General features: G+C 37.9%; 49 protein-coding genes. 26 read left to right on the forward strand and 23 right to left on the reverse strand.

Annotation, left to right across the window (positions count from 1 at the left end; all coding sequences use genetic code 11):
- Positions 1-159 precede the first annotated feature (159 nt).
- Entirely contained in the window at positions 160-456 is a 297-nt protein-coding gene (locus FJR04_RS11505; protein ID WP_168494764.1) for a 2Fe-2S iron-sulfur cluster-binding protein, read from the reverse strand.
- 405 nt (positions 457-861) lie between these two features.
- Between FJR04_RS11505 and FJR04_RS11510 the strand changes: the two genes are divergently transcribed.
- Together FJR04_RS11510 and map are read left to right on the forward strand one after the other, a co-directional pair.
- A complete protein-coding gene (locus FJR04_RS11510) occupies positions 862-1,860 on the forward strand; it encodes a Gfo/Idh/MocA family protein (RefSeq protein WP_168494766.1) in 999 nt (332 codons plus the stop codon).
- Between the two features lie 129 nt (positions 1,861-1,989).
- Positions 1,990-2,751 carry a type I methionyl aminopeptidase gene (gene map, locus FJR04_RS11515; RefSeq protein ID WP_168494768.1) on the forward strand — a complete coding sequence of 254 codons (762 nt, stop codon included), beginning with the start codon at positions 1,990-1,992 and terminating at the stop codon, positions 2,749-2,751.
- Between the two features lie 617 nt (positions 2,752-3,368).
- Here the strand turns inward: map and FJR04_RS11520 are convergent.
- Complete coding sequence (locus FJR04_RS11520; RefSeq protein WP_168494770.1) at positions 3,369-3,857, reverse strand: hypothetical protein; 489 nt, start codon at positions 3,855-3,857, stop codon at positions 3,369-3,371.
- Positions 3,858-4,041: 184 nt separating this feature from the next.
- Here FJR04_RS11520 and FJR04_RS11525 point away from each other — a divergent pair, with 184 nt between their 5' ends.
- From FJR04_RS11525 to FJR04_RS11535, 3 genes are all read left to right on the forward strand, one after another.
- A complete protein-coding gene (locus FJR04_RS11525; RefSeq protein WP_168494772.1) occupies positions 4,042-4,962 on the forward strand; it encodes a class I SAM-dependent methyltransferase in 921 nt (306 codons plus the stop codon).
- Entirely contained in the window at positions 4,955-5,938 is a 984-nt protein-coding gene (locus tag FJR04_RS11530) for a PrsW family glutamic-type intramembrane protease (protein ID WP_168494774.1), read from the forward strand. Before FJR04_RS11525 ends, FJR04_RS11530 begins: the two co-directional genes overlap by 8 nt.
- An 82-nt stretch (positions 5,939-6,020) precedes the next feature.
- Positions 6,021-6,503, forward strand: coding sequence for a hypothetical protein (locus tag FJR04_RS11535; protein WP_174763530.1), 483 nt, complete (start codon positions 6,021-6,023; stop codon positions 6,501-6,503).
- Between the two features lie 20 nt (positions 6,504-6,523).
- On the opposite strand, the gene FJR04_RS11540 is transcribed toward FJR04_RS11535, so the two are convergent.
- A complete protein-coding gene (locus FJR04_RS11540; protein WP_168494775.1) occupies positions 6,524-7,066 on the reverse strand; it encodes a DUF2231 domain-containing protein in 543 nt (180 codons plus the stop codon).
- A gap of 282 nt (positions 7,067-7,348) precedes the next feature.
- On the opposite strand from FJR04_RS11540, the gene FJR04_RS11545 reads away from it, so the two are divergent.
- Positions 7,349-8,407, forward strand: a complete 1,059-nt coding sequence (locus FJR04_RS11545) for a hemerythrin domain-containing protein (RefSeq protein ID WP_168494777.1) — start codon at positions 7,349-7,351, stop codon at positions 8,405-8,407.
- Between the two features lie 167 nt (positions 8,408-8,574).
- Here the strand turns inward: FJR04_RS11545 and cruG are convergent, their stop codons facing one another.
- The 7 genes from cruG to cruF form a co-directional block, all read right to left on the reverse strand.
- Positions 8,575-9,738: a 2'-O-glycosyltransferase CruG gene (gene cruG, locus FJR04_RS11550; RefSeq protein ID WP_168494779.1), complete on the reverse strand. Its 1,164-nt coding sequence runs from the start codon at positions 9,736-9,738 to the stop codon at positions 8,575-8,577.
- 151 nt (positions 9,739-9,889) lie between these two features.
- Positions 9,890-12,502 carry an SAV_2336 N-terminal domain-related protein gene (locus FJR04_RS26160; RefSeq protein ID WP_254445265.1) on the reverse strand — a complete coding sequence of 871 codons (2,613 nt, stop codon included), beginning with the start codon at positions 12,500-12,502 and terminating at the stop codon, positions 9,890-9,892.
- A gap of 161 nt (positions 12,503-12,663) precedes the next feature.
- On the reverse strand, positions 12,664-13,905 hold the full coding sequence (locus FJR04_RS11560; RefSeq protein WP_168494781.1) for a MoxR family ATPase: 1,242 nt from the start codon (positions 13,903-13,905) through the stop codon (positions 12,664-12,666).
- A 49-nt stretch (positions 13,906-13,954) separates the two neighbouring features.
- Positions 13,955-15,100, reverse strand: coding sequence for an EAD6 domain-containing conflict system protein (locus FJR04_RS11565; protein ID WP_168494783.1), 1,146 nt, complete (start codon positions 15,098-15,100; stop codon positions 13,955-13,957).
- 50 nt (positions 15,101-15,150) lie between these two features.
- Positions 15,151-16,011 (reverse strand): EAD6 domain-containing conflict system protein, encoded by an 861-nt coding sequence (locus FJR04_RS11570; protein ID WP_168494785.1) that lies wholly within the window; start codon positions 16,009-16,011, stop codon positions 15,151-15,153.
- A 51-nt stretch (positions 16,012-16,062) separates the two neighbouring features.
- Positions 16,063-16,623 carry a Pycsar system effector family protein gene (locus tag FJR04_RS11575; RefSeq protein WP_168494787.1) on the reverse strand — a complete coding sequence of 187 codons (561 nt, stop codon included), beginning with the start codon at positions 16,621-16,623 and terminating at the stop codon, positions 16,063-16,065.
- 372 nt (positions 16,624-16,995) lie between these two features.
- A complete protein-coding gene (gene cruF / locus FJR04_RS11580; RefSeq protein WP_168494789.1) occupies positions 16,996-17,904 on the reverse strand; it encodes a gamma-carotene 1'-hydroxylase CruF in 909 nt (302 codons plus the stop codon).
- A 271-nt stretch (positions 17,905-18,175) separates the two neighbouring features.
- Between cruF and FJR04_RS11585 the strand changes: the two genes are divergently transcribed.
- Positions 18,176-18,601, forward strand: a complete 426-nt coding sequence (locus FJR04_RS11585; protein WP_168494791.1) for a hypothetical protein — start codon at positions 18,176-18,178, stop codon at positions 18,599-18,601.
- A 193-nt stretch (positions 18,602-18,794) separates the two neighbouring features.
- On the opposite strand, the gene rpmA is transcribed toward FJR04_RS11585, so the two are convergent.
- Both rpmA and rplU read right to left on the reverse strand, forming a co-directional pair.
- Positions 18,795-19,079 carry a 50S ribosomal protein L27 gene (rpmA, locus tag FJR04_RS11590; protein WP_168494793.1) on the reverse strand — a complete coding sequence of 95 codons (285 nt, stop codon included), beginning with the start codon at positions 19,077-19,079 and terminating at the stop codon, positions 18,795-18,797.
- 147 nt (positions 19,080-19,226) lie between these two features.
- Positions 19,227-19,646 carry a 50S ribosomal protein L21 gene (gene rplU / locus FJR04_RS11595; RefSeq protein ID WP_168494795.1) on the reverse strand — a complete coding sequence of 140 codons (420 nt, stop codon included), beginning with the start codon at positions 19,644-19,646 and terminating at the stop codon, positions 19,227-19,229.
- Between the two features lie 401 nt (positions 19,647-20,047).
- Here rplU and FJR04_RS11600 point away from each other — a divergent pair, with 401 nt between their 5' ends.
- Entirely contained in the window at positions 20,048-21,139 is a 1,092-nt protein-coding gene (locus tag FJR04_RS11600; RefSeq protein ID WP_168494798.1) for a DNA polymerase beta superfamily protein, read from the forward strand.
- 188 nt (positions 21,140-21,327) lie between these two features.
- Here FJR04_RS11600 and ychF read toward each other — a convergent pair whose 3' ends face one another.
- The 3 genes from ychF to FJR04_RS11615 all read right to left on the reverse strand — a co-directional run bounded on the left by ychF (position 21,328) and on the right by FJR04_RS11615 (position 25,929).
- Positions 21,328-22,419, reverse strand: a complete 1,092-nt coding sequence (gene ychF / locus FJR04_RS11605; protein ID WP_168494799.1) for a redox-regulated ATPase YchF — start codon at positions 22,417-22,419, stop codon at positions 21,328-21,330.
- A gap of 37 nt (positions 22,420-22,456) precedes the next feature.
- Positions 22,457-22,684, reverse strand: coding sequence for a hypothetical protein (locus FJR04_RS11610; RefSeq protein WP_168494801.1), 228 nt, complete (start codon positions 22,682-22,684; stop codon positions 22,457-22,459).
- An 86-nt stretch (positions 22,685-22,770) separates the two neighbouring features.
- On the reverse strand, positions 22,771-25,929 hold the full coding sequence (locus tag FJR04_RS11615) for an MFS transporter (protein ID WP_168494803.1): 3,159 nt from the start codon (positions 25,927-25,929) through the stop codon (positions 22,771-22,773).
- Between the two features lie 585 nt (positions 25,930-26,514).
- On the opposite strand from FJR04_RS11615, the gene FJR04_RS11620 reads away from it, so the two are divergent.
- From FJR04_RS11620 to FJR04_RS11630, 3 genes are all read left to right on the forward strand, one after another.
- Positions 26,515-26,703 carry a hypothetical protein gene (locus FJR04_RS11620; protein ID WP_168494805.1) on the forward strand — a complete coding sequence of 63 codons (189 nt, stop codon included), beginning with the start codon at positions 26,515-26,517 and terminating at the stop codon, positions 26,701-26,703.
- A 66-nt stretch (positions 26,704-26,769) separates the two neighbouring features.
- The gene (locus FJR04_RS11625; protein ID WP_168494807.1) at positions 26,770-27,135 is read left to right on the forward strand and encodes a VOC family protein; all 366 of its coding nucleotides are present in this window, start codon (positions 26,770-26,772) and stop codon (positions 27,133-27,135) included.
- Positions 27,128-27,649, forward strand: coding sequence for a DUF1622 domain-containing protein (locus FJR04_RS11630; RefSeq protein WP_371717766.1), 522 nt, complete (start codon positions 27,128-27,130; stop codon positions 27,647-27,649). Before FJR04_RS11625 ends, FJR04_RS11630 begins: the two co-directional genes overlap by 8 nt.
- 101 nt (positions 27,650-27,750) lie before the next feature.
- Here the strand turns inward: FJR04_RS11630 and FJR04_RS11635 are convergent, their stop codons facing one another.
- The 3 genes from FJR04_RS11635 to FJR04_RS11645 form a co-directional block, all read right to left on the reverse strand.
- On the reverse strand, positions 27,751-28,080 hold the full coding sequence (locus FJR04_RS11635; RefSeq protein ID WP_168494809.1) for a hypothetical protein: 330 nt from the start codon (positions 28,078-28,080) through the stop codon (positions 27,751-27,753).
- A 101-nt stretch (positions 28,081-28,181) separates the two neighbouring features.
- Positions 28,182-28,622 (reverse strand): hypothetical protein, encoded by a 441-nt coding sequence (locus tag FJR04_RS11640; protein ID WP_174763531.1) that lies wholly within the window; start codon positions 28,620-28,622, stop codon positions 28,182-28,184.
- Positions 28,623-28,634: 12 nt separating this feature from the next.
- Entirely contained in the window at positions 28,635-29,102 is a 468-nt protein-coding gene (locus FJR04_RS11645) for a hypothetical protein (protein ID WP_168494811.1), read from the reverse strand.
- 238 nt (positions 29,103-29,340) lie between these two features.
- Here FJR04_RS11645 and FJR04_RS11650 point away from each other — a divergent pair, with 238 nt between their 5' ends.
- Positions 29,341-30,804 (forward strand): aminotransferase class I/II-fold pyridoxal phosphate-dependent enzyme, encoded by a 1,464-nt coding sequence (locus FJR04_RS11650; protein ID WP_168494813.1) that lies wholly within the window; start codon positions 29,341-29,343, stop codon positions 30,802-30,804.
- A gap of 277 nt (positions 30,805-31,081) precedes the next feature.
- Complete coding sequence (locus FJR04_RS11655) at positions 31,082-31,564, forward strand: DUF2059 domain-containing protein (RefSeq protein ID WP_168494815.1); 483 nt, start codon at positions 31,082-31,084, stop codon at positions 31,562-31,564.
- 41 nt (positions 31,565-31,605) lie between these two features.
- Here FJR04_RS11655 and dusB read toward each other — a convergent pair whose 3' ends face one another.
- From dusB to FJR04_RS11675, 4 genes are all read right to left on the reverse strand, one after another.
- The gene (dusB, locus tag FJR04_RS11660; protein ID WP_168494817.1) at positions 31,606-32,658 is read right to left on the reverse strand and encodes a tRNA dihydrouridine synthase DusB; all 1,053 of its coding nucleotides are present in this window, start codon (positions 32,656-32,658) and stop codon (positions 31,606-31,608) included.
- A 420-nt stretch (positions 32,659-33,078) separates the two neighbouring features.
- Entirely contained in the window at positions 33,079-33,969 is an 891-nt protein-coding gene (locus FJR04_RS11665; protein WP_168494819.1) for a bestrophin family protein, read from the reverse strand.
- A 495-nt stretch (positions 33,970-34,464) separates the two neighbouring features.
- Complete coding sequence (locus tag FJR04_RS11670) at positions 34,465-34,848, reverse strand: STAS/SEC14 domain-containing protein (protein WP_174763532.1); 384 nt, start codon at positions 34,846-34,848, stop codon at positions 34,465-34,467.
- Between the two features lie 297 nt (positions 34,849-35,145).
- A complete protein-coding gene (locus tag FJR04_RS11675; RefSeq protein WP_168494821.1) occupies positions 35,146-35,520 on the reverse strand; it encodes a hypothetical protein in 375 nt (124 codons plus the stop codon).
- Positions 35,521-36,021: 501 nt separating this feature from the next.
- Between FJR04_RS11675 and FJR04_RS11680 the strand changes: the two genes are divergently transcribed.
- The 10 genes from FJR04_RS11680 to FJR04_RS11725 all read left to right on the forward strand — a co-directional run bounded on the left by FJR04_RS11680 (position 36,022) and on the right by FJR04_RS11725 (position 51,285).
- Complete coding sequence (locus FJR04_RS11680) at positions 36,022-36,864, forward strand: YaaW family protein (RefSeq protein WP_168494823.1); 843 nt, start codon at positions 36,022-36,024, stop codon at positions 36,862-36,864.
- Entirely contained in the window at positions 36,846-38,135 is a 1,290-nt protein-coding gene (locus tag FJR04_RS11685) for an O-antigen ligase (protein ID WP_168494825.1), read from the forward strand. The genes FJR04_RS11680 and FJR04_RS11685 overlap by 19 nt, the downstream gene beginning before the upstream one ends.
- A 112-nt stretch (positions 38,136-38,247) precedes the next feature.
- Positions 38,248-39,162: a sterol desaturase family protein gene (locus FJR04_RS11690; RefSeq protein WP_254445266.1), complete on the forward strand. Its 915-nt coding sequence runs from the start codon at positions 38,248-38,250 to the stop codon at positions 39,160-39,162.
- A gap of 10 nt (positions 39,163-39,172) precedes the next feature.
- Positions 39,173-45,535 carry a non-ribosomal peptide synthetase gene (locus FJR04_RS11695; protein WP_168494829.1) on the forward strand — a complete coding sequence of 2,121 codons (6,363 nt, stop codon included), beginning with the start codon at positions 39,173-39,175 and terminating at the stop codon, positions 45,533-45,535.
- A gap of 291 nt (positions 45,536-45,826) precedes the next feature.
- A complete protein-coding gene (locus tag FJR04_RS11700; RefSeq protein ID WP_254445267.1) occupies positions 45,827-47,140 on the forward strand; it encodes an MFS transporter in 1,314 nt (437 codons plus the stop codon).
- Positions 47,141-47,220: 80 nt separating this feature from the next.
- Complete coding sequence (locus tag FJR04_RS11705) at positions 47,221-47,745, forward strand: Ycf51 family protein (protein WP_168494833.1); 525 nt, start codon at positions 47,221-47,223, stop codon at positions 47,743-47,745.
- Between the two features lie 258 nt (positions 47,746-48,003).
- On the forward strand, positions 48,004-49,152 hold the full coding sequence (locus tag FJR04_RS11710) for an iron-containing alcohol dehydrogenase family protein (protein WP_168494835.1): 1,149 nt from the start codon (positions 48,004-48,006) through the stop codon (positions 49,150-49,152).
- Between the two features lie 199 nt (positions 49,153-49,351).
- Positions 49,352-50,557 (forward strand): aspartate aminotransferase, encoded by a 1,206-nt coding sequence (locus tag FJR04_RS11715; protein ID WP_168494837.1) that lies wholly within the window; start codon positions 49,352-49,354, stop codon positions 50,555-50,557.
- A gap of 39 nt (positions 50,558-50,596) precedes the next feature.
- Complete coding sequence (locus FJR04_RS11720; RefSeq protein WP_168494839.1) at positions 50,597-50,875, forward strand: hypothetical protein; 279 nt, start codon at positions 50,597-50,599, stop codon at positions 50,873-50,875.
- Positions 50,872-51,285, forward strand: coding sequence for a type II toxin-antitoxin system VapC family toxin (locus tag FJR04_RS11725; protein ID WP_168494841.1), 414 nt, complete (start codon positions 50,872-50,874; stop codon positions 51,283-51,285). The genes FJR04_RS11720 and FJR04_RS11725 overlap by 4 nt, the downstream gene beginning before the upstream one ends.
- 121 nt (positions 51,286-51,406) lie before the next feature.
- Here FJR04_RS11725 and FJR04_RS11730 read toward each other — a convergent pair whose 3' ends face one another.
- Complete coding sequence (locus FJR04_RS11730) at positions 51,407-51,955, reverse strand: PadR family transcriptional regulator (protein WP_168494843.1); 549 nt, start codon at positions 51,953-51,955, stop codon at positions 51,407-51,409.
- A gap of 128 nt (positions 51,956-52,083) precedes the next feature.
- Here FJR04_RS11730 and FJR04_RS11735 point away from each other — a divergent pair, with 128 nt between their 5' ends.
- From FJR04_RS11735 to FJR04_RS11745, 3 genes are all read left to right on the forward strand, one after another.
- A complete protein-coding gene (locus FJR04_RS11735; RefSeq protein ID WP_168494845.1) occupies positions 52,084-53,415 on the forward strand; it encodes an efflux RND transporter periplasmic adaptor subunit in 1,332 nt (443 codons plus the stop codon).
- Positions 53,416-53,560: 145 nt separating this feature from the next.
- Positions 53,561-56,674 carry an efflux RND transporter permease subunit gene (locus FJR04_RS11740; protein ID WP_168494847.1) on the forward strand — a complete coding sequence of 1,038 codons (3,114 nt, stop codon included), beginning with the start codon at positions 53,561-53,563 and terminating at the stop codon, positions 56,672-56,674.
- A 429-nt stretch (positions 56,675-57,103) separates the two neighbouring features.
- Positions 57,104-57,418 carry a metalloregulator ArsR/SmtB family transcription factor gene (locus tag FJR04_RS11745; RefSeq protein WP_168494849.1) on the forward strand — a complete coding sequence of 105 codons (315 nt, stop codon included), beginning with the start codon at positions 57,104-57,106 and terminating at the stop codon, positions 57,416-57,418.
- Positions 57,419-57,671: the final 253 nt, after the last annotated feature.

Here is a 57,671-nt window from a genome sequence, read left to right on the forward strand (position 1 = left end):
AAGGAAGAAGGAAGAAGGAAGAAGGAAGAAGAATTAAAAGGAGTTAATTGTCAATTATCTACAAGGCACAATTAGGGATTGGTAGAACTTTTACTTATTCTCCAATCCCTTATTTGTAATGGATTCTTGTTGCTAATAGCGGATTTTAATGGCTAAAGCTTAGTAGAGGTCTTCTTCTTTGTGAGTCTCAATGGTTACATCAGAAGTAGGATAGGCAACACAAGTCAATACATATTGAGCTTCGATTTGATCATCATCTAAGAAAGACTGATCAGATTGGTCAACACTACCAGAGACGATTTTACCAGCACAGGTTGAACAAGCACCAGCACGACAGGAGTAAGGTAAGTCAAGTTCAGCTTCTTCAGCTGCATCTAGAATATAAGTGTCTTCGGCGCAGTCAATAGTTTTAGTACCGTCTGGGGTGATTAGAGTGACTTTGAAAGTAGCAGCCATTTAATTATCCTCTCTTGTCAAATCGGCAGTTTAATTTATTTTCAAGCAATTATTACAGCTATTCTTAGGGGATTAGCTGCTGATTTAAATTTGCTTCAATTCTGATACTAAGGGAAAAGTTAAAACTTATGACAGAAAATTGACCCTTATTAGTAATGAAATTTAGTTACTTATGACTAATAAGTTTTCGTTATATAAAATACTCGCCTGGATAGATGTTAAAGTACATCGTGATGAGTACCGCTAATGAAAAAGGATTTCATGTTTTTCTTGCCGCTGCTCTTAACCGACAAGTATTGGAATGTATGGTACTTATGGGATCAATGTGTTTAAGATTTCCTGATGCTGGCTTTTTGATAAAATAGGAACGGCATTAAACCCAACAAAAAAAACTGGTGATAATTCATGTCCAATTACAAGCCACCTTTATCCACAACAATTCTCAGAGTGGGTTTAGTAGGTACTGGGTATGCGGCTAAACTCCGGGCTGAGGCCTTACGACAAGATCCACGCACTGATTTAATAGCAATAGCTGGCAATCCAGAAAGGATAGCAGCTTTAGCTCAAGAATATACAATTGAAGCCATGAATTCTTGGCAACAGCTAGTAGCCAGAGACGATTTAGATATCGTGGTCATCTCCACAATTAATCAGGATCATGGTAAAATCGCCCGTGCTGCTTTAGAAGGGGGCAAGCACGTAATTGTTGAATATCCCTTATCGGTGGATGTCCAAGAAGCTGAAGAACTAATTGCTTTAGCAAAAACAGTCAACAAACTACTGCACGTTGAACACATTGAACTTTTGGGTGGTTGGCATCAAACTTTAAAACAACACTTAGACCAAATTGGTGATTTGTTTTATGTTCGCTATAGCACCCTTAACCCTCAACATCCCTCACCACGCAGGTGGACTTATCATCATGAGAAGTTTGGCTTTCCATTAATTGGTGCATTATCTCGATTGCATCGTCTGATTGATTTGTTTGGTGAAGTCTTCACTGTCAACTGTCACCAGCGATATTGGGAAACAGAGTCTGATTATTACCAAACCTGTTTTTGTTCAGCCCAACTATGCTTTGACAGTGGATTACTAGCACAAGTAATTTATGGTAAAGGGGAAACTTTGTGGCAGTCAGAACGGAAATTAGAAGTTCACGGTGAACAAGGGGGGATAATTCTCGATGGTGATACAGGAATGTTGGTGTTAGCTGAGGAAACAAAGTTGATTGAAATAGGTACGCGGCGGGGTTTATTTGCCAAAGATACAACTATGGTCTTAGATTATCTTTTTGATGATATTCCCTTATATATCACCCCAGAAAAAAGCTTGTATACTCTGAAAGTAGCAGACGCTGCACGCAGGGCGGCGACAACAGGATTAACTATATTTTTAAAAGAGTAAGTAAGTGAATAGAAAAATTTAAAGGTATGTGAAGAAAAGTAAAATCGCCCAAAACTCTCTTTCTGTTCCCTGTTCCCTATTCCCTGCTCATAACAACAATTTTTAACGCCAACCTACTTAGATACATTGATGAAAACCGAAACCATAGTGATTTTATCCCAGCGAGAAATAGAAAAAATGCGTCGGGCTGGACGTTTAGCCGCCCAGTTGCTACAACATCTAGAACCTTTAGTCAAGCCGGGAGTAAGTACCTTACAATTGAACGATGAAGCAGAAAGATGGACTCAACAGCATGGAGCAAAAAGCGCCCCTTTAGGCTATAAAGGTTATCCTAAATCAATTTGTACCAGCGTTAATGAAGTCATCTGTCATGGGATTCCCAATGCTAAACAAATCCTCAAAGATGGGGACATCATTAATATAGATGTCACCCCCATTATTGATGGTTATCATGGTGATACATCCAAAACATTTCTAGTTGGTAATCCATCCCCCAAAGCCCAAAAATTAGTAGAAGTGACAGCAGAGTGTCTGCGTTTGGGAATTGCAGAGGTAAAACCAGGGGCAAAAATTGGGGATATTGGCGCAGCTATTCAAGAGTATGCAGAATCTTTTGGCTTTTCAGTAGTCCGGGATTTCGTTGGCCATGGTATTAGTCATATTTTCCATACAGCACCAGATGTTCCCCATTATGGAATAAGAGGTAGAGGTAAGAAACTCAGAGCGGGTATGGTATTTACCATTGAACCGATGATTAATGAAGGCACTCATGAAGCTCAAATGTTAAATGATGGTTGGACTGCGGTAACAAGCGATCGCCAACTTTCCGCCCAATTTGAGCATACTATTGCTGTTACAGAATATGGGGTGGAAATTCTGACTTTACCTTGACACTTCCCGACCTAAAGGTGCGAGGATTCTTGGTTCAACGAGTCCACTTAGATTAGATCCCTTGCGGTGTCTAACCAAGAGGTGGTTCTCTCCCCAAGCGTTACTTTCCCCCTGCCCGGAGGTAGTTGTATTACTACAAGTTTTGTTTGAGTTAATTCTGTGTTGTATTTCGACTTCGCTCAATACAAGTCTAGTACCTGTAAATCTTTTACCTACTTCCAGGTGATACTAGAACTACGAAGTAGAACCCCATAGATTTAGTTGTCAAGGTACAGATTGCCATTAGGCAGTTAGGTTTTTATACAGGTTAATTACCGTTCCTGTTAGAGTGATTATAGCACAGGTGACTGAGGCGTAAACGCCTCCATAGGCTTTCATCCCTTGCCTAAAGGACGGCTAAGTTTTTCCGCAGTTCGACAAGCTCACTGACCACCTAGCTCCAAAACTTAACCTCAAGGGTTTTCAGCCTATTTTCTTATAAGGCTGGTGATTGGTGATTGGTGATTGGTAATAAAATCTCACTCTTAATCCTGTAAATCCTTAAATCCTGTAAATCCTGATAGCAAAGCGTGGCGTTAGCCATTTCTGACAATTTACCTGGGTACTCAAATGCGAAATTAACACTGTCCCAGCTTTTCTTGTTCACGAGCATCAACTACTAAAACCAAACAAAGTGCTGCCACAGCCTTTTGCCATTCCTCTCGGACTGTAACATCTTCAACCCCATCAAATAAACCTACCAAACGGGGAACTGCTGTTTCTAAAGCTGCGTGTGGAACAGGACGATGTAACTCCACCAAATGATTAATACTTTCTTGATTATTGAGAAAACCAATAACCCATTTGGTGGTATGGTCTGGACTATCAGGAACACGCTGAACACCTAATTCGTTTTTGAGCCAGTCATAAAAAAGTGGTAAATGTTCCGCTAATACTGCACCGGCTGTAGGTAAAGTTTTTTTGAGTAAGTCAATATTTAAAGTGTCTAATTCTTGTTTTAACGCCGGGGAATTGATAACTTCATTTAAGGGCTGAGAAAGTATTTCTTCTATTTCCGGTTGAGAAAAATCCAAATTTTGGATAAAAGTAGTAATTAATGGGTTCATCTTTTATTTTTAACTCGTTATGTATACTATTACATTTCTGGAAACCATTTCCTCTATCTCAGGTTAAGCAAAATCTAAATTTTGGGTTAAATTTATAATTAATAATTTCATTTCTTATTTTCAACTCGTGATGTATTCTATTTTAAAGGATGTTTAAAAAATATTGGGCGAAGAAAATTGACCTATGACTACTGCTGTCAACACTGCACCTGATTTAGCTTCCCGTTTCGTCAATGGCATCTTGGCCATTAAACCCTTAGCCAACCTGGCCAAACACCAAGCCAGACAAATGATGATTAAACGCGCCCAGCGAATAGGCGTACCTTGGATGCAAGAAGTTGATCAACTCCAACAGCGTGATTGGGCAAATGATTTAGCTGGGGTAGAAAATTCCCAGATTAATTACCCAGAATACTACTTGCGGCCATTCCATGCTTACGAAGGAGGAGACTTGAGTTGGCAAGCTGCTTTTGAATTAGAAGTAGCAGCCCGCACCGTCCATGCCAGCATTTGGAGTGAAGCCGGAGCGCAAGGAGATGCTAAACTCCGCCAAAGTTATCACAATATTTTGACAGCCCAAATTTCTCCCCAACCACAAGATGTATTAGATTTAGGGTGTGCCGTAGGATTAAGTACCTTTGCCCTACAAGCAGTTTATCCCCAAGCCAAGATCACCGGCTTAGATTTATCTCCTTACTTTTTAGCTGTAGCTAACTATCGTAGCCAACAACGTCAAGCCCAAATTAACTGGGTTCATGCTCAAGCTGAATCTACAGGCATAGCAGATGCTTCCTTCGATTTAGTTTCGATTTTTCTGATGTGTCATGAATTACCCCAATCAGTAACTCACAAAATTTTTGCTGAAGCTAGGCGTGTTTTGCGTCCAGGTGGCCATTTAGCGATTATGGACATGAATCCCAAATCAGAAAATTACAAAAAAATGCCCACATATATATTAACTTTACTCAAAAGCACCGAACCTTATTTAGATGAATATTTCAGTTTGGACATTGAACAAGCCTTAATTAATGCAGGTTTCCAAACTCCCACCATTACCAGTAATAGCCCCCGTCACCGCACTGTAATTGCTCAGGTGAGTGGCTAATTTATCTTTAGTGCTGTGGGCAGTCATTCCCCCATTGATGTTGTTGTGGTTCTACTACCGCCGGACTCCTGCTGCCCCACCGCTGTTAACTCTGCTAGGTCTATTCATTCTGGGGGCGATCGCTGGTTTTGTTGCTCTTGGCCTAGAATGGGGGGTGGAAACTGTCGCTAACTGGGTTGTAAACTGGCAACAAATGCAGCGTAACTTCTTCGTGGTCATTTTGCGGCAGATATTAGTCATAGCTCCTATTGAAGAAGGTTGTAAGTTAGCAGCAGTTGTTCTGGCTATTTGCTATTTACAACGCCAGTATTATTTGCGTGCTACTACTATTTTTCTATTTACTATCGCCGCAGCCTTGGGATTTACAGCCGAGGAAACGTGGATTTATCTATTTCACGGCACAGCATCAATTTTAGAACGAACCATTGGGACACCAGTCCATGCAATTTTCTCTGCTCCTTGGGGATACGCACTAGGTATATATATTTCTTCGAGTATCAGATTCAATCGAGATAGAAATTTGTTTTTTACGGCTTGGCTAAATTCTGTCTTTGCTCATGCTTTAGTGAATGTTTTATCTCATGCTGGCAGGTTTCCACCACCAATATATTTTTTAATCTATGGTTTATTTCCTTTCCTGTTATGGATGTTTTGGCGATTGGAACAATTACTCAGAGAATTACAAGGTAAACGTCCTATTTGTTTAATTTCGGGATATACATCTCAGACTCGTTACTACCAAAGAGTTTTAGTTTTGTTAATTCCGTTATTAAGTGGAAATGCTATTTTGGGCTTGTTTCTTCTCAGTAGAAAACTTATGCCTTTGCGATGGGAGATTTTGTTAGAACAGGCAACTTCTTGGTTTATAATTAAACAAATATTGTTTTATCTTTTTCTAGGACTTTTGGCTTGGTTAATTTATCGCTACTTACGTACTTTAGCTCGGCGGCGATATCTTTTTCAGGAGAATTTCTAAAAAGTTTATTTGGATTGGCAAGGAACTTGGGATATTAGATTAATGTCTTTATTTAGATATTTAGGAATCTTCTATAATTACAATGTCAAAAACAGCGTTTATTACAGGAATTATAGTTACATTTAGCATTACAGCCGGAATTCCAGCAGTGGCTAATGCTCAACCAGCCTCACCGATTTTTGGAGATGTGACTATTAAACATCCATTTTCCCCAGATCCTTTGACAGTGCGGGGGATGAGTGGTGGTTCAATACCAGCCACCCAAATAGCTGGAAAAAAAGAAACACAACCAACCGGTCCATGTAAAGGATTTGTGGATCTTGCTCCAGATCACACTCTGAATCTGATCAGTAAATTTGATTACTTGAAATTAGTAGTCCAAAGTCCTGCTGACACGACAATGATCATCAAAGGACCCGGTGGAACTTGGTGTAATGATGATTTTGATGGCAAAAACCCCGGTATTGTGGGGGAATGGCTACCAGGAAAATACCAAATTTGGATTGGTTCTTACGAGAAAAATGATTATCTACCTTACACCTTACAAATTACGGAAGTTAAATAAATCAACATATTGATATGAGGCTAGGGGTATTTTTTACTACCAGCACCTACTACGCCGATTTTATGACGATAAGAAAGTTCTGCTCCAAACCAACCGGTAATACTCGTTAATGTCCCCACTACCAGAGAAAGAAGCAAGCCCCAAGGGAGGATGTGTGACTCAGCATCTCCGAACCGCAAAATAAAGTTTAAGGTTGTGAAAATGAGAATAGAAAGGTTGAGAATCAGGTGAGTCCAACCTGCAACGCGTTTACGGACTCGTTCAATCTGTAAAAAATCACTCATGCCAATTAGTGAGGCGATGATACCAGTTACTAAACCTAGTCCGATTAACCACAGAGAAGCCCTAGCCCAGAAGAAATCACGAGTTAACCAGTAACCAAAATCACTACCCAATGCTGCTGCTAGGAAGGCGATAGGAAAAATGATACTTAAAGGATGTAAGGGATGTCCAGCGATCGCTACTGTACTAGGTACTCCAGTATCTTGGTATTCTCTATCATTACTTTCAATAATTGGAGGAATATTCGGGAATGGTGTAGAAGTTGGTTCTGTACTATCCATGATTTATCTCCTTTGATTCAGCCGTCGAAATTAGCCAGCATATTATTTTCTATTTGAGAAAACTCAACTTTAGATTTTATCTATCTAGCGGTGGAATAAGCATTAATATTTTCTCTATCTTTAAATAGAAGGAAGTTAGATTTAACAGCACAAAGATAAATTTTTAATCAGATTTTATATCTTCGGTTTATATAGTTATCGCTCAAAAGAAAGATGGAATCTACCTAGCATCTATGTCAATCTTAGTTTAGTAAAAAAATTCCTTTTGAGGAGAACACTAGAATGGTAGTCACTTTAGACGATACCAAACGTAATGCTATTGCCGTGAAATTGGCTGATATGAAATTACTCCAAGAGTTGCTCATTAATAATGAGGAACAATTTGCGAGAGATTGTACTGATGATGAGATTAGAGATAATTTTCGGAAAATGCTAGAAGATGACCGGAAAAATCAAGGAATTCTTGATACTGTAGTCATTCAGTATGGCATTCAAAAAAAACCTGATCAAACAGTCCAGAAAGTAGCAGAAACTGTCCGCCAATTCATGCAAAGTGATGACTTAAGTTTTTGGGAAAAAGTATTTCAGCATGAATTGTTAAAACATCAACAAGTAATGAATGGTTTGACAATTCATAAAGCCGCTCAGAGAGTTGGCGCTGATGTCATAACAGCAATTGGGCCTTTAAATACGATTAATTTTGAGAACCGCGCCCATCAAGAACAACTGAAAGGAATTTTAGAAATTTTAGGTGTCCGGGAATTGACTGGACAAGATGCAGATCAAGGAATTTGGTCAAGGGTTCAAGATGCTATCTCTGCAATTAGTGGTGTAGTTGGTAGTGCTGTTACCCAAACCTCTGATAAACAGGATATGAATATCCAAGATATTATCCGCATGGATCATACAAAGGTGAATACCTTGTTTACAGAACTTTTGCAAAGCAATGATGCTCAAAAAATTCAAGAATACTTTGGGCAAATTTATAAGGATCTCCGTGTCCATGCAGCCGCGGAAGAAGAAGTTGTTTATCCCAGCGTCCGTTCTTTTTATGGTGATGCCAATACCCAAGAATTGTATGATGAACACGCTAACTGGCGGAATATCTTAGATCAAATACAAAATATTAATCCATCTTCATCTGAATTCAAAGAGCGAATTAGAGTTCTCATGAATGATGTCATGGATCATGTCCGCCAAGAAGAAAACACAATGTTTGCGGCTATTCGTAATAATATGAATACGCAACAAAGTGAAGAACTAGCTACAAATTTTAAAGCTGTCAAGAGCAGAATTCAACAGGAAATGGAATCTTCTCGAACTGAAAGACAAAGAGCTTAATTTGATTTAGATAAGCTTGATTTTGGTAATTTCATACTTTCTGGGAACTGATGTTTTTGCGTAGGTTGGGTTGACGAAAGAAAACCCAACATTTACCCAAAAAAATTCCTTCTTCCTTCTTCCCTGTCACCTGTCACCTGTCACCTGTCACCTTCTCCCTCTCCTTCTTAATATTTCCGTCCACGCCATTCTTTGGGAGTGCGGAGTGCAGATAAAAAGATGCGTAGCACAGCTAAAGGATCTGCTAAGGGAGAAAGCCAGAATAACCAGCTACCTGTGGCATCTTTGCGATCATAGGATGGAGCGATCGCTAGTAATAAAGCAAAGCGAATCACCACCAAAAATGTATTCAATCCCAACAATAGCAGCGTCGGCAGTGAGAGAACCACAGCAGGAAACAACAAATAACTAAGTAAAATCAAGAGGGGTAAACCCTGAACGGAAGACAATAACCATAAATCCCCCCATACCTGAGCGCGGGAAGTTGCATCTTTTAAATCTAAACTACGTCCCCATTCCTTCCAAGTTTCCAGCGCCCCTTCATACATCCTCACCTTTAGCACATTAGCCCCATCCAAAAAGCCCACCTTAAAGCCAGCAGAGGCAATATTTCGCGCCAAAGTCACATCATCACAAAAAGAACCCTTGGCGCTGCTATAACCATTCACAGCCTGTAATACAGACCGACGACATAAAAAGCACTGGCCATTGGCCATCACCCGTTCTGGTTGTTCAGTATAAATACCCGTAGGATCAAATCTATACAGTAATGTCATTAACAAAGCCGGTTGTAACCAGCATTCTCCCGGATACTTGAGAATAAACTGTGGTGATAAAGATACTAAATCATAACCTTGGGCTACAGCAGTTTTCACCAAACTCGCCACTAAACCAGGATGGGGTTGAATATCCGCATCCATTCCCAAAAACCACTCACTCCCCTCCGCAGTGAACAGAAAGCCATTATGCAAAGCCCAAGGACGACCAACCCAGCCAGAAGGTAAGGGGTCATCTGTCATTACCCGAAAGCGAGGGTCTGTTACTGCTGCGGTTTTTACTAAGTCGGGAGTACCATCTTGTGACCGACTATCCACAACAATAATTTCCCGAACTTCGTAACTTTGGCGACTCAAACCAGCTAACAGCGGACTAATCCGCAATGCCTCATTTAATGTCGGTACAACTACACTCACAGTTCCCAAAAGTTCCGGTGTGGGTTGTTGTGGTTGCAGGGCTGGATAACGTCTTGGACCTTTGAGCAACCGGGAAAGCAAAATTGCTGTTGCGGGTACTTGGATCAGTAGCAATAGAAGCGGAATAATATTTAACAATTTTAACCCTGACTTTTTGTATAGAAATGGTACACAACGGCTTAAAAACTATCAACTAACATTTTTACCGAAAAATATCGAGTCGCCTTTGGCGACAAAAAGGGTAAAGAAAAAAACGCAAAGGGCAAAAGGGCAAAAGTATAAAGGGCTACTAAGCCCTCCCCACCCCACACACAACACGAAAACCAATAACGTAGTCGATGCGGTCGCGCTCCGCCCTAACATCATTGCCGCGAGACGCAGAACGGCAGCCGACAGGATCGTTGTACCAAGAACCACCACGCAGCAAAGCGGGCATGGACTTGTCAAATAGCTTAGTGTTTTCATCAAACCATGCACTGCCATCTGTTGGCGCTCCTTTATAATTATCATGCCAATCATCTAAACACCATTCCCAGACGTTGCCGTGCATATCGTATAAGCCAAAGTTGTTAGCTACTCCAAAACTCCCTACTTCTGTTGTTTGTTTTCTATAAGTTCCTTTAACTCCATCTCCATAGGTATAGTCACCATCATAGTTAGCCAAATCTGTTGTTATCGTTTCTCCAAAGTGAAATGGTGTGGTTGTTCCGGCTCGACAAGCATATTCCCATTGTGCTTCACTGGGGAGGCTGTAGGGTCTTTTCGTGTGATTTGATAGTCGTGTACAAAACTCCACCGCATCATACCAAGAAACTTGCTCTACAGGGCGATTATCACCTTTAAATTTAGATGGGTTGGGGTCAAGTTCTCGGTTTACCTGGGGTAACTCAGCTACAAATCGCCACTGTGCTTGGGTGACTGGATATTTACCCATAAAGAAGGGTTGCACTGTTACTGTATGTTGGGGACTTTCACTGTTTCGGCGTTCCAATTCCTGTGGAGGAGAACCCATCATAAAAGTGTCACCGGGAATAGATACCATTTCTAAGGTGAGATGATCACCTAATTTTTCCGGGAAATACTCTGCTTGTTGTGGTTGACGTTTAACGTTTAATTGTGGTTTTCCTATGTTAAAGCGTGGTTTTTTCAGTTCTATAGTAGCAACTTCAAAATCAAATTTATCTGTAATTAAAATAGTAGCAGTGGTAAATATAAATTCTTCTAAGGTATTTTCTGGTGGCGGTGTTTTTGTCCAAGCCTTTTCGACTTCATTAGCAAAGGCTGTATAATCTCCTCCCAATCTCCTTAAAACTTTGGTAGTGATAGTAGCAAAATATTCAAAATTTAAGTCTGGAAGATTTTTTTCTTTGGTGAGTTTTTCTAATTCCTCTGGATTTTGAAGTAAAGCATCAAATTCTTTGAGATTTTTTCCCAGTTTTTCAGCAATATATTCAGAAATTTTTTTAATTATTTGCTGGGAATTCATTCGAGAACTATCTTGCAGAAAAATATCTCTTATTTCTTCATGAATAAAGCGATATTCAACATAATCTGGATTGGTATCTGGTGTAATTTCTTTGGTAGGTTTTAAAATTCCCCCTAAAAATACTTCAGCTATGACATGAACTATTTTTTCCGATTGAGGTAGGAAATTTTTTTGAATTAATCGCACTACAGGTAAATTAATTACAGGTGCAGATGCTAATAAACTGGCTAAATTTCTGGCTAGGGGTGAAGAACTCATGCGAAATTGATATACTCGTTCTTCATGGGATAATGATATTTGAGGTATATCTTGTGTTTGTGGTTCTTGTAATTCTGGTTGTTTAACTATATCTGAAAAGGCAAAACCACCTGCACCAATAGTTCCTTTTCCTATGACCATTTTACTCCAAGTTTTTATGGAATCTGGTGTGAGGCTAAAAACAGGAACTTTGATAGATTGGTGAAAATTAATATCATCCCAAATTAAAATTTCTTTAATAGATAAATTACGATTTGCGACTGTATAATCTGAACGATTTAACTGTACCATTGCCCCTGAACTTAAGGCAGTTCTTAACCACATTCTTTCCGGTAACATTTGAAAAATGGCAACAATATTATGTTTTCCCCAAATCTTTAATAGATTAAAAGCTTTACCATTACGCCAAATTTCACTAACACAATCACTGACTATGAAGATAATTCTACGACCTGTAGGATCAATTAATTTTCGAGGAGAATATCTTTTTTTACCTGTTTCTTTTTTACCTATGCTTTGTTTTAAATAAATATCTCCTTGATCATCTGTGAAAATACCAAAGGTTTGAATATTGCGAAATATACCATAATTTTTTAAAATTTGTTGTAATTCTTTGATAATGCGTTGCCAAAAAATCATCGAATCACTTTTATCTATAACTAATACTAAATCAAATTTTAATTCTCTGCGTGGTTCAAGAATAGGAATACAAATACCGTTTAATTCAGCAATACGTTCAACGGTGGCTTTTTCATTTAATAACACTGCTTTACCATAGGCAATATATTGAATTAAAGAACTTAATGCTTTAGCGATTTTCCGGGGATAGGGAAGGGAAGCAACATCAGGAATATTTATTGATAAACCACTATCGGGATATGAATCTGATTTTCTTGGAATAATAGGAACTTTAGGTGGTTCTGGTTCAATGATGGTAGGACTTGTTGGTGGAGTTATTGGGATATAATTTGGGGTTTGTGGTGGTATATCTTTATGTTCATTACTTGGTGGTGGTTTTTTCTGTGGAGTTGGTTCTTTGTCAACAGAAACATGAGTACAAGTTTGTTGTGCTAACCAGAGAATTTCGGCAATTTCTGTACCAGTTAGATTTAATTTTTTTTCTAATGTGGTAATGAACTGATCAAATTGCTTACTCATGGTTTTAAAATCCTTTATAGCGGTTCTCGCCTAAGTGAGATAAAAGAACCCCACCCCCAACCCCGCAAGCGAGGAGGGGGCTAAAATGTATCTCATTCAAGTGCATAAGGCTATATTATTTATATTTTACAGGCAAGATGCCCGTACCACAATAGATATTTTTACTGTTCATCAGTATCAGATAAAGATTTAAACAATAAATCTTGTAAATCTTTAGTGAAAGATTCAGGATTCAGGTTATTTCTCATATAAATAGCATTTAATAATTGATCTGTTGCTCGTTCTGTTGCTTCTTTTTCTTTAAAGGCTGTTATGAGATCATCTGTTGTGTTTTTAGTTCCTTGATAACTGTCATCATCAAAATGAGATGCAATGATATTTTTTAAATATTCTGGATCAGGATCAGGCATTCTTACCCGTAAACAGCGACGGACAAATGCGGGAGGAAAGTCTCTTTCTCCATTACTGGTCATAATAATAATGGGAAATTCTGAACAATGTACTCGACCTGCCTTAATTGTAGCTTTAATGTTTGGGTCTTCTGTACGAACTTCTACAGTTTTAGCTGCTTTTTCTTCTATTTTAGATGTTTCTGTATGAGAAGTATCAGCCCAACGGACTAATTCAGGGATTGCATATTTACCTTCTTCAAAGAGATGTAATAAATCATTAGGTAAATTGATGTCACTTTTATCAATTTCATCAATTAATAAAACCCTGGGATAAAGAGATGGTAAAAATGCTGTACCCAATGATCCTAATGTGATATAATTGCCAATATCAAATGATTTATTTTGGGTTTGATTGTCTTTATATAGTTGATAATCTTGAAGTCGGGCGATCGCATCATAGGCATATAATCCATCTTGGAGGGTAGAACGGGAAGTAATTGGCCAACTTAATACAGTTCCTAATTTTAATTCATGAGCGATCGCATAAGCTAAAGAAGTTTTACCAGATCCAGGATTTCCTGTTACTAAAAGCGGTCTTCGTAACAAGATAGCAGCATTTACAGCATCTAATACTGTGATTTTATTATTAGAACTGTTTTTATTACTATCATCATTTGCTGCTGTTAGTTGACTAGAAACGCGAAATCTTTTACCCTTTTCTTGGCCTCTTTCATTTTCGGGAGAGTTAGCTAATTTTTGAATTTCTTCCCATTGATCATAAATTTTCTTTAGTTCTTCTGAATTTTTAGTAATTTCATCAATTTTTTTCTTTTTATTTTCACTACCATCTAAATTTATTGCTTTTTTTAATTTATCTATATCTTTAATTTCTAAAAATTTCCGCCAAGGTGGTGGAGATTTCATTTTTTCCTGGATATTTATATCATGATCTTGTCCATCACCATAGAATAGATACCAGTCTTTGTTATTTTCTGTTTGATGTTCAGTCATTGTTTTTGTCCTTGTAAATAGGTTTAATTAATCAATAAAATTTTTATTTCTAAACCTTCCTAGCCATATTAGGAGATATGAGTTGATTTGCTCCTGTTGGTATTTTATCATGATCAAATAATACTCCTAAATTGTAACCAAAATCTCCTTTATGACTCATATATTTTTTTCTAATATCATGAATATTTCTGAGTATTTTATAAACTTTACAATAACCAAGAGAATTATCGGAATCTATTTTTAACATTTCTCCTAAATGCTTATTAATTTGATTACTTTGATCAATGTCTCTATATCTAGTCCATAAGCACAAAGGAAAACCTTCTCTCAAAATATTTGAAAAGATTTTATACCTTGTTTTTGAAGTTGAAAAAGGGTCATTAATTAGATGATAAACATCAGTATTTTGAATAAATTCTTGAGTATTATTAGACTTATTAATCAACTCTTGTAACAAGCTGAATTTTTCTCTATATGAAATAATTGATTCATCATTGATATCATGGTTAAAGAATCTCTCATAAGAACGTACAATTAATGGATATAAATTACAAATCGGTATTTTTTGATTCCCAAATTGATGATCAGGAATTTGTTTAATATCAAAATCTGCACCTAAAAGACTAATAGGTACAAACAATTCTATAATTGGCAAGCTAGATAATATAATATTTTGCTTGTTAAGCACTTTTTTCATTTCTTGAATACTTTTATATACGTAATCAATGATTTCTTTTTCTAAATAACTTCTACATTCTTCTTCCTCACTTAATTTAATAGGAAATCTTTTTAGTTCTTTCTCACACTCATTATTCGCAAATTGTACAAATTCAGCTTTTATGAAAAATTCTTTATTAGTTTTGGGTTCTATAATGAAAAAAAGATAACTAACAATATTATTTGTATTTTGTGCATCAGATATATTGTTTTGATCGATAAAATTTTGCATTTGAGAAGCAAAATTTTTGTTTTCTTTGCAAAGTATTGTTAAGAATGTATTTATAAAATTATTTTTATCTAAATATCTAACTAAATTAATCAATTTAGATTGATATGTAGTTCCTTCAACTAGATCATAAATATTTCCTTTTAGTGTCTGCTCATTTTCTGTACATATATCTTTTAGTTGTTGTTCTGTAAATGTATTTTGGATAAGTTCTCTTAACTTTTTTCTTTTTTCATCCGTTAATGGCATTTTCTAACCTCAATCGTCGTTTTGTCAGTTGTATTGTAATCAATGATTACTTAATTATGAAACAAAGAGTTTATTTGAGAAGCAAAATTTTTGTTTTCGCTACCAAGTATTGTTAAAAATGTATTTATCAAATCATTCTGATGTAAATATCTAACTAAATTAATCAATTTAGATTTATATGTAGTTCCTTCAACTAAATCATAAATATTTCCTTCTAGTGTCTGCTGATTTTCTGTACATATATCTTTTAATTGTTGTTCTATAAATGTATTTTGGATAAGTTCTCTTAAATTTTTTCTTTTTTCATCTGTCCATATAATAGGTTGTGGTGAAATACCCGCGTTAGAATTTACAAGCACCGAACAACCATAAGCCTGTTTTAACTCACCTTGTTTATTCTTGAAAGTTTGATTAGAAAACTTATTTTGTATATCTTGAGCAAGTTCATTATATGTCATATTATCAATAAATAACCAACCAGGTAATGCACCAGCTTCTAACTCTTTAACTATTAGAAAACCATTACCAGTAAGTCGATTCAGAATGCCTGAATCATAAATAACATTAGGATCTGTAGCTGCACCAAATCGAAATATCCACTGGTCTATACCAGGTTTTTGGTTACGTTTATTAACTAATTCACAAAATATTTGAACAAACTCATAGGCATTTTCAGAATATTGAAATATCAGTCTATATCCATCTGCCATAGGCATTTCTATTTTGGTAAAATTAGGATCAATATTATAATTTTTGGTTGATTCATCAAAAGCTGGTTTAACAATTTCTTCGATTTTTTTAATAAAAATTTGTAAAATTTCATTTCCTAAATCATATTTTTCAAAAAGTTCCTGAAAAGATTGGGAAGACTTGACTAAATCAAGTTGAACTATTGTTAATCTATAACCCATAAATTACCTCTATTTTTCTCAATGAATTTCTGACAAAAATAATTACACTAATTATAAATGACGATAAATAACTAAACTTATCAAAATAGAAAATGGAATTACCACAATAGAAGCAATCAAAATATATATGGCATAAATAAAAACCCGAAATTTGAGAGAAGCAATTTCAGAATTAATAGTAATTTGTGCAGCAATATCTTGATACTCTTTTTTATAAGGTGTCTTTAATTGAGAATCAAAATAATGGTGATTCAGTGCATCTAACAATTCAATTGGCTTATATTTTTGCAAATGTCCAAAAAACCATAAATTATCTTTATCTAGATTAGTAGGATTTAAGTTACGTCGCGACCCTAAAACTCTCTCTAAATTGGTTTTAGGTAAAAAAGACAACGAACAAACTAAAGCACAAATAGAAAGTAAAATAGTTGTTAACAATAACCCAATTTTTAATGAATTAGGCAGATTTTGGGCTGTAGACAAAATAGTTATAGTAGCAGTAATAGCAGCACCAGAAAAAGCCAAAAGAATACCATTTTTAGCCTCTGCAAACTTCAGCCACTCATTGACATTTGAGAAAATGGCTATGAGCTTAATAACAACATCATCCATAGAAATATCACGTCTCAGGTTTAGTTATGAAATAAAAAGGCCGATGTAGTATGATACACCCTACTAATGTGCCAGTTGAGTAGGTCTTGTATATATAAAATCACTACAAATAGATATTATCACTACTACGGTAGTTTTTCCGCTAAATATACACAAATATTTCCCTGATTTTATTTTTTATTCTGCGTAAAAATACATATTTTATTATTTATTTCAAGTGCTAATACTTAATCATTTAACCCACATTACGCACTTGTAATTTTAACTGCCATATCAGCTTTAACTTTTTTTATATGATTGGGAAAGAGGTAATTGAAATAATTTCTTCCCCTCTTTCCTGTTCCCCATTCCCTATTCCCTGTTCCCTCTTCCCTATTTGAAAGCCACTTTCACATTAGCAACAGCAACTTCTTTTGTAGCTGCTTCAATAGGCACAGTTGCAAATGCACTAGAACCTCTAGACCACATTAGTACAGCAGGAGCTACACCCAGCGCCACACCTAGCAATATAGGAATAGGAAAACCAGCCGCCAAACTCATGACTGTAGCAAAACCAAAGTTACCTAAATAAACTAGTAAAGGTATATTCAGTTGATAATGGTCTAATTTAACCGGGTTTCTGCTCCATAACAAAGCTGCTACGGTCATAAATAAAGCACCAGTACCCATCCAACCGGCAAAGTTTTGGTAAGGCATTCCAAAGAAAGCCCCTGGTTGTTGCCAATACCAGAAGGGAAGGGAAGTTTGACTCATTGCAGGGTCAAGAACGAAATCCCAAGAAGTGAGCAGCAAAGAACCTAAAACAATTGCTCCCAAGTGACGGAACAAGCTGGGTTTTTTATCTACTTCTAAACCCGCACGCGCCAACACATAAGAAACTAATCCTACATAAAACCATGACAGGGGAATTGTAAAAGGTACTAAACCAGAAATTTTATACCCCAGTCCACTCAAATAGCTGTAGTGACCAAAGGGAAAACCTGTGCTAGTTCCTAATAATTCACTAGTAAGAGAAATTGATAAAGATGGTATTAAAAATCCTAAAGCGCGCGCCAAACCTAAAGTTCGGTAAGCATAAAGGAACACTCCCAGCGCCCCTAAAATCATGTATACCACACCGCCACCCGCCATGCTCCACTGCATGACACTCTGACCAACCTCTGATAAGCTGACAATTAATTCAGCATTGGGAATAACAATTAATATTCCTACCAGTCCAAATACCATAGAAACGATATGGCCAATTAGGCATACGCGCTCGACGATAACAAGTTGTCTCATGATCAATCCTTAATGATATGCCACGTGGCTACTCAACTGCTAATAGTTTACAAAGATTTATGAACATATTTAACTAAATGTTGATCTTTATTCGCTAAAAATTAGGAATTAAAGATGAAATTAAACATTTAGAAACTTTATGGGTTCTGTAAAACTGTGAAATAATGAATGCACCTGATACTGGAAACACCAGTATATAGCGGTTTGTGAGGCACAGAACTTTTACATTTATCAAACCCCTAAAGCCTGTATTACTTCTAAATCCTGCTATATGTCAATTTTAAAAAAGATCCCTTGGTTTTCCCTCACACTTGTATTATTGAGTTACAGTACATTGGGCTGGGTAATATTTGAAGAAAAAGCCCATTGGTATATCTGGCTGATAACTGTGGTAACTATTCTGCTGTCGTTAATATGTGTTACCAACCCCTGGTTAAAACTCAATCAGTGTTTTAGTATCTTGTTTAAGTCAAACGCTAGGACTTTTGGCGTGACTGTCTTAGCCGCTTTACTATTTTTTCTGATGATTGCCTGGTTTCGAGTATTTCTTGATACTTTACTTATTTTGTGTGCGACTATCTTAGCGAAAATAGACTTTCAATCAGTTGGTTTAAAACCAGCATTAGCTTTTGGATGTACGTTTCTTTGCTCACTGCTAGGTTTAGCATTGGGGGCATTCCTTAATCAGCAGATTTAAAATTAGTCACTGGTCATTAATTTGTTAATGCAGCAGATTGCAGATCACTGAGTAGGGGCGAAGCATTCGGGCGATAAATTATCGGTTTTTTCCCAAGTTTATTTTCCGAATGCTTCGCCCTTACACCGAATGCTGATGCTTCCAGTCCCTTCAGGGATAAGCCCTTACATCGAATCCTGCTGTAACTTAATGACTAGCTTGCTACTGCTTCTACTGCTGCTACTGCTACTGGATAAACGCTAATTTTCTTCCGGCTTTTACCCTTTCTTTCAAAGGTAACTACACCGTCAACTAGCGCAAACAAGGTATCATCACTACCAATGCCAACATTGTTACCAGGGTGAACTTTAGTGCCACGCTGACGGATAAGAATGTTACCCGCACGTACAGTTTGTCCACCATAACGCTTTACGCCCAGTCTTTGAGCATTAGAGTCGCGTCCGTTACGCGTACTACCAGTTCCTTTCTTATGAGCCATAATTTCCTCTTTTCTATTTACTCTATTTATTCCAGGTTGCTAGTTATCTAGTTTAAGCTGGTGATTGGTAATTGGTGATTAGGAAGATAAATTTTCATTACTCTTCTTATCTCTTGCTGATTGCCTAACTAGCAACTTAAACCTTATTTATGATTCCTCAGAGGATTCGTCCGCAGTTTCTTCTACGAAGTCAGCATCAATAACTGGACCTTCAGCACTAGTAGGTGCTTCTTCGTAAGCTAAAACTTCGCCGTTGAGATTGATAGAATTAATCAAAAATCTGGTGATTTCCTGGCGGTGTCCCCGTTTTTTGCGGGTTTTCTTTTTAGGTTTCATCTTATACACCAGGACTTTGCGACCTCTAAAATGTCGCATGATTGTCCCTTCGACGGTTGCACCTTCTACTAAAGGTTGTCCAATAGAAACTGTACCTTCGTGGTTTACAAGTAATACTGCGTTGATAGTAACTTTTTCATCTGGTTCGGCATTTAGTAGTTCAATGTCGTAAAAGCGACCTGCTTCTACTTTCATTTGTTTACCGCCAGTTTCAATAATTGCGTAGGTCATTCAATCGTCCTTGAGGTTGCCGTACAGGTAGCTGGTTATAATCTCTTGTAGAGACGCTATTTATAGCTTTTGCCAGCTTTTGCAGTATGTCTACCTGATCCGAGCAGGAATTAGACAGACAATCTAATATATTACCTGACGGGTTGCTAATCAGTCAACCTTTGAGGAAATATAATTTTATTTTCCAGTGATCTCCGAAAAGGTAATTCTTGAGTTTGTAGTTAATGCTGACACAGACAGAATGAAAATTTAACCAATCTGAGTAGCCTGATAAGTTGCTCAGATTTTTTTATATCCCACTATAAGATTTTTCATAAATAACTTAAGATGTTTATAGTCCTATAAATCAATAGAGTTCAGAAGATTGTATTGTCCTCTAACTAAATTTTTATTACATGAACATGAAAAGAATTGAAGTTGAACAAAGAACTATTTTTGTGGGTTTAGCTGGTAGTTATGGTTATGGCTTAAATCGTCCTGATTCTGACTATGATTATCGTGGTGTATTTATTGCTCCCAAACGCTATTATTTGGGATTTGATAGTATTGAACAAAAAGATTCTGGTTGGGATGAACCAGGGATATTTCCGTTTATAGATGGTAATGAAGATACGGTTATTTATGAATTAAGGAAAGTTCTCCATTTATTGGCGGGTGCAAATCCCAATGTTTTAGAATTGCTGTGGTTGAATAATTATCCGTTTATAACTAATGTCGGACAACATTTAATTAATCATCGCCGTTTATTTTTGAGCAAAAAGGTAAAACATACTTATTCTGGTTATGCTTTTGCTCAAATTAAGAAGATGGAAACTCACCGTAAATGGTTGTTAAATCCACCGACTAAAAAACCCATTCCCTCGGATTTTGATATTACTGAGGAAATCCCTTTAAGCAAAGATGAGTTAAATGCTTTTTTGGAATATCTGTATCTTTTAATTAGGGGAAAAATTGAGTTTTTGGAAGAAGCAGAACAGTTATATAAATTGCTGACGGCGGATATTGATTTTAAAGGGGTTTTGAAACAATATACTTTAGCAGATGAAACTTTAGAATATACCCAAAATTTAACTCATGGGCGTAAAGATTTTATTCGTCTTTTACAAAAAAGTCAAAGTTATCAAATTGCATTGAGAGAATGGAAGGCTTATATATCTTGGCAGGAAAATAGAAATCCTGCTAGAGCCGAGATGGAAAAAAAATCAGGTTATGATTTAAAACATGGAATGCACTGTATTAGATTGTTACGCAGTGGGTTAGAAATTTTGCAGCGGGGAGAAGTGATTGTAGATAGAAACTTAGCTGGTGATCTTGATAATTTAAAATCTATTTTGCGGGGTGATTATAGTTATGAAGAGTTGATGAAAATAGCCAATGATTTGGTTGCTCAAATGGATGTTTTTTATGAGCAATCTAGTTTACCACATCGTCCAGATTTGGAACAAATTAATGATTTGTGTATGGAGTTGGTAGAAATGCAAGGTTGGCGTTAAAAATAGTCGAAGTATAGGATTTAAGGATGAACAGGATTAACAGCCCTAACTAGATGACTATAGCGGTTATCGCCCTTGATGCAATACAATCGAGGGCGCAGGCCCTGCGCCCCTACAGGGTTTGCGGTTGGGTGAATGTATCTCACAAAGAGTGCGTTATGCTGTAGATAACGCACCTATGCTATTTCCTATACATTAAACCGGAATAACATTACATCACCTTCTTGGACAATATATTCCTTTCCTTCACTTCTGACTAAGCCTTTTTCTTTTGTTGCATTCATTGAACCATGAGTTACTAAATCGTTATAAGCAACAGTTTCTGCACGAATAAATCCCCGTTCAAAGTCAGAGTGAATGACTCCTGCGGCTTGGGGTGCAGACATTCCGGCGTTAATTGTCCAAGCACGGGTTTCTTTTGGTCCACAGGTGAAATATGTGCGTAAACCTAAAAGTGTATAAGTTGCCCGAATTAAAGATTTTAAACCGCCTTCTTTGACACCCAAAGATTCTAGAAAATCGGCTTTATCTGCTTCTGGTAATTCTACTAATTCCGCTTCTACTTGTGCGGAAACAATGACAACTTGGGCATTTTCTTGTGCAGCAACTTCTCGGACTTTCTCAACAAAATTATTACCTGTTGCTAAGTCATCTTCAGAAACATTAGCAGCGTAAATGATTGGTTTATTAGTAAGTAATCCTAAACCTTTAATAATTTCGGCTTCTTCGGTACTCAATTCTATTTGACGAACTGATTTACCTTCATTTAAAGCGGCGGCTAATTTTTCCAAAACTGTAATTTCAAACTGGGCATCTTTGCTAGTGCGTGCTAGTTTGCGAGTTCTATCAATGCGTTTTTCAATTTGGAATAAGTCGGATAAACCAAGCTCTAAATTAATGATTTCAATATCCCGCGCTGGGTCAACAGAACCCGCAACGTGAATGATATCATCATTTTCAAAACAACGAACTACATGAACGATCGCATCAACTTCTCGAATGTGAGATAAAAATTGATTACCTAGTCCTTCACCTTGACTTGCACCTTTGACTAAGCCGGCAATATCTACAAATTCTACACGGGCGGGGACAATTTGTACTGATGTAGCAATTTTCGCCAGAACGTTTAACCGGTCGTCTGGTACGGAAACAATGCCAACATTCGGTTCGATGGTGCAAAATGGGAAATTAGCCGCTTCAGCTTTGGCATTAGCGACTACAGCGTTAAATAAGGTTGATTTTCCGACGTTGGGAAGTCCGACAATTCCGGCTCTTAGCATTTTCGATTTTGAATGTGGTTTCAATTATAAGGATAATTCAAACGGGTTGAGGAATGGTTTGAGGAATTGGACCTGGTACGGTTTGAGGAATGGGACTGGGTACAGTTTGGGGAATGGGTCCTGGTACGGTTTGGGGAATTGGTTCTGGGACTGGTTCTGGTGCGGGTGAGGGAATGGTGGGTTCTGGTGTAGGGTGAGGACGGGGGTTTGGTTCAGGAGTGGGAATTTGGGGTTCGGGGATGGAGATAGCAGCGGGATTAATCATGGTAAGTCCAACTTGATGAGTAAAAAATGTGATAGAGACGCTCCATGGAACGTCTCTACATTGAAAAACTATGGTTGAATCTGTTTCTAAATAAAGAGAGTGGGAGTAATGACGGCTAAAACTCCACCTATGGCTGACGCGATGAGGGAGACAAAAGCGGCGTTAAATAGCCACCAAGCAGCGTCCGCAAGGGCTTTTTTACTATCAATTGCTTGCTGTTTGGCTTGTTCTCTCATTGCTTGGAGTCTTCTTTGGGTTTCTTGCTGAATGCGATCTGCTTGACGTAAGACACTATCTCGCGCTCTTTCAATCCGATTAATAATGTGATTAGCTTGCTCTGGGGAGATATCTCGACGAGAACTGAGAAGCGCAACTAGGGTATCACGGTCGAATTGACTTAAGCGATCGCGCAATGCTTCAAATCCTGCTTGCGGGTCGTCAAATATTTTAGCAAAATCGTGTTGGATGCCTTCATAATTGAGTTCAGGACGGTTTAAGGAGTTGAGATAGTCACGAATTCTCCCAAAAATACTATCAACGAGCGATCGCATTCTTTGCTGAATTTGTTCAAATTGTTGAACTATGGAGTCACGCACGGATTCAATTTGGTCAACAATTCTGTTTGCTTCTGCTTCCGAAATATCTTCACGTTGGGAAAGTAAGGCTACCAATGTAGAACGGTCGAATTTAGAAAGACGATCATTTAAAGTCCCTAAACCTGCGCGAGGTGAAGATAGTAATAGTTGCAAATCGCGTTTAATTCCATCAGGATTCAATTCTTCTTTGTTGGTGTTGCGGAGATAATTTTCCAAATTTGCTTCAAAATCTACCACTTGTTTAGTCGTGCGTTTGGCTAAACGTTGGGGTGCTTTAATAATATTAGCGATCGCTTGTTGAACAGAATCAATTATTTGATTAACTTGTTCTTCACTTAAATCTTCCCGTGTAGCCAGCAGTTTCACTAATGTTTCCCGATCAAAATGGGACAAGCGATCGCGTAATGCAACAGCACCTTTTTTGGGGTCATCTAACAACTTCTGCAAATCTCGCTGAATACCTTCTGGGTTCAGTTCTTCCAAGTTAGTATTTCGCAAATATTCAGCTATAGCTGTTGTTGTTTGTTCATATTGCTCTTGTGCTTTTTCAGTAACTTTTCGCGGTGCTTGAAGAACATTATTGCGGACTTTCTCTAAAGAATCTAGAGTTTGGTTAATTTCTTCTTCACTTAAATCTTGACGTTGATTTAATAATTGAACTAAAGTATCTCTATCGAATTGCGATAAGCGAAAACGCAAAATATTTATTCCGGCTTGTGGATCTTCTAAAAGCACTTGGAAATCACGCTTAATGGCATCAGGATTGAGTTCTTCTTTATGAGTATTTCGCAAATAATCCTCTACCCTTTGACGCAACTCATTAGCTTGGTTTCTAGATTGTTCTTGCAATTCTCTAGCTTGATCAATAATATTATCGCGAGTGCTTTCGAGTTGACCAATAATATTATTAACTTCCTCTTCGCTGAGATTATGACGTTCTTGGAGTAATGGAAAGAAGGTATCCCGATTAAATTTACTCAACCGCTCTTGTAACTCTTCAAAACTAGCGTCTGAGTCTTCCAGGATAGCTCTAAAATTGCGTTCAATCGCTTCTGGAGTCAATTCTTCTGTTTTAGCATTCCGTAAATAATCCTCTATTTGACTGCGAAGCCGTTGTGATTTTTCTTGTTTTTCTGCCTGTTGAACAATTGGTAAAACTTCTTGACGAATATTTTCTAATTGTTCAGAAATTTCTCTTCTCCTATCTTCGCTAAAATCTCCTCGTTGTTGGAGTAAATTACGAAAATAATTTTGATTTATTTCTTCTAAATTATGACGGACTTGACTGGGGTTAGCATTAGGGTCATAAATTACTTCTCGAAATTCCTCTTGAATTGTGAGGCGATTAAAATGCCAAGGGAAAGAATTGAGAATATAATCTTCTACATCTGCCTTGATTGTATTCTCAGGTTGTGTAGAGAATATTCCTCCTAATTGATTACCTATTTTACTCGCTTGTTCAGTTGTTTGGTTAGCAACCTGTTTGACTTGCTCAATAATTTTATTAACATCAACATCTTGAACTTGACTACCGATTTTTTTCAATTCAGTGGTGATTTCTTGAACATTAATATCAGAAATATTAGCTCTTTCTAATATTGCTGTTCCTGCTGCACCTAAACCATATTGAACAGCTTGATTGAGGAAACCATTTCTTTGTTTGCCATTTCCATTACCAACAGTTATTAGTTGTTGCAGCCTTTCACCTAGTTTTTCTGATTTTAATTCTTCTGGACTAGCAGACTTCAATAAATCAATTACTTTTTCTGTTGTACTTTGTCGGTTTAATACTTGCTTCCAAGCATCCTCTAGTTGGTCAGCAATTTTATTAACATCCTCCGCAGAAAAGTCTGTTCGAGTTCTGATTAAATCCACAAAAGTCTGACGATTGATATTTTCTAACAATTTACTATCTCTGATATCTCGCAAATCTACATCTTTTAACAACTGATCAAATTGATTTCTAATTTCCTTGATATCTAGTTGTGGTAACTGTAAAGAACTCAAAGAAGTTTGCAAAGTATTTCTAAGACTATCAGGATCAAAACCAGAAGTTAATTCTCGACGCACTGCGGCAGTAATTTCTTCAGCCGTAGAAACCATTTGTTTTTGAGCAACATTAGCACCAATAGCTGAAGTTGCTGTCCCCAACAAACCTTGAATACCGGAAGTTACAGTGCTAATAAAAGAACCAATTAATGAACCTACTGCATTAGAACCTAGCCACATGATGACAGTGAAATAAGTAGACCAAATAACGACACTGATTATTGCTCCTAAAAATGTACTTTGAATTAAACTCAATTTAACTGCCAAAAAACAAGCAATAAATAAGGCAATACTAGAAGAAAAAATTGCCCAAGTCCCAACTTTAGCTTCAACTTTGCGAATACTTCCGCCTAATGTTTGTGGATCATCAACATCAGAATATGCACCAGTTCCTATGGCAGAAATTCCCGCAGCTACAGAGAGATTTGTGAATAATAATTGAAAAGCAAATGCCATGAGGACACCTGATAACAATGCCACAAAAAATTTAGGACTAGAGAAAATAAGTGGTATTTGTGCTGGAATTAAGGCATTTATTGGTGCTAATCCTAAATGTAGATAGCACCATGAAAAATCCATGAATGAATTTAAATCAATCATTGTTTTCTCCTGTAATTTGAAGTAATAAATGTATAAAATTGGTGAATAAAAATACCCCCTAAATACTCAAATTTCAGTAATCATCTTCTAGGAATAATACTTGTTACTACCAGGATCAAAAGACTATCTATTACTCATGTATATATAGGAAGTAAATCTAGTAGTAGATGTTTGCCTCTTGCTCCTGACAGATGAAATGAGCAAACAATTTTTCATTACGAGTGATACTTACTCTATGCTTCGCTTTTTAGGTAAGTAAAATCTGGTTTTAGTTGAAATCTGCAAATGTGATTGTATACATATATTAATATTAGCTCTATCTATTCTCTCAAGTCTTCTACCATTCGACACATTAATCCAAGATAACTCTCTCGCAATAGCCCCCTCTTTTGAAACATCCTCTGTAAGTAATTATTAACTATAATTGCTTAATTTATGAGTGAGAAATTTATCGCTATCTCCAAGAGGTATTTAATAATTCTGAAGAGAGAATTGCCAATCTCGATAGAGAACAAAAATAAGGAGAAAAGCATAGTTTTTGAGGAAATATGCTTTAATTAAGGTAGACAACCAAAACTATGCACTATGTCTATCCGAGTTCATCTAGTTGTTATTATTAATAATATTACCTTGTTGGTATTTTACACAGAATCGGACTGTTGGGAGTTTCGGTTAATTAGTGCGGGTGGTGAAATTTTTGGAGAACAGAGAATTTACTTCAGCCCAGAAGCAGCCGAAAAAGCAGCCCGTGAGTGGATTTATCAGGGATACTAATGATTTAATATTATCGTTTTTTACACCTAGTTGAAATCAATAATTTCCTAAAATAAGAGGTATAAAATGACAATTACTCTTAATCACACCATAGTACCTGCACACGATAAAGACGCATCTGCACAGTTTTTTGCCCAGATTTTTGGGTTAAAAATAGAGCCTCCTATGGCTCACTTTGCTGTTGTCCGTGTGAACGATACATTAACTTTTGATTTTGACAACAGAGAGAATTTTGAGTCACACCATTATGCTTTTCATGTCAGTGAGGAAGAATTTGATGTAATTTTTGCACGGATTAAAGAGATGGGTTTGGCATACAGTAGCGACCCTATGCACCAACATCAAGGTGAAATAAATCATAGAGGAGGTGGTCGAGGTTTTTATTTTTATGACCCCAATGGTCATAATTTGGAACTGCTGACTTGTGAATAATACTAGGATTTATATAGTAGGGATGAAACCAGAGACATCACGGGATTCATTAATTAATTTACTATTACCTCTAGCACTAATTTTAGGGCTAGTTTTACTGTTGAGTGTGAACGTGGGAGGTACGGGAGAGAGCAGAGAAACTACTCCTTTAGAAACATGGCTCAAAGTCATTATTGATTATTTAGCAGTAGGGACAGAAATTGCTGCAGCAGTTGTGATTGGTGGAGCAGTGATTAAAGGCATTGTTGCCTATTTGCGATTATTGTTATCTCGCTCCAAACAACAATTTGATGCCACAGAAAGAATTCGTCTGCAATTGGGACGAGTTCTGGCATTAGGACTAGAATTCACCGTTGCTAGTGATATTTTGCGGACAGCAGTAGCACCTACTCGTCAGGATATCTTAAATTTAGGAGCGATCGTACTGCTGCGAACCTTGCTAAATTATTTCTTAGAGCGTGAGATTCAGCAGGGAGAACAACGCCGTTTACAAGAACAGCAAACTATTGATTAAAGTTCTCTCAACAGGATGATGGAATAGTTGAAAACCTTCATCAATAGAAAAGAATGATTTCGGGAATAGAAGGATGGAAGGTAAGGGGAAAAGAAAAATTTTTAACCTTTTTCCTTTAAGCCTTTTTCTTCATCATTGTCAAACAATTCTAATAAACCAAATATACCCACAAAAAAAGTATAAGTTGCATATTTAATTGATGTCTGATTTCGAGATGGTGCATAATAAGCGGCAATTATTCCTTCGATAAAATGAGCCGACAGTGCAACATGAGCAATGATCAATGCTGGAGTTAAGATATTCGGTAGTTGACTGTTAGTTATTGATGTTTGGATATTCCATAATTCTAAACCTATGGAACTGGTTATGAGTGCGATGGATATAATTTTGAAGATGGGGAATAATTTGTGTTTGATATCTTTTAAGTTCATGTTGTTTATAATTATCTCCGTTTGATTTGGGATACAGATCCAGAATTGGAAAGATTATCTGATTTAGCTAATGCAATTATTAAAGAATAGGAAATGGATAACTACAATTTGACCGTACTATATGTTTTTTGATTATGTTTTTTTCGATATCTATTATTAGTCTTTCCACTGTAATCAATAAATTCTACTTCAGTTTCAGGAAATTGCTGATCAATTTTTTCTGCAATTTCATTTACCGCTTGGGATAGATTCTGATTAAACTTTTCTATCTCATGGTTTGTCATATATTTATTACCAATACGATCAGCCTCTAAAAATAATTCCTCAATTGTCAACTGCTCACAACTGTATTTTTCTAAAAACTCCTCTATCTTGCGATAAAGATTAATAATATTATTCCATCCAATATTTCGGTAATCTTTTTCTATTAGCCAATCTTGGTCTTTTTTATGAAGCTTATTCCGATTTTTGGAATTAGCAATTTGAACTTCACGATAACTCTTTCCTTGAAAATGCTGTTTTTTGCTTTTTTGATGATTCATAGAAATAGTTACTTAACCAAGTGTCAAATTAAACATATGAACTAAGGCTTTCCGAATTTCACTATCTTCATATTGAAGAAGTTTTTTAGTATTTATAGCCAGCTTAATTCGTATTTCATCCACTAAATTTTTTAAGGCTTTATTTTCTTTGATTATTTGCTCATTAGTTTCAATCAGATCATTATTGTCAGCAATGAGTTGCTTGATTTTAAGTTCTAAAATCTTGTTTTGGTAGTACAAACTTTGATTTTCATTATCTTTTTGTGCAATCTCTTTATTTTTCTTTGTTACCAAACCTTTCTGAGCAGCTTGAAGACGCTGACGATTTATTAGTTCGGAACCAGCAAAATGCGAAATAGCTCTGCGAATGGTAATTTCGTCAGGATTGCTTTTAAAGTTAACAATCTCCAATGCACGCATAGCATCTTTTTCTGTCCAGTCCTCACTTCGTAGTAACTTAATAGCCTCTGATTTATTCATGATAATACTTTGATACAATATGATTAATTGAAAATCGTGCAAAATATCAGTTATTTTACATCTTAATTCCATATTATACACATACATATAGTTAAACTAGCAATTGCAGCAGATATTTTAGAGTAATACACCGACGCTAACGACACAAACAAGAGTGTGAGGTTGCGACTATGACTCAAAGCCCAGAATACCAACCCAGTGGCTTATATATTCAAACCCCATAGCTGGAAGCAATTAAATGCCAAATCAAAACCAAACACCCCTCATAGATGCCTTGAAAGCCTGTAAAACCCGTCCTCACGCCCCATTTTACACCCCAGGACATAAACGCGGTGTGGGTATTTCTCCAGTTTTAACCGATTTACTAGGTAAAGATGTCTTTCGTGCTGACTTAACAGAATTAGTAGAATTAGATAATTTATTCACACCCCAAAACGTGATTTTAGCAGCACAAGAATTAGCCGCGGAGGCTTTTGGATCTGAGAAAACATGGTTTTTAGTTAATGGTTCTACCTGCGGAATTGAAGCGGCAATTCTGGCAACTTGCAGAATGGGAGATAAAATTATTCTGCCGCGAAATGTGCATTCTTCGGTTATTTCTGGGTTAATTCTTTCTGGGGCAATTCCTATTTTTATTCAACCTGAATATGATGAAGATTTAGATATTGCTCACAGCATTACACCAGAAGCAGTAAAAGCAGCATTAGAAAAACATCCAGATGTCAAAGCCGTGTTGATAGTTTATCCTACATATTACGGTGTTTGTGGAGATTTGCAACGAATAGCTCAACTCACTCACCAATACAACATTCCCCTGATTGTAGACGAAGCACATGGCGCACATTTTGCTTTTCACCCAGAATTACCTACTTCAGCTTTAACCGCAGGTGCAGATTTAACTGTACAGTCAATTCATAAAACATTGGGGGCAATGACACAGGCATCAATGTTACATATTCAAGGTAAGAGAATTGATATTGATAGAGTCAATAAGGCATTGCAATTGGTTCAATCTACAAGTCCTAGTTTTATACTTTTAGCTTCTCTAGATGCTGCACGTCAGCAAATGGCAATATATGGAGAAAAGCTGATGTCTCAAACTTTGCAATTAGCTGAAGCAGCAATAACTGAAATTAATCAAATTCCGGGTTTATCTATTCCCCTGACTAACAAAGAAAAATCACCTGGATTTATAGATTTAGACAAAACTCGATTAACAGTAAATGTCCACAAATTAGGATTTACTGGTTTTGAAGCTGAAGAAATTTTAGATAAAAAATTTAATGTCACTCCAGAATTTTCATCTTTGCAAAATCTTACTTTTATTATTAGTTTAGGAAACACACAAACGGATATTCAACAATTAATTCAAGCACTGAATAATCTTACTCATATCACCCCCTTGACAACTCAGTATTTGGTATGTAATTATAAAAACGATGATATATTTACCAGTATTATATCCATTTCTCCCCGTGAGGCTTTTTTTGCTAATAGTGAAATTCTCCCTTTAGAGAAAACCCAAGAACGGATTTGTGCAGAAATTATTTGTCCTTATCCTCCAGGAATTCCTGTATTAATGCCAGGAGAATTAATTACAAAATCAGCTTTGGAATATCTTCAACAAGTTAAAATGACAGGGGGATTTATTACTGGTTGTGGAGATGAAACTTTGCAGACTTTAAAAGTTGTGAAGTTATGAAAAGTAAGATCCACGATTTCTAACTTTAAATTTATGGCGTTACTGATAGCCTGCGTGGCGATAGCCATATTGAGGTATGAAATTCCTAAATTGAACCTTTAAAACTCTTACCTTTGCGTCTTTGCGCCTTTGCGTGAGACTAAAATTCATACCGTTAATCAGCAACGCCAATTTATAATATAGTTACAACATAAAAAAATCGAATATTTGCTTGTATAATGTTATAAATCAAGTAAGAGTGCTATAAAATAAGAATACAGAATTAGGTTTTAAATCAATGCAGATAAAAACTTTCGTTTTTGCAGCTTCACTTTCCTTGCTTACTAATTTTAGTCTACCTGCTTTCGCACAAACTCCAGCTAGTTCCATTCAAGAAGCAGAAAAAATCAATAACGTTAAAAAATTATTAGATATAACTGGTTCACGAAATCTTTCTCGCAAAATAATTACGCAACTAATAGATAGCTTAAAAGCTGAATATCCCCAAGCACCTGCAAAATTTTGGGATACGTTTATGGCTGAACTAAAACAAGATGAAATGATAGATGAATATATCCCCATTTATAGCAAATATTTTACTAATGAAGAAATCAAAGGAATTATCGCATTTTACGAAACACCATTAGGAAAGAAAACATTAGCTGTGATTCCTCAAATTTCTAAGGAATCTACAGCAATTGGCATTAGATATGGTAAACAAGCAGCCGAAAGGGCATTAGAAAAATTGAAAAAAGAAGGATATATTAGTCCTGATAAATAAAACTCCATATCAACTAATGATCTTTTTTCTCCTAACTCCTTCTATAGTGCAGTAGTAGCTGCTGTTTCTTCCTCAAGTTCATAACCATGGGCTAATCTTTCCATAGCACTGTCAATCAAATCTAAACCTTGTTGGACAGTTTCTACTAAACTTAATTTCCCCCGCAAATCAGCAGCACCAACAAAGCCTTTTGCATACCAAGTCATGTGTTTACGAGCTTGACGTATCCCCCTATCTCCCTTGTATTCCCATAGGGCAAAAAGATGTTCTCTGGCGCATTCTAAGCGTTGAATTGGGTTAGGAGATGGTAGTAATTCTCCAGTTTTCAAGAAATGATCAACTTCACCAACTAAAAACGGATAACCTAAAGTTCCACGAGAACACATTACTCCATCTGCACCCGTTTGTTCTAAACATTTTACCGCAGCTTCTACAGAAAAAATATCCCCATTACCAATTACAGGAATTGATAAAACTTCTTTGACTTTAGCTATCCATTCCCAGCGTGCATTACCATTGTAACCTTGAGAGCGAGTGCGTCCATGGACAGTAATCATTTTTGCACCCGCATTTTCCATGCGTTTAGCAAAATCAAGAATGGTAATTTCATGATCATTCCAACCAATGCGGGTTTTTACTGTCACAGGAACATCTACTGCTTTGACAACTTCTCGCACAATTGCTTCGGCAATTTCTGGTTGACGCAATAAGGAAGAACCACCCCCATTTTTAGTAATTTTATTAACAGGACATCCCATATTAATATCAACAGTATCTGCACCTTCAGCAACGGCTTTTATTGCTGCTTCTGCTAAAAAATCGGGACGACAATCAAATAATTGAATACTGATAGGTCGTTCTTGAGGATCTACTTCCATTATTTTTGGTAATTGGTTAACATAGTGTAAACCTGTAGCATTTACCATTTCTGTATACATCATAGATTCTGGTGCATAACGACGCACTAAGCGACGAAATACCATATCTGTCACCCCCGATAATGGAGACTGTAAAACACGGCTTTTAACTTCAAATGAACCAATTTTTAGAGGGGTGGATAGTCTAGCTTGGAGTTCAGGAGAAAGGGAAATCATGGTAGGAAATGAAAATACAAATTATGTGAAAATTCTAGAGGAATCCTGTTTGATTTTTGTAGGTTGAGTTAAGCGACAGCGCAACCCAAAAAATGCTTATAAATGTTGTTTTACATAAAGGAAAAGGTAAAACCAGATTTTTCAGGAATCATTGAGGATTCTTTGATGTAAGTAGGTAGATGCTAATCACCCAACTATGTAACGAACTGTAAATTACCCAAAACTCTTGGGATTGCTGCGTTCCACTCCGTTCCACTCGCAATGACATAGTTATAAGTTTTCCCACCTACCTACTTACTTAAGTTATTAGTTAGGGAACGAGGAAAGGAGGATATACTGAAACTATTCTAACTGATTTGTGGAAATTTATCAAAATAGAATTTATGATTCAGAATTAAGTACCTAATTAGGAAATTTTAGCTATTTATGAACACTAGGAGTCAGGGTAGTTAGATCATCAATGTTTAACTTGATATTGGTACAAATGGCATCTAAAGGTAAATCATTTTCATCATAACCAAAGGGATTTTCTATTTCTAAACCAATTGCTTCAATACCTAATAATGTAAAACTGACTAAAGCAGAAATAAACCCTGTCCACCAACCAAGACTTTGTACTATTTGAAATGGTAAAAGAAAACAATATAATAACAATAATTGTTTTAAGTGAATAGCATAAGCTAAGGGCATTGGTGTTTTCAAAATCCGTTCGCAAGCACCTAAATTATCCACCAATAGATTTAGTAATGATTGTAAAGATGCTAGTTGATAACTATTGATGCAATTGCGGTTATACTGCTGTTCTAAATAATCACTAATCCAAAAAGCAACCTCTAAAGGCGGATTATTCATATTTTTTAATTTGATATATTTAGACTGGGATATTAATTCTTCTAAATCACTACTGATAGGTTCACCTCGTAAATGTAGTTTTGTTGATACTCCAAAAGCAACAAGTAAGTTTAAGGCATCAATTTTACGACTTTTATCTTCTGGTTCTTTTTCATCAATAGATACCCAAATTTGTCGGGCTAAATTACGGATAGCATTAACCATTGAACCCCAGCTTTTTCTCCCTTCCCAAAAACGTTCATAAGCTGTATTGGTGCGGAATACTAATAATAAACCTAAGACAATACTAGGAATAACACTACCTAAAATAGGTTGAGAAACAGGGACTTTAAAATGATAAAGGATAGAAATTAATACCCCAAAAATTCCAAATAAAATCACCTGTTGGTAAATTGCAGAAATTACTGAACCTTTGATTCGTAAAGCGGTTTGCAGCCACTGTGCTTCTTTCCGTACCATAAAATTTTCCTGTATATCCAATATGATAAAATATACAGGCGATCGCTACACCTGCCAATACCTAATTAAGGTTTTAATTATTGGTGTTGCTGAATGAAAGTATGAATTTGTTTCACGCAGAGGCGCTCCAGGCGCAAAGCAATACTGTTCGAGTTCTGTCATGGAGATTGTTGCGGTGATTCTTGCTACGAAGCGGTCTTTTCTGACCCAGGTTGGGACGGTATACCACTCCCTCTAACATACCTTTAAGATACAAGGTTGAGTTAAGCGACAGCGAAAACTAACAAATACTTATAAATATTGGGTAACAAGAGCGTCAAAGCAACCTACGTAATTCTATTTTTTGAGGTATTGAGGCGCAAAGAGTATGAGTTTGAGAAATGGAATTTTTGATTTTCATAAATTCAGCAAGGCCAATTTTTAAAATATCATTTAGATATAGGAATGAAAATTAAATGTGCATGGTTTAAAACTCTTGTAGAGACGTTCCTCATTCTATTCAAGACCTAAACTTTCCATGAGTTTAGTTAAAGAAATGCCATGTATTTTTGCCAACTCTGCCATATATTCTATGCGCTGTGCTTGTAATCTATCTATCTGTTCACCTAGATATAATAATGCTTGATATTCTTCTTTTGTTAATGTTTCTACTTCTCTTTTATCTATCAAATTTTCATAATTATTATGATCTATGACCATATCTTGATGTGTTTTCAAGAATAATTGCACTTCATTTTTTAGCAACCTGGTTGCTTTTTTGTGAGTAGACAAAATCACAAGTTGAGAGATAAATTCTTCTAAATTATTGTGGGTTAATTGTTCAGCAGCTTTAAGCAGTTGTTCTGAAGATAATTGAACTTCAATGTTTATGCTTGGCATATTTCTCAACTCATTAGCTAGATTGTCAATATTTTATCAAGTTTTGAGTATCTCTACAAAATAAAATACAGCAGATTTCAGGTAAATGAGGTACAAAGTTTAAGAACAAAGCCTTGTCAAGGCCAGACTTTCAACCAGTTCTCTGTTCCCTGTTCTCTGCTGTCAGTGCGATTGAGTAGCTTCCTTGTAACTCTGAAAACTCGGAAAGTTGTAGAAATTTAAGCACATCGCACTTAAAAACTAAATGTTACGTAAAGTCGTTTTTTGTAAAGTAATATTAACTTGATCACACAGATTTTATCCAAACCAATGAGAGGTTTGACAATTGGGTTCAACAGTTTCACAAAGGTAATTACTAATCCAGTCTGATTTATCCCTGATAATTGAGGAAATACCTTCATGAATTAACTTTTGTAAGTGCAGTTGTTGTTCTAAAGGATAAAGAGGTAACTTACTCCGAAAAGAGTGAACTTGAACATCATCATTGAGTAGTAAGTTATGGGAAATTTGGTTATGAAAGCAAGGAAGACGATGAATAACAAAGGAAATTAACTCTTGACGTAAATCAGGAATTGCAAAAGCTTGTTGATAAGGTTGGTATGGATATGTATCTAATACACTGTTAATTTCACCGATAACGGCTTGCTGTGTTAGTTTAATTACTGTTTTCATGATTTTTATCTCCTGTTTGTTAAAGTTAGTAAATTTGTTCAACAGAGTTTTTACTGTTATTTTACGAAATTTATCCCTACAAACTTTTTTACGGCAAGGCTTCTTGACTTTAATTTGTTGTATATTAGCCGTTAAGATATATGACTTTAGCTCCATAATAATAATTATGCCAAATTTCTGTGGCCCTCATAAAAAAATACACAAAACGCAGTATTAACCATTAGGGATCACTTTTTGGCACTTATTATAAATATTAATTATGGTTAAAATTACTGGAAACTTAAACTTACTATGTACGTTACATAACGGGCAAAAAGTTGATAAATTTCTGGTTATTTTTGTAAAAAATGAATAGAGAGGAATACAAAAGGCTGAAATCTGCTACTGATCTTGGTGGGGGAATGAAGGAAAGAAGAAAAACAGTTAAGAGTTCTCCATTTCTTGTTCCCTTCTTAGGTAGAATAGGGTACAGACAAGCTGCACGGAAGAGAGGAAGGGAAATTGGAAGAACTCAGGGCGGTATTGGAACTAGCCACAGAAGAAGAATTACAGGACTTGACAGCAATTCTGTTTAGTCGCAAGTTTAACCCCTTAGATTATGTTCACACACCCGAACCCATGACAGTGCAAAGCCAAGATCGGCAAGCTTGGTTAGATGCAATAGAAGATCGGTTTCGTTTTTTAGCGGCTGATGGGATCACGGTATTACGGCGACGTACTGATCAAGTAACTTACCGAGAAGCCTTAATTCAAGTATGTAAATATCTCAAAATTCACTATTATCAAAATTTAACAACAATTGATTTAGAAGCCGAGGTATTTTTGCATTTGTTAGGAAAGGTGTGGAAAAAAATACCAGAACAAGAAAAACAAGAATTAACTATCAAGGTGCAACGTCAGTTAGTAGAATCAAAACTTAAACAACCATTACCTTTATCATTGCAACATGATCCTTTAGGACTAATTTTTAAAGGTGGTAGCGCCTTGGCTGTCACTTCTGTGATTCAACCTTATGTTCTCCAACAAATTGCGCGTCAATTTGCTATTCACTTTGCTACTTATCAAGTAGCTAAAGAAGCAGCAATTACAGGGACAGGATTAGCAACCAAACAGTTTCAAAACTATGTGGCTTTACAAATTTCCCGACGAGGAATGACAGTGAGTGCAGCCCGTTATAGTGCTGTTCGCAGTATGTTTGCTTTTGTGGGTCCAGTGATGTGGGCTTGGTTTTTTGCTGATTTGGGTTGGAGAGCGATCGCCACAAACTATGGCAGAATTATTCCTACTGTCTTCACCCTCGCGCAAATTCGTCTTACCCGTACAGAATGCTGGGAAATCGCTTAAATAAAACTTTTTATCATCCAAACCCCCGCTTACAAACCCCTTGGAATTGGCTGCAATTTGGACTAATATCTTTCCCCCTGAGTCCATTTTTAGGCGGTCTTTCTATAGTTGTGGCATCATCATTAACGTGGCGCAAACAACACCGGATTATTAGCCAGAATCCAATTCACAAGGGATTTGCTCTTTTGAGTATCTTACTACTCATTACTACCGGATTTGCCTCTCATAAACTAGAGGCTTTTTTAGGTTTATTCAACTTAGTCCCCTTCTTTTTCTTTTTCACTGGACTCACACCCCTAATTCAAACACCAGCCCAATTAAGACAAATCTCTTGGATAATGGTGTTTGGTTCTGTACCTGTTTTAATAATAGGTTTTGGGCAATTATTTCTTGGTTGGAATTTCCAATTTCAGTTTCTCTGGATTGTCTTTGATTGGATAGTTGCACCAGAACAATCATTATCAGGACGCATGACTTCTAACTTCATGCACCCTAATACTTTAGCCGCTTATTTAGTAACTATTTTTATTTTGGGTTTAGGTTTATGGCTAGAAAATTATCGCCAACTCAAACAAAAAAATCGCCTGATTATCTTTTTAACAATTGCGGTATTTGCGAATTTTATCGCTTTGATTTTAACTAATTCTCGGAATGGCTGGGGAATCACTATCTTTGCCTGTTTAGCTTATGCCTTATATCAAGGTTGGCGGTTAATTGTTGCTGCTATTATTAGTATTTGCAGTAGTTTTCTATTAGCAGCTTTTGCCCCTTCACCCATTTCCCAATTTTTCCGTAACTTCGTTCCCTACGGAATTTGGGCGCGGTTAAATGATGATATGTTTCCTGATAGACCAGTGGCATTAATGAGGAAAACCCAATGGGAATTTGCTCTTAATTTAACTCAACAACATCCTTTAACTGGTTCAGGTTTACGCAGTTTTGGTGGACTGTATAAAACCCAGATGCAAATTGATGTTAACCATCCCCATAACCTATTTTTAATGCTGTCTGCGGAAACTGGTTTAATTACTACTTTACTATTTTATGGGTTACTAATTTGGATATTAATTGCAGCTAGTCAACTTCTCTGGAAATCCCCATCTATAGAACCAAAAAATCGCCTAATATTCTTTAGTTATATTATCACTTTTATAAGCTGGATATTATTTAATACTGTTGATATTACTATTTTTGATATTCGGTTGAATACTCTTTCTTGGATTTTTGTCGCTGCATTGTGTGGAGTTATGTATCAATATAGCAGGAAATAGGGAAAAGATGCAATCTTAATAATAAGATATCTACAGGTATTGGATCAAATCTTTGAATTTACTAATGATGGAAATAGTCAACCGTATAGTATATCCATTTAAAGTGCCATTTATGGCAGCATCCCAAATTTATTGGTTGTATCTGCTTTCAACTATAATACTGGCGACAATACTATATATATTTGGTTTACCCAATCGTGACAAGGAGAAAAATTTACTAGAATACCTTTTACCCAAAGAAATTTATTTACATCCTTCATCTATTACTCAATACAAATATTTTTTTTTGATTTCTTTATTCGAGATATTTTTCGTAGTCCCAGCAACAATATATGTAGCAAAAATTGCCGACATAACTTGCGAAAGTATCACACAAATTACAGGAATCACCACACCTTTTTTATTAACGCATCCCCAATTGTGGCATCATATCATATTCAGCATTTTTGTAGCATTATTAGGTGATTTTGCTAATTTTTTCTACCATAATCTTGCTCACAGAATCTCAATTTTGTGGGAATTTCATAAAGTACATCATTCAGCCGAAGCCCTCACACCATTGACGGTATATCGTATTCATCCATTTGAGATGTTTTTAGGTACAACGACGATTGTAACAATGTCCAGTTTAGGAACAGGTATTTGGTTCTACTTATTTGGTAATGGGATGAAAGAGCTATTAATTTATGGAGTCAGCTTTGAGATTTTTATCTTTTATTTAGCAGGTTATAACTTGCGTCATTCTCATATCTGGTTAGCTTATCCTCAGTGGATTAGCCATATTTTCATCAGTCCAGCGCAACACCAAATTCATCATAGTGTAGATCCCAAACATTATGATAAAAACTTTGGTTATATTTTCGCATTTTGGGACTGGATTTTTGGTTCTTTATATGTACCAAAAAATTATGAAAAATTGGACTTTGGTTTATCAGATGGTGAATCAACCTTATTTAATAGTGTCACCAATATGGTTTTACAGCCTTTGCGAGCAATTAGACAGAGAATCAGCAAAAACTCAGTATAGATATAACAACATGAGATATTCTCAAAATAAGTGCATTCATCACCTTTTTGCAGAGCAGGTAGAAAAAACACCTGACGCGGTAGCAGTAATATTTGAAAACCAACAATTGACCTACAGAGAATTGAATGCAAAAGCTAATCAACTGGCACATCATTTGCAAGCAATGGGGGTAGGTCAAGAGGTATTGGTGGGTCTATGTATAGAGCGTTCTCTAGAAGTAATAATAGGAATTCTTGGTATTCTCAAAGCGGGTGGAGTTTATGTTCCCTTAGATCCTGCTTATCCCCAAGAACGCCTAGCATTTATGTTAGAAGATACCAAATTACCAATTCTTTTAACTAACGTGCAATGGCTAGAAATTCTTCCTGTTATGAGTGCCTCAGTCATTTGTCTAGATGCAGATTGGCACGAGATTGAAAAACAAAGTCAAGTAAATCCAATTAGTGAAGTACAAGCAGAAAACCTGGCTTACTTAATATATACTTCTGGTTCTACTGGCAAGCCAAAAGGAGTACAAATGCCTCATGCTAGTGTTTGTAATTATCTTGAGGCGATCGCTAAAATATTACCAGTTAATAGCCACGATATTTATCTGCACACAGCATCTTTCTCTTTTACTGCTTCAGTCAGACAATTATTCTTACCTTTATCCCAAGGTGCAACCAGTATTCTGGCTACTCGTGAACAAACAAGAACTCCTTTAAGCCTATTTGAATTAATTCAAAAACGTGGTGTTACCATTTCTGACGGTGTACCTTCTGTATGGAGATATGGACTAATTGCTTTAGAAAGTTTAGAGCCAAAATATACACAAGCCCTGAGCGAATCAAAATTAAGATTAATAGTATTTGGTGGCGAATTATTACCCTATCAACTAATTAAAAAGTTACACAACCTGTTTAAAACACCACCCCTGTTTTTTAATATTCTCGGTCAAACAGAAAGTATTGGACATGGTTTTTATCCCATTCCAGACGACTGCAACCTTGAAGATGGATATGTACCAGTTGGTTATCCTCTCCCAGATATTCAGCAGATTTATCTACTCAACTCCCAACTTGAACCAGTAAAAATTGGTGAGTCTGGAGAAGTACATATTGCGGGTTCTACCTTAGCACGAGGCTATCTGAATCGCACCGAAGCAAATGGGGAAAAATTCATTATTGATCCTTTTAATTCTCAACAACGACTTTTTAAAACCGGGGATGTTGCCCGTTATTCAATTAATCAAAATTTAGAAATTCTTGGTCGGATTGATTTTCAAGTAAATATCCGAGGAATGCGGGTTGAACTGGAAGAAATTGAAGCAGTAATTAAACTCCATCCTAGTATTCGAGAAGCTGTCGTTTCTGCCAGAAAAGATGTATCTGGTGGTCAGCGGTTAGTTGCTTATATCGTAGTCAATAATCAAGATTTTAATTTGGGAGAATTACGCAATTTTCTTGCTAGTAAACTGCCAGATTATATGATTCCCCATACCTTAATGGTCATGGAGCAATTACCAATTTTACCTAATGGTAAATTAGACCGTAACAGTTTACCTGAGCCTGATTTATCGGCGATTCAAAGTCAATTTGTTCCTCCGCAAACACCTATACAAATAATTATTGCTAACATCTGGGCAGAAGTTTTAGGAATCGAAAAAATTGGCATCCATGATAATTTTTTAGAATTGGGTGGACATTCCCTATTAGCAAGTTTAGTTATATCGAGATTGCGTGAAGCACTATCCCTAGAATTATCAATTGCCAGTTTATTTGCCGCACCAACAATTGCCACATTTAGTGAACAAATTGGCACTTCTGTTCAGAATTTACTGCCAACCTTAGAACCAGTTTCTCGAAATAGCGAATTACCACTTTCATTAACCCAGCAGCGTTTTTGGTTTCTTGATCAAATGGAAGGACCAAATCCTGCGTACAATATTGTCAGAGTCTTGAATCTACAAGGATTACTTAACTTTACGGCACTTGAAGGGGCGATCGCCACAATTATTAATCGTCATGAAACCCTGCGTACCAGTTTTGGAATTACCGATGGTCAACCCATCCAAATTATTGCTGATAAATTAGCATTTACCTTACCTGTAATAGATTTACAGGAATTAGCAGAAGATGACAAAATGGCTGAAGCACAAAGATTAATTACTAATGAATATCTTCGCCCTTTTGATTTAGCTGAATCATCTCTCTTAAGAGTGACATTAATCCAATTGGGAGAAAAATCCCATCAGTTATTAGTAATAATGCACCACATCATTTCTGATGCCTGGTCAGCAGGAAATTTTCTCCAAGAATTATCGGTTATTTATTCAGCCTTGACAGCGGGTTTACCTTCTCCCTTAGCTGAATTATCAATTCAGTATGCCGACTATGCTTATTGGCAGCGACAATGGCTGGAAAATCAAACCGCACAACTTGATTACTGGAAACAACAATTAGCAGATATTCCCGCAGTAATTGAATTACCTACTGATCAATCACGGACAGCAATTCAAACCTTTCGCGGTGATCTCCAGAAATTTCAATTTGATTTCCAACTCACTCACAAACTTAAAAGCCTCAGTCAAAAATCGGGTTCTTCCCTGTTTATGACACTTCTCACTGCTTTTGTGATCTTACTTTCCCGCTACAGTGGTCAGGAAGATATTGTCATTGGTTCTCCCATTAGTAATCGCAATCGTGTCGCGTTAGAGCCATTAATTGGCTTCTTTGTGAATACCTTGGTTTTACGAACTCGTCTGGAAGGAAATCCCACATTTATAGAATTACTCCAACAGGTGCGACAGATGGCACTTGATGCTTATGCTCACCAAGATATCCCCTTTGATCAACTTGTAGAAACCCTCCAACCTCAGCGCCACCTCAGTCATAGTCCCTTATTTCAAGTCATGTTTGTATTGCAGAATTCTCCGGTGTCAAAACTGGTATTAGGAGATTTACAAGTTACACAAATAGAATTAGCAAAAGCGACAGCGGGGGCAACTTTTGATTTAACCTTATCAATGCAGGAAAAAGATTCAGCATCAGGAACTGAATTGATAGGTGCATTTGAATATAATGCTAATTTATTTAATGCTGATACTATTGCCAGGATGATTGAGAGTTTTCATACCTTAGTTGAGGCAATTGTGGCAGATCCTCAAGAGCAGATTAGAACATTACCTTTACTAACAGCATCCCAAAAGCATCAGTTATTAGTTGAATGGAATAATACGGGAACTGATTATCCCCAAAAATCCATTCATCAATTATTTGAGGAACAGGTTTCCAGAACACCTGATGCAGTGGCATTAGTGTTTGAAGATCAGCAATTAACCTACCAACAATTAAACTTACAAGCTAATAAACTAGCTCATTATTTGCAGTTTTTGGGTGTAGAACCAGAAATATTAGTGGGTGTCTATTTAGAACGTTCATTAGAAATGATAGTAGGATTTTTGGGCATTTTAAAAGCTGGTGGTGCTTATGTGCCACTTGATCCTAACTATCCTCCAGAACGCCTCAATTACATGGTGGCAGATTCACAAATGCCCATTATCTTAACTCATTCTTTATTACTCCCACATTTATCATTAACCCTAGAGCAACCGCAAACTAAAATTATTTGTTGGGATAAAGATTTAGAAATTGAAAGTATTGCCAGTCAGAGTTCCCATAATCCTATTAATAATTTTACACCTGAAAATTTAGTTTACATAATCTATACTTCTGGCTCTACAGGCAAGCCCAAGGGAGTCTGTGTTCTGCATCAGAGCGTAGTCCGATTGGTAATCAATACCGATTATGTGCATCTACAACCAGAAGATACCATAGCTCAAGCGGCAAATACTGCTTTTGATGCCGCGACCTTTGAAATATGGGGAGCATTGCTTAACGGGGCAAAATTGGTGATTCTTGACCAAGATACTGTTACATCAGCCCAGAATTTAGCCAATAGTATCCGCACTACAGGAATTAATACTCTATTTGTGACTACGGCTCTATTTAATCAAATTATTCAAGAAGTACCAACAGCCTTTCAACCCTTGCGCTATTTATTATTTGGTGGTGAAGCTGTAGATCCGCATTGGGTACGACAAGCGATAAATAAAGGTGCGCCTGAGAATTTATTACACCTATATGGACCTACAGAAAATACCACCTTTTCAACTTGGTATCCTGTGGAAAAAGTAGAGCCAAATGCGGAAACAATTCCCATCGGTCATCCAATTGCCAACACGGAAGTTTACGTACTTGATTCCTATCACCAACTTGTTCCCATAGGCGTACCAGGAGAATTGTACCTTGGTGGTGATGGGTTGGCGCGAGAATATTTTCATCGTCAAGAATTAACTCACGAGAAATTTGTCCCTCATCCTTTTAAACCTGGAAAACGCCTTTATAAAACTGGAGACAAAGTTAAATTATTACCCGATGGAAATATTCAGTTTCTCGGACGGATTGATTTTCAAGTCAAAATTAGGGGTTTTCGGATTGAACTAGGAGAAATTGAGACGGTATTAACCCAACATCCTCAAGTTCAGCAGGTAGTAGTTATTGTCCGCGAAGATCATCCAGGCAACAAGTATTTAACGGCTTATATTGTTAGCGAAACAGAAACATTGACCAGTAGCAAATTACGTCAATTTCTCAAAGAACATCTGCCTGAATATATGATACCTGCGGCTTTTGTGATGCTCAAAACCTTACCTCTAACTCCTAATGGTAAAGTTGACCGGCTGGTTTTACCAAAGCCAGAAACAACAAATTCAGAACTAGAAGCCGCTTTTGTTGCCCCAGGGACTGCCCTAGAAGCAAAATTAGCGGAAATATGGTGTACGGTATTACATCGGGAGCAGGTGGGCATCTATGATAACTTCTTTGAATTGGGGGGACACTCTCTCCTGATCACATCTGTAATATCTCGCATTCAAGAACATTTTTCCATAGTTCTGCCCCTGCGTTCTCTATTTACAGCCCCGACTATCGCCGAACTTAGTCAAGTAATAATTGCACATCAACTGGATGCCATAACAGTTGATACCTTACCACCCCTTGTCCCTCAAGCACGAGACACTTATATCCCCCTGTCTTTTGCACAAGAGTCTATATGGTATTTACAACAATTAGCTCCTGAAAGTTGCGCCTACAACAGCTTCTTTATTTTACGTTTCACTGGCTCTCTTTCTGCAACTGTGTTGGAGTCCAGTTTCAATGAAATAATTCGTCGTCATGAAATATTACGCACGGGTTTTACGATGGTAGAAGGTCAACCTGTACAAGTAATTACCCCATTTCTGACTATCCCATTAGAGATTATAGACTTACAAAACCTACCCTTGATAGAGCGAATATCTGAAGCAGAAAGACTAGCTGCGCTGCAATATAATCACCATTTTGATCTGGCTTTAGTCCCTCTCATCAAAACCAGTTTATTGCGACTAACTCCAGAAGAACATTGGTTGACAATCAATATGCACCATATCATCACAGATGGCTGGTCATTTGGTCTGTTGTTGGAGGAGTTAGGAATCCTCTATGCAGCTTTTATGAATGGTTTACCTTCACCCCTACCCGAATTACCTGTTCAGTACGCAGATTTTACCCTCTGGCAACGGCAATACTTTAATGAAAAGGTCATAGAAAAGCAACTTGCTTACTGGCTACAAAAACTAACTAATACTTCACTAGAATCTGATCAGGTATCTAGCAATCAGCTACAGTTGAGTAACAAAAGCACCAGCGCAGCTATTTATTCTGTGATTCTGCCAGCAAGTCTTGTGGTATCAATCGAAGTTGTCTGCCGTTCTCAAAGGGTCAGCATCTTTGCGATCATTCTCACTGCTTTAAATATACTTTTGTTCAAATACAGTGGACAAAACGACATTTTAGTAATGGCAACTATTGGTAATCGGAGTGCGGTGGAAACTGAAAAAATGCTCGGTTGCTTCATCAATGATGTAATTTTGAGATCCTATCTTCACTCTGAACAAACCGGAATTAATCTTTTAGAACAAGCCCAAGAAACCCTCACAGAAGCAATCAACAATAAAGAGATTGCTATTCAAACAGTCATTGACGCTATCACCAGTAAACAACCATTGAATATCTCAGCATCCCTAACTATGTTACCTCCACAAAATTGGCATAACTGGATGTTAGATGTTGACTTTGTATCAATTAAGCGCGATCGCAGCTTATGGGTTCAGGAAATTCCTCTAGAACTTTATGTTTCTTCACCTTCTGTAAATAATCCCACCATGGAAATTAAAGTCTTGTACAGCCAGGAGTTATTTACAAATGAAACCATCGAGTTTCTGTTTAGTTATTACCAGGAAATTCTTCAGCAGCTCGTCCAACACCCAAACAGCCAGGTTTCTGAATTTGCATAAATAAAACGGACTAAATAATTCTAGGTTTGTAGTGAGGACTTTAGTCCTCATTTAAGGGCTGAAGCCCTTACTACCAAATCATCGCAATATTTTGGTCTTACCGCCGTATAGCAGGAAAATGAGAAATAAATGCTACATTTTAAAATACGTCTGGCCACAAATTAACCAATAGTCAATGTTGCTATGTTAAAAAACAACCCACCAGAATTGAAAGAACAGCCCAGATTTGGATTGTCTCTATTTAGGTGGACCAAGTATTTCTCCAATCAGGAAGGAGAGATAACTCAAAGCATGAGTGCTTTTATTTTGATCTGGGTTGGCCAGGTGTTATCTCTGGTTGGCTCTCGCATGACCACTTTTGCTCTAAGTATTTGGGTTTACCAGCATACTAACTCAATTACCCAGTTCACTCTCCTAATTCTCTCAACGAGCTTACCTGGGATTATTATCTCCCCCATTGCTGGAGTATTTGTTGACCGCTGGAGTCGTCGCTGGATTATGATTATTAGTGACTTCTGCGCTGGTCTGTGTACCCTAACTATTGCCTGGTTATTTGTTAGTGGTAATTTAGAAGTCTGGAGTTTGTGCCTAATTAGTGCTATTAGTTCTGGTTGCAGTGCCTTTCAAGGGCTTGCCTATTCTTCCGCTACTACATTACTCGTACCTAAAGAACAACTTGGTCGTGCTAGTTCGATGACGCAGATTAGGTTGGCTATTGCGGAAATTCTCTCACCAGCAATTGCGACTGCGCTGTTAGCAACTGTGCAAATTCCGGGAATTGTTGTTATTGATTTAGCAACATTGTGCTTTGCCCTAATCTGTTTGTTATTAGTTAATTTCCCTGAAGTTCAGATCGCAGAAACTAATACAGAAGAAATTGGTTTCCTCTCTTCATTTTGGCAAGAAGTCACCTTTGGATGGAATTATTTGATTGAGCGGCCTGGACTGATTGGGTTAGTAATATTTATTGCTATCAGTAACTTCCTCATCGGTTTCGATGAAGCTCTAACTACACCTTTGGTACTTTCTTTCACTTCCGTTCAAGGTTTAGGGACAATCTCTTCTATTGCTTGTTCGGGGATGTTAGTCGGCAGTTTAATTATGATCTTTTGGGGGGGACTAAAACGCCAGATCAATATAATATTTTTCTCGATGTTTTTTTTGGGTTTATTCTATGTTTTAGCTGGCTTGCGTCCTTTACCTATTCTATTTACTATCTCTGATTTCTTCATATTTTTGATGGTTCCAATCATTAATGGTGCAATTCAAGTAATTTTCCAAAAGCAAGTTGCTCCAGAAGTGCAAGGAAGAGTCTTTGCGTTTCGCAGTGCAGTAAGTCAGGGATTTCTGCCACTTTCTTATTTGATAGCAGGACCACTAGCTGACCGAGTTTTTGAACCTTTAATGGCTGCTGATGGTTTAGGCGCAGCTAGTATTGGAAAATTTATTGGTGTTGGGACTGGTCGTGGTATTGGTTTGATGTTTGTGATTATGGGGATATTTAGCATCTTAGTCACCTTTATTGCTTATTTGTATCCCCACCTGCGCCAGATGGAAGATGAACTACCTAATCCCATTCCGGAAAAGGATGTTTTAAAAGTCTAAAACCGAAATTGTAGAGACTTTCCAAATTTCATAGATATAGTCCCTAAGTGTAAAATGGGAATGTCCGTAATTAAAACCTTATGCCTAGTACAGCTAATTTTCTGCAATACACCCAATGGTGTGGGATTGCGACGATAGTATTTGCAGTCTTGACAATCCTGGCTTTCATTTTCAAATGGGGCTTCCGCTTTCGATTGGTGGGAACAACAGGCTTTATGCTGGTACTGACAGGGGGATTATTTTCACTTTCTCTCGTTCCCCTGAGTCGCACAGTTATTCCCGGTGCGGTCAAGTACACCTTAGTTTATGACAACGGTTCTAATCAAACTGTAATTGTCACCCCACCAAACATTACTCCTACGGAATTAGAAGCTACTTTACGTCAAGCAGCTAGTAATCTCTATTCTTATGGTCGCTTAGGTAGTGGCGGAAACAAGCTACTGACAGTCCGCGCTCGCACTATTATTCACCCTGAAATAGGGTTGTCTGTACCCGTGTACTTAGGTCAAGTAAAACGCACTTTAGCAAGTCGTGAAGATTCAGAAATGGCAGTAGAAGTTTATTTAGACAAGTTTGCTGAATTACCAAAACCTACGGCTTCATAGGTGACAGGTGACAGGTGACAGGTGAACCAGCGCGGTCTTGGGGGTTTCCCCCATGAGCGACTGGTGAACCCGAAGGGTGACAGTGAATTAATTGGTAATTGGTAAATTTTTTCCCCCTGTTCCCTGCTCCTGACTCCTTAATTCTGCTGTATATTTTTCCTATTACCTATTTGTATATTTTTTTGTCTTCTATAATACAATAAAGGTTATTTTAAAATTTGATTAAGTAATATCAATAGTTTTGGCAAAATAGTGATCATGTCTAATCAACATTCTACTGAAACTTTATCTACTCAAACCACTAGCTCATTTTTTAGCCTCAGCGTTTCCCCTGGAAAAGTAATTCGCGGTGCGGGTGTGTTGTCAATAGTCGCGGCTGAAGTTGCTAATTTAGGAACTCGTCCGTTAATTATCACAGGAAACCGGACTCTCAATCTTAGCCAAGAGAGTTTACAATCTCTTTTCCAATCCCCAAAATTACATAGTATTTCTGTCTCTTATGGTGCTGATTGTTGTGAAGCTAGTTTGACAGCTTTACGTAAAGCAGCCAAGGAACATCAGGCTGATCTAATTATCGGTATTGGCGGTGGTAAAGCCTTGGATACGGCTAAATTAGTCGCCCACCAATTGACATTACCAGTTGTGACAATTCCCACATCTGCTGCTACCTGTGCGGCTTGGACTGCCCTTTCTAATGTATATTCCGAAACAGGGGCGTTTTTGTATGATGTAGCTTTATCTCGCTGTCCTGATTTGCTGATTTTGGATTATAATTTAATTCAGACTGCACCTCAACGGACTTTAGTAGCAGGAATTGGGGATGCGATCGCTAAATGGTATGAAGCATCAGTGAGTAGTGGACATTTACAACAAACTCTCATCATTGCCGCAGTCCAACAAGCGCGAGTTTTACGAGATATTTTATTACAAAAGTCCGCTGCTGCTTTACAATCCCCAGGTAGCGAAGTGTGGCAAGAAGTTGTAGATGCAACTGTACTCCTAGCTGGGGTAATTGGGGGACTAGGAGGGGCGCAATGTCGTACAGTCGCTGCCCATGCAGTTCATAATGGTTTAACCCACATTTCCGGGCATGGTAGCATTCACGGTGAGAAGGTTGCTTATGGTATCCTAGTACAACTGCGGTTAGAAGAAATGATCCAGGGAAATCAATTAGCAGCGTCAGCAAGACAGCAATTGTTGAAGTTTTATGCAGAGATTGGACTACCCCAAAGATTAACAGATTTGGGATTAGGTAATATCACTCTGGCTGAGTTACAAACAGCAGCGGAAATTAGTCTAGAACCTAATTCTGATATCCACCGTTTACCGTTTAGTGTAGCGTTGGAACACTTAATGGCCGCAATGGTTTCTACTACTGCACCAAATCAATTAAAAATTAAAAATTAAAAATTAAAAATGGGTAATTGGTGATTGGTAATGGGTAATTGGTGATTGGGAAAATTTTTTCTCCCTTTGCTCCCCTGCCCCCTGCTCCCCTGCTCCCCTGCTCCCTGCTCCCTGCCCCCTGCTCCCCTGCTCCCCTGCTCCCCTGCTCCCCTGCTCCCCTGCACCCCTGCCTGTTCCCTATTTATTTCGAGGTTATAGAATGAGTCTGAGTTGGATTAGTCCCGCAGAACGGATACAAAAATTGCCTCCTTATGTATTTGCCCGTTTGGACGAATTAAAGGCTAAGGCTAGAGAACAAGGCTTAGATTTAATTGATTTGGGTATGGGAAATCCTGATGGTCCCACTCCCCAACCAGTAATAGAAGCCGCAATAGCAGCTTTGCAAAATCCCGCTAATCACGGTTATCCACCATTTGAAGGAACTGCTAATTTTCGCAAAGCTATTACTCAATGGTATCATCGCCGTTATGGTGTAACACTTAATCCTGATAGTGAGGCTTTACCCTTACTTGGTTCTAAGGAAGGTTTGGGACATTTAGCGATCGCCTATATTAATCCTGGTGATATTGTTTTAGTACCTTCACCATCCTACCCTGTCCATTTCCGTGGACCGATTATTGCTGGGGGAGTTATTCACAATTTAATTCTTAAAGAAGAAAATAACTGGTTAATTGATTTAGCTGCAATTCCTGACGAAGTGGCCAGAAAAGCCAAAATTCTCTATTTTAATTATCCTAGTAATCCTACCGCAGCCACCGCCCCCCGCGAATTCTTTGAAGAAATTGTAGCTTTTGCGCGGAAGTATGAAATCCTCCTAGTTCATGATTTATGTTATGCAGAATTAGCTTTTGATGGTTATCAACCCACAAGCTTATTAGAAATTCCTGGTGCAAAGGAGATTGGTGTAGAATTTCACACTCTTTCTAAAACTTATAATATGGCAGGTTGGCGCGTTGGGTTTGTTGTCGGAAATCGTCATGTTATCCAAGGTTTGCGGACACTCAAAACCAATTTAGATTATGGCATTTTTTCCGCTTTGCAAACAGCAGCAGAAACCGCTTTACAACTTCCTGATTCTTATTTACATGAAGTGCAACAACGTTACCGCACTCGTCGAGATTTTTTAATTGATGGTTTGGGTAAATTAGGGTGGAATATTCCCAAAACCGAAGCAACTATGTATTTGTGGATAAAATGTCCTCTGGGGATGAATTCCACCGATTTTGCATTGCACGTTTTACAGCAAACTGGTGTAGTGCTGACTCCTGGGAATGCCTTTGGTATTGGTGGTGAAGGCTATGTAAGAATTAGTTTAATTGCAGATTGCGATCGCTTGGCTGAAGCTTTACAAAGATTCAAAGAAGCAGGGATTTACTATCAACCTGAAGTTGCTATTTCTGCGTGATAATTAAGGTGAATATACAATCTCAAAAGAATTAAGGTTATGACAATTCTGGAAAAAGTAGTAACTACGATGCAGCAGTTACCTATGGATCAACAGCAGCAAGTTCTACGTTTTATTGAGTTTCTGGTATTTGAATTAAGAGATAAAGAAGTTCAGGAAAACTATGACGTAGTTAATCAATCTCCTGAAAAAGCAACTGCAAACAATCCTAAAACTTCTCCTCATGATCTCCTGAAAAAATGGGAAGGTGTTATTGAAGGTGGGGTAGATGATCTTTCCTTTAATACAAAATATATGGAAGAATATGGGCAGAAATGAATCAGCAAATAATTCTCGATACTGGTGTTTTAGTTGCTTATTTCAGGAAATCTGATCGCTTTCATCAATGGGCTGTAACTCAATGGAGACAGGTTGATTTACCTGTATTCACCTGTGATGCTGTGATTTCAGAAGCTTGTTTTCTTTTTCGTGATTTACCTCATATTCAACAGGGAATTGTTGAATTGATTGAGGGTAATGTAATTACGATCTCTTTCGATTTGCAAGGAGAAGCAAGTAATATCAGACATTTAATGAATCGTTATGAATCTGTACCAATGTCCTTTGCTGATGCTTGTTTGGTAAGAATGTCTGAACAAATACCTAATAGTGCAATTATGACTTTAGATAGCGATTTTAAAATTTATCGTAAAAACCGTAATGAGGAGATTTTTGTAATTCAACCATAATCGCTTGGGTGAAGCTTTACAAAGATTCAAAGAAGCAGGGATTTACTATCAACCCGAAGTTGCTATTTCTGCGTGATAATTAACAATTGATTCCTTCTAATTCTTCCTGAACGCCTTCTTTTTATCTGTCACCTTCTTTTTGCATTAGTAAAGAGGCGATCGCTTCATCGCACCATTCAATCCACATAGTTTCGTAGCGAATCCCGCACCGCAGGGTGAGATAAATGTGTCTTTGCGGACGAGACAGATGATCTGGATCACCAAATTCTAGTTCGCGGGAGCGATAGGACTCCAATTTCTGCTGATGGAATTGCTTGCGTCGTTCAACTTCACGGATGAGGATATCTTCAGAAACGATAAACCCACTGCGTACTTTCACTAGTAATTCTTCACGGATTGCAGTTGCTTCCGAGGGTTCTGTAATCCAAGAAATTAGTTCTTGTCTACCTGCATCGGTGAGAGAATAGATTTTCTTGTCGGGACGAACCGATTGTGGTAATACTTCCACTTCTACCCAGTCCTTTTCCTGCATTCGTGCCAGTTCTCGGTAAATCTGCTGAGAGGTGGCTTGCCAGTAACAACTTACTTTTTCATTAAATTCCTTGCTCAAATCATAACCAGTCCGAGGAGACTGAAGCAAGATGCTGGCGATCGCATGGGCTAAACTCATAATTCTTTCTTGACATAGACAACTAGTTGTATATAAACTTTGTGATATACAACTATTTTTATAACAATTAGTTGAATATTGCAACGCTTCTTTCTTGTCAACGTAGCACAAAAATGAGTGGCCAGCTTATGGAAACCCAAGCTTGGGAAATAGTACAGGTGGGAGAGGAGGAGACTGCCTCAGCTTTGAAGCATCCCAAAAAGATCGGAGTTAGGAATCTGCTCATTGCGAGTGGAATGATAGTAGCGATCGCCTTCGGGGTATATGAACGCTTATCTGCTCAACAAGAAGTTGCTGTTTCTGCCCCCTTAACAGTGCAAGTCGTCAAACTCAAACCTGTACAGTCATACCAAGTGACGCGCTTTTATACGGGTGAAGTAGTGGCCACTCGCCGCAGCGAATTGGGCTTTGAACGAGGGGGAAAAGTCATTGAAATCATCTTTAATCGTGGACAAACCGTAGAAAAAGGCGCAGTGATTGCCCAGTTAGATACGCAAAACCTCAAAGCACAATTAGCACAATTAGCAGCACAAAAATTGCGTGCAGTCGCAGAATTAAGAGAATTGCAGAATGGACCACGGAGAGAAACCATTGCTGCTGCACGTTCTCAAGTGGCGGATTTAGAAAATCGGTTGCGGCTGGAAAATATTCGCCGCGATCGCCGCCGTTCCCTGTATCAAGAAGGAGCAATTTCCCGTGAACAGTTGGATGAAGTAGCATTTAATCGGGATGCCCTCGCCGACCGCCTAGCCGCTGCTCAGAGTGAATTAGAAGCATTGCAAAACGGCACACGCAAAGAACAAATCGCCGCCCAAGCCGCTACGGTAGCTCAACTTCAAGCCAGTATGAGCGACGTGGAAATCAATATTGAAAAAAGCACCCTCCGCGCTCCCTTTCGTGGTGTGATCGGGGAACGGAATTTGGATGAAGGCACTGTGGTGCAAGCAGGACAGCCGATTGTCCGCCTAGTGGAAAAGCTCACCCCTGAAGTAGAAATTGGCGTACCGCCCCAAGTTGTACAAACCCTGAAAGTGGGGAGTCGTCAACAGGTGCAAGTGGGGAATCAAATTGATACTGCCCAAGTTCTGGCTCATAAACCAGAGATCAACCCCCAAACCCGGACTCGGACAGTGGTTTTGCAATTGATGACTACCAATCAAACCATGCCAGCATCAGGAGAAATCGCCCGTTTGCAAGTCGAACAAATGGTATCTACCGAAGGATTTTGGTTGCCAGTAACCGCCTTAATTAAGGGAGAGAGGGGATTATGGTCTTGTTTTGCGATCGCCTCAGAAGGAGACACCTATCGTATTGAACGGCGGGATGTGGAAGTTTTGTATACCGAAGGCGATCGCGTTTTAGTGCGTGGCACAATTGTTGCTGGGGAAGAAGTTGTCAACAGTGGTACTCACCGCTTGGTTTCTGGGCAAGTTGTGAAATTAGTGGACAGTAAGCAGTGAACAGTTATCACGCCAATTATTTAAAGAAATGAACCACGAAGAAACGAAGAACACGAAGGAAAGAAAGTTTGAGAGATATTTTGCGTTAGGTGGTTGAGTGTTTTTTTATTTGGAAGTCCCTTATCTCTATTGACTGATAACTGATATGGCACAGCTATTTTTTCGCAATTTGCGCTTACTATTGTTGGCAATTTTCCTGATTGTGGCTTGGGGAACTGTCACTTTTCAATCTCTACCTCGATTGGAAGATCCTGAACTGACTTCTCGTTTTGCTCTAGTTACTACTTTTTTGCCAGGAGGAACGGCTGAACGTACGGAATCTCTGGTTACTGATCCCGTTGAAGCCAAGATTGCTGAAATTCCAGAAGTGAAAAGCTATGAGTCCACGTCACGCGCTGGGGTTTCCACCATTTCCGTAGATTTACTCGATAGTGTGAGTAGAAACCGTGTACCCTTGGTGTGGTCAAGAGTGCGGGATAAATTGCGGGAGGTGCAAGGGGAATTGCCCAGGGAAGCCAGTGAACCCAAATTAGATGAGGGAGAAGTGCGTGCCTATGCTCTCCTAGCAGCCCTGACTTGGGAACAGTCTGATGCACCAAATTACGCCATTTTGCAGCGACGGGCAGAGGTGTTAAAAAATGCTTTGCGATCGCTCTCTGGTACAGATGAAGTGGAGATTTTTGGCGCACCCCAAGAAGAAATTACGGTGAATGTGAATACAGAAACTCTGGCTAGTTTGGGAATTACTGCCTCAGAATTAGCAGGGCAAATTCAACAAAGCGATGCGAAAACTTCCGCCGGACAGTTTCGCGGTGACAATACTCTACTTTATGAAGTACAGGGAGAATTGGATACCCTGAACCGTTTGCAACAAATACCTGTGAGATGTTCTAATTGTGAATCTAACCGGGAATTTCGCCTTTTAGCAGACATCGCCACTATTGAAAAAGGAATTGCTACACCGCCTACAGAATTAGCATTTACATCAGGTAAAGCTGCGATCGCTGTTGGTGTTTATGTCCAATCCCAATATCGTCTGGATCGTTGGGCTGTAGACGCACAGAAGGTTCTCGATAGCTTTCGGGCTGATTTACCCAAGGGGATACAGTTAGAAATTGTCTTTGATCAGAGTCGTTATGTGACTGCGCGATTAAATAATCTCATCGGTAATTTGCTGTCTGGGGCTTTGATGCTGTTCGTGATTTGCATTATTATGATGGGCTGGCAACAGGCATTAGCTGTACAAATGGCACTGCCGCTTTCAGTCGCGATCGCCCTCATTGTTATGGGGTTGTTGGGTATTCCCTTACATCAAATGTCGGTAACGGGGCTAATTGTGGCTTTGGGCATTCTGGTGGATAATGCGATTATTCTCGTGGATGAGATGAATATTCGCCTGAAAACGGGAATGTCTTTAGAAACTGCCATCACAGAAACGGTGCAGTATCTCCGCGCTCCTTTGCTGGGGGGGACATTAACCACTGTCTTCTCCTTTGCACCTATTGCTTTACTTCCCGGTGCAACTGGTGAATTTGTCGGGACGATTGGTTTAAATGTGATTGTGGCAGTTTTGGCTTCGCTGTTGGTAGCATTAACGATTTCCCCAGCCCTCACCGCGAAAATTTATCAGTGGAATCATCGTCGCTCGTTCACTTCTAAAGGCACGATTGGTAAACAAGGATGGTGGCAAACCGGATTTTCTCATCCTGGACTCACAGCCTGGTATCGCCGTTCTTTGCAGTGGTCGTTGCGGTATCCCAAACGCGCGATCGCCCTAACGTTGATTTTACCAGTTATGGGGTTTACCCTCATGACTACTTTAAGTTTACAATTCTTTCCGGCTGCTGACCGCGAACAATTCATAGTGGAGTTAGAATTGCCTCCTGCTAGTTCTCTAACGCAAATTCAGCAGTTGACACAAGAGGTAGAAACTACCTTACGCAGTCATTCTGAGGTTCAAAAAGTGTATTGGTTTTTGGGCAAGAGTGCGCCGAAAGTCTATTATAACCAACTGACTAATCGGGAGAACGAAAGCAGTTTTGCTGGGGCAATTGTGCAGATTAATGGCATTGCGGCTGATGGCTTTATTCGCAAATTGCAAACGGAGTTCAACAGCGCCTTTCCTAATGCTCGTGCGTTGGTGCGTCTATTTGAACAGGGACCACCTTTTGAAGCCCCAATTGAGTTACGAATTTACGGCTCTGATGTTGATCGTCTCCAACAATTAAGTGAGCAACTCCGGGCTATTTTGGCAGAAGTTCCCACTATTACCCACATTCGTACTCGCATCAATGATGTGCTGCCCCAACTGTCCCTAGATATTGACGAACCAGAAGCGCGATCGCGGGATTTAAGCCGTCGAGAAATTGCTCAACAATTGCAAATCATCACTGAAGGGGTAAACGGTGGCACGATTTTAGAAGATAGCGAAGAAGTGCCTGTGCGAGTCCGTTTGAGTAATAGCGATCGCTCTAACTTGAGCCAATTGCAATCGGTGAATCTCCTACCAAGCAATCGTAACGGCTACATTCCCTTAGAAACCGTTGCTAAACTCAGTTTAATCCCCAAAAATGCCGCCATCACTCGTAAAAACGGTCTTAGAGTCAGCACGGTGCAGGGCTATCTCACAGCCGGAACGTTACCTGCTAACGCTCTCGTTGATTTTCGCCAACGTTTGCAAAAGTCTTTCTCGTTGCCTCAAGGCTATAACCTGGAATTTGGTGGTGAAGAAGCAGAACGTAACAGCGCCACTGGTGGACTACTCGGTTACGGTATTGTGCTAGGAATTGCCCTGGTGGTAACTCTTGTACTTTCTATGAATTCTTTCGCTCTTGCGGGTTTGATTGGCATGGTGGCGATTTTATCCATCGGTTTGGGCGGATTATCGGTATGGCTGTTCGGCTATCCCTTTGGCTTTAATCCCATCATCGGTACGGTAGGATTGATTGGGGTAGCCGTGAATGATTCAATTACTGTTCTCACTGCTCTCAAAAGTGATACTCTGGCACAGACAGGCGATAGATCAGCGATGGTGGAAACGGTTATTCATACTACGCGCCATGTTCTCACAACTACATTTACCACTATGGCAGGTTTTATTCCCCTGATTCTCGGTGGCGGTGGATTTTGGCCTCCTTTGGCTGTGGTGATTGCCGGTGGTGTGGGTGGTGCAACTATTCTTGCACTTTACTTTATTCCCTCTGCCTATTTATTATGGCGATCGCCTCAAAACTCCCGACATTCTATAAAGTTTTCTTAATTTGTACCTATTCTCAATGTCAAATATTTCTGGACAATTTCACGAGCAGATACATAATTTTGTTGTTCGTCTCAAAGCCAAAGTCGGTTAAAACCGACTAGAATCTAGTACACAACGGCGTAAATCAACCAAGCATTAAGAATTCTCAAAAAGCTTGTATCATCTGCTTTTTTAATTTTTAATTTTTAATTCCGCCCTGCGGTACTAGTCTAATTTACTGAAAAAACATTTAACAACCACATCCTGTAAATCCTTAAATCCTGTACTTCGACTATGGCTTCGCCACGCAGGCTATCGCTCAGTAACCACCTGATTCTGACAATTTTATCCTGTCAATCATTACCAGAAATCCAGTTTAATTTATTAAGTGATATCTAGAGCGATCGCACCATACCACACAAGATAAAAATTAGTCTTCAATTTAAAATAATGCCAATTACCACTCACAATTTAATAATAGCGGGTTTTCATGCCCTATCAGATCCTATTAGAATCAGCGTTATAGAACTTCTGCGTCAGCGTGAACTTTGTGTATGTGATTTATGTGATGCTTTAGAAGTAAGTCAGTCTAAACTTTCTTTCCATCTCAAGACTCTCAAAGAAGCCAATTTAGTTAATAGCCGTCAGGAAGGACGATGGATTTATTATAGCTTGAATCTTTGCCAATTTCAGATTTTAGAAACATATTTAGCCGAATTTCACCTCAATTCTGTATTTTTATCTCCCCGTTCTCAGTGTGAATAGTAAGCTGATCATTCTAGAGGACTAATATTTTATTTGTGAACAAGGCTAAGAAATAATACGCACAAACATATGGTTTGAGTGTCAAAATATAGACAAGTACCAGCTAAGTCAAGCTGATTTTCACCTATTTTTAATTAATCCTTAACGATCCCTTATTTATATCTTAACTTAATTTAGATATTTTCTAGATGATAGAAGGCATTTTTATCCATATCACACCATGGTGTTTATATCAAATAAACACCATTTTTTA

Origin of the sequence: Anabaena sp. UHCC 0204, from assembly GCF_009711975.1 — a bacterium.
Taxonomy (GTDB): domain Bacteria; phylum Cyanobacteriota; class Cyanobacteriia; order Cyanobacteriales; family Nostocaceae; genus Dolichospermum.

Coding starts and splice junctions, on each gene's coding strand:
- FJR04_RS11505 (WP_168494764.1), bottom strand. CDS start 456: ATGGCTGCTACTTTCAAAGTCACTCTAATCACCCCAGACGGTACTAAA.
- FJR04_RS11510 (WP_168494766.1), top strand. CDS start 862: ATGTCCAATTACAAGCCACCTTTATCCACAACAATTCTCAGAGTGGGT.
- map (WP_168494768.1), top strand. CDS start 1,990: ATGAAAACCGAAACCATAGTGATTTTATCCCAGCGAGAAATAGAAAAA.
- FJR04_RS11520 (WP_168494770.1), bottom strand. CDS start 3,857: ATGAACCCATTAATTACTACTTTTATCCAAAATTTGGATTTTTCTCAA.
- FJR04_RS11525 (WP_168494772.1), top strand. CDS start 4,042: ATGACTACTGCTGTCAACACTGCACCTGATTTAGCTTCCCGTTTCGTC.
- FJR04_RS11535 (WP_174763530.1), top strand. CDS start 6,021: ATGTCAAAAACAGCGTTTATTACAGGAATTATAGTTACATTTAGCATT.
- FJR04_RS11540 (WP_168494775.1), bottom strand. CDS start 7,066: ATGGATAGTACAGAACCAACTTCTACACCATTCCCGAATATTCCTCCA.
- FJR04_RS11545 (WP_168494777.1), top strand. CDS start 7,349: ATGGTAGTCACTTTAGACGATACCAAACGTAATGCTATTGCCGTGAAA.
- FJR04_RS26160 (WP_254445265.1), bottom strand. CDS start 12,502: ATGAGTAAGCAATTTGATCAGTTCATTACCACATTAGAAAAAAAATTA.
- FJR04_RS11560 (WP_168494781.1), bottom strand. CDS start 13,905: ATGACTGAACATCAAACAGAAAATAACAAAGACTGGTATCTATTCTAT.
- FJR04_RS11565 (WP_168494783.1), bottom strand. CDS start 15,100: ATGCCATTAACGGATGAAAAAAGAAAAAAGTTAAGAGAACTTATCCAA.
- FJR04_RS11570 (WP_168494785.1), bottom strand. CDS start 16,011: ATGGGTTATAGATTAACAATAGTTCAACTTGATTTAGTCAAGTCTTCC.
- FJR04_RS11575 (WP_168494787.1), bottom strand. CDS start 16,623: ATGGATGATGTTGTTATTAAGCTCATAGCCATTTTCTCAAATGTCAAT.
- cruF (WP_168494789.1), bottom strand. CDS start 17,904: ATGAGACAACTTGTTATCGTCGAGCGCGTATGCCTAATTGGCCATATC.
- FJR04_RS11585 (WP_168494791.1), top strand. CDS start 18,176: ATGTCAATTTTAAAAAAGATCCCTTGGTTTTCCCTCACACTTGTATTA.
- rpmA (WP_168494793.1), bottom strand. CDS start 19,079: ATGGCTCATAAGAAAGGAACTGGTAGTACGCGTAACGGACGCGACTCT.
- rplU (WP_168494795.1), bottom strand. CDS start 19,646: ATGACCTACGCAATTATTGAAACTGGCGGTAAACAAATGAAAGTAGAA.
- FJR04_RS11600 (WP_168494798.1), top strand. CDS start 20,048: ATGAAAAGAATTGAAGTTGAACAAAGAACTATTTTTGTGGGTTTAGCT.
- ychF (WP_168494799.1), bottom strand. CDS start 22,419: ATGCTAAGAGCCGGAATTGTCGGACTTCCCAACGTCGGAAAATCAACC.
- FJR04_RS11610 (WP_168494801.1), bottom strand. CDS start 22,684: ATGATTAATCCCGCTGCTATCTCCATCCCCGAACCCCAAATTCCCACT.
- FJR04_RS11615 (WP_168494803.1), bottom strand. CDS start 25,929: ATGATTGATTTAAATTCATTCATGGATTTTTCATGGTGCTATCTACAT.
- FJR04_RS11620 (WP_168494805.1), top strand. CDS start 26,515: ATGTCTATCCGAGTTCATCTAGTTGTTATTATTAATAATATTACCTTG.
- FJR04_RS11625 (WP_168494807.1), top strand. CDS start 26,770: ATGACAATTACTCTTAATCACACCATAGTACCTGCACACGATAAAGAC.
- FJR04_RS11635 (WP_168494809.1), bottom strand. CDS start 28,080: ATGAACTTAAAAGATATCAAACACAAATTATTCCCCATCTTCAAAATT.
- FJR04_RS11640 (WP_174763531.1), bottom strand. CDS start 28,622: ATGAATCATCAAAAAAGCAAAAAACAGCATTTTCAAGGAAAGAGTTAT.
- FJR04_RS11645 (WP_168494811.1), bottom strand. CDS start 29,102: ATGAATAAATCAGAGGCTATTAAGTTACTACGAAGTGAGGACTGGACA.
- FJR04_RS11650 (WP_168494813.1), top strand. CDS start 29,341: ATGCCAAATCAAAACCAAACACCCCTCATAGATGCCTTGAAAGCCTGT.
- FJR04_RS11655 (WP_168494815.1), top strand. CDS start 31,082: ATGCAGATAAAAACTTTCGTTTTTGCAGCTTCACTTTCCTTGCTTACT.
- dusB (WP_168494817.1), bottom strand. CDS start 32,658: ATGATTTCCCTTTCTCCTGAACTCCAAGCTAGACTATCCACCCCTCTA.
- FJR04_RS11665 (WP_168494819.1), bottom strand. CDS start 33,969: ATGGTACGGAAAGAAGCACAGTGGCTGCAAACCGCTTTACGAATCAAA.
- FJR04_RS11670 (WP_174763532.1), bottom strand. CDS start 34,848: ATGCCAAGCATAAACATTGAAGTTCAATTATCTTCAGAACAACTGCTT.
- FJR04_RS11675 (WP_168494821.1), bottom strand. CDS start 35,520: ATGAAAACAGTAATTAAACTAACACAGCAAGCCGTTATCGGTGAAATT.
- FJR04_RS11685 (WP_168494825.1), top strand. CDS start 36,846: ATGCTGGGAAATCGCTTAAATAAAACTTTTTATCATCCAAACCCCCGC.
- FJR04_RS11690 (WP_254445266.1), top strand. CDS start 38,248: ATGGCAGCATCCCAAATTTATTGGTTGTATCTGCTTTCAACTATAATA.
- FJR04_RS11695 (WP_168494829.1), top strand. CDS start 39,173: ATGAGATATTCTCAAAATAAGTGCATTCATCACCTTTTTGCAGAGCAG.
- FJR04_RS11700 (WP_254445267.1), top strand. CDS start 45,827: ATGAGTGCTTTTATTTTGATCTGGGTTGGCCAGGTGTTATCTCTGGTT.
- FJR04_RS11705 (WP_168494833.1), top strand. CDS start 47,221: ATGCCTAGTACAGCTAATTTTCTGCAATACACCCAATGGTGTGGGATT.
- FJR04_RS11710 (WP_168494835.1), top strand. CDS start 48,004: ATGTCTAATCAACATTCTACTGAAACTTTATCTACTCAAACCACTAGC.
- FJR04_RS11715 (WP_168494837.1), top strand. CDS start 49,352: ATGAGTCTGAGTTGGATTAGTCCCGCAGAACGGATACAAAAATTGCCT.
- FJR04_RS11720 (WP_168494839.1), top strand. CDS start 50,597: ATGACAATTCTGGAAAAAGTAGTAACTACGATGCAGCAGTTACCTATG.
- FJR04_RS11725 (WP_168494841.1), top strand. CDS start 50,872: ATGAATCAGCAAATAATTCTCGATACTGGTGTTTTAGTTGCTTATTTC.
- FJR04_RS11730 (WP_168494843.1), bottom strand. CDS start 51,955: ATGAGTTTAGCCCATGCGATCGCCAGCATCTTGCTTCAGTCTCCTCGG.
- FJR04_RS11735 (WP_168494845.1), top strand. CDS start 52,084: ATGGAAACCCAAGCTTGGGAAATAGTACAGGTGGGAGAGGAGGAGACT.
- FJR04_RS11740 (WP_168494847.1), top strand. CDS start 53,561: ATGGCACAGCTATTTTTTCGCAATTTGCGCTTACTATTGTTGGCAATT.
- FJR04_RS11745 (WP_168494849.1), top strand. CDS start 57,104: ATGCCAATTACCACTCACAATTTAATAATAGCGGGTTTTCATGCCCTA.